This window comes from Pseudomonas sp. MIL9 (genome assembly GCF_016887925.1).
In the GTDB taxonomy this organism is placed as follows: Bacteria; Pseudomonadota; Gammaproteobacteria; order Pseudomonadales; family Pseudomonadaceae; genus Aquipseudomonas; species Aquipseudomonas mohnii.
Map to the genome: position 1 here is coordinate 397496 of NZ_JAFEHE010000020.1, position 56982 is coordinate 454477.

The following is a 56982-nucleotide window of genomic DNA, read 5'->3' on the forward strand; positions in this document are numbered from 1 at the left end:
CATCTGGGCCGACAGCAATGACTTCACCTGCACCATCGGCCATGGGGATGCGTTTTTCGCTAGGGCCCCACATACCGCTGACCACCGCGAAGTCGTGGTAGTTAAGCGAGTTGGCGTGCAGGCGCACGGTGATTTCGCCGTGGGCTGCGGCTCGGGCTTCGCTGCTGCCAACCACAACCTTTTCATAGCCGCCACCGGGTTGGACGAAGATTGTTTTGTTGCTCATCGGGGTTTCCTTGTGTTTTCTAATTACGCGAAATAACGAAATGAAAGGTTAAAAATTACAAATCGATGGTCAGCCTAGCCGCAAAGTCATCAATCGCCACCTCGTTGCGTCGATAGTAAGTCCATTTTCCGATGCGGGTGGTTAGCACGAAGCCTGCACGTTGCAAGATAGCTAAGTGTGCAGACGCGGTAGAAGGTGAAAGCCCTGCCTTGTGCTGCAAATGGGTTACGCACACCCCTATGGCAGGATCGCCATGATCCTGAGGTGGGAAATTACTGAGTGGGTCTTTGAGCCACTCCATCATTTGCATGCGAGTGTCATTCCCCAGGGCTTTGAGCTGTTCGAGTATCATGGCGGGCAATGTTACGGATTTTTACAAAATGTTCAATAAGTAATCTATTGCCCGGCGCAAGGGTTTGAAGTCAAAAAAAACGCATCCAGTTCAGTTTGCAAAACGACTGAAACGCTATTGGCGAAGGATTGTGAGCCGAGTTAGGTGGCCGATGCATACAGGGCAACTGGAAGGGATAAACAATCGAATTAAAGTCATCAAGCGCATGGCGTATGGCTACCGGTACAGCGAGTTCTTTTTCATGAAGATCAAGAGCGTCTTTCCCGGTAATCCGTAAAGAACCAAAAAAAAAGCCCGGCCAACAGAAGCTGGCCAGGCGCTTTAATAGTTGAGTAAATGAGTGTTGCTAGGCCGCGAGTTCCAGCACAGCGCTGCAGGGCGCGTTGTTTGATGACAGCGCCATGGCCCAACCAGAGTGAGTACATTTGATACTCAGGCTCTTGGCGAGCCAGCGGGAATAGGCGTTACTTTTTCCAGAGTGCGTACCCTGGGTTCAAACCAATTACGTCCTGCTTTGAGTTATAGCAAAACTCCATGGAGCAGTTACTGGTATCAGAAGCCATCGGTACGTAAACCGGTAGTCGATCACGGTTGACCATGTCACTACCACCGTCTATGGTTAGATCGCAGCTATTGCCTTGCGGATCGCACCATATGTCATAGGTGCCGGTAGCTGTAGCCGTTGCTTTAACTGTGGAGGTCGCAGGTGCTCCTACGACGTTGCCTGCTGGAGCGCCTCCGAATAGAGGTCCCGTACCATTTTTGTATGCCCAATCTTTGCCGTCACCGCCCGGATAAATATAAAAATCTTTGAACGCCACATATTTGACATCGCGACCCGTTATCGATTTTCCTCGATAGTTTCGATCGTTATCAATGCACTTGTCTAAAATGCGTATACAAGTAATGATTTCAAAAGAGGGCTCTTGTTGCATGGTGACTTTGCCATAGGCATCTTTATATTGGACTACAATGTCGTCAGGTCGGGTAGTGTCGGTGCATACGTTGTTGTTCGGGCCAGTGCAACTTATAGAGTCGGGAGTTGAATATTGGCTATATAGATCAACAGCGTATGCAGAGGACGTCATCAAAGTAAGCGCAAATATTTTGTACACGATTTTCATGTGATTCCCTTTTCAGATTTAAAAGCGCATAGAAAAAACAAAAGCAAGATGCATGTATCCCTGCTTTTTCTGGAAAGCCGTAACCACCGTTGACGATCCGTAGGGTGTGTACTCGTTGAGCCACTTGGTGACGAGAGGGACGAGCTAGCTCTGCGAGATGGCAATCACGTGGTTAGTTGCTTGCATTCGATCCAATCAAAAAATTGTGTAAGGGTTTTTTCGAATTTTAGCTGTATATGCTCAATCGAGTATAGTGCTTTTGCGCTTCCGAAGGCTTCATCGTTGCTTTTGCGAGCAACAGAAATGAACTCAAAGCAAGCCTTCGGGATGGCAGTGAAAATCCTGAGGAGCAGACATGGTATTGCCCAAGAGCAGCTTGCTCCGAGCCAGAGCTACGTCAGCGATGTTGAACGAGGCTTGAAAAGCCCTTCCGTAGAAAAATTAATTGAGCTTTCTGCCCATCTTGGAGTTCATCCCGCAACTGTGCTTATCAAAAGCCAGTTGCTCCAGGATCCGGAAATGTCCAAGGAAATGCTCCTGTCACAAATATCCCAGGAATTGGAAGGTTAGGATAAGCGTGCAGCCGGTTGCCCGCCGCTTTATGCCACCAATAGAAGTGCGGATTTGAGGGCTTTCTGCTTGAGCGCTGCTCCTTGGCCGAACCAAGCGGAGTCGACCCGATACTCACTGCTCTTGGACCGTCGCTCGTGATCCGTATACTTGGTTACAGCATTGAGTAATCCCCAGGCGGTACCTTGAGCTGATTCTAATGTCGATCCTCGTCCTGACCTTCATGTAGGCTCTGCACCTTGCGTAGCGCCCGTTCATTGGGAAGGACTGGCGGTAGCGGACTATCAGTGCTGGTGTCACGCAGTACGTTCGTGAAGAAGCCCATTGCTTCACGCCACTGAACCTTTCGCTCGGATAAATTTTTCATTTGGTACATGAACTCGTCCCATTGAGAGACAGCAATACCCAACTGCTTTTTCACTGCTTGCGGATCGAAGCGGGTGTTGTGGGGCACCTTGATCGCCTTGGTCGTACCGTCCAGGGCGATGGTCAGCATGTTATTGCAGACCACCTGTACCATGGTCGGGGTCGCTGTGGTGGCCAGGGTGCCGTCACAGGAGGTGGCAAGCAGCAGGTAGCCGTTTACCTGGTCGTTACCACGGAGCGTCGTGCCTTGCCCAGTACGGGCCAGCGCCCAGAACTTGCGACCGCCTTTGAGCACTCCAGCGGTTTCCAGTTCGTAGCCCGAGACTTCAGTCAGATCCCGGTAGAACTCCAGCACTTCACGTGGCTGCACCACCTGGTAGCGCTGAGAAACCACCGACAGTGGGGCCTTGGTGTCGGAGCGATACAGCACCTTCTGCTCAGGGAAGGTATGAATTGAGCCCAGGTGCCCGATGGCGTCAGACTTAAAATGGACCGGGCTTTCCTGAATCTGCCAGTCCATACCCGCTTCACGCTGCCAGACTTCGAGCGGTTGTTTGGGGGAGAGGCGACTGCCCAGACCATGCCAGGGCGTGGCACCAACGTAAGCCATTTGTTCAACGAGATGAGCCATGGAAATGATTCCTTGCGAATGAAGGGAAAAGCGCGTCGTTTCATTAACCAACGACGCCTGTTCACAACGACTTAACGGTTGACGCTGAAGCTGTAGCCACACGCCAGGCACTGATAGTTGAGAAGGATTTTTTCATCGATCTGCTCGCCCAGCGTGGCCCCGGCAATGCCACCTGCGACCCCACCGAACAGACCACCCAAAATCGCCCCGGCGATGCTGCCGATAGCGATTCCCACCGGCCCGCCGACTACTCCCAGCACCGCGCCAGCCTCCGCTCCCGTTAGTGCTCCAGCGACCCCACTGGCCGCACCGCCCGCTGCACCAATCAAACCACCTGCTTGCTTACCAACATTTTTAGTAACCACTCGTCCTGAATTGCAGCTCGGGCACGGGGTGTACATAAATGATTCCTCTCTGTTTGCTGAGTCCACGTATCACGCAGAAATGCTGAATGACGCGCTCATCGCTGAGCGTTCATCTAGGTGATATAGGTCTGAGATTTTTTTGAATGAGGCTTGCCAAAACAACATCCCAGGGAGGGACGTTGTGGGCGGAATCTGAATGTGAGGTTTGGCGTTAAGGGCAGCTATTTTTGCTATTAATAGCTGGAATAGTACTGGCTAAGGGGAGATACATTCTATTTTGAGGCGCGAGACAGAATTGCTTTCAAAGTGGCATGTTCTAAGGCGTAACGTTAGCAAGCGTTACGCTCACGTTCTTTGAGAGTTGAGTTGCTGCTTATAGGATTGCCTCGTCCAGTCCTAACGGGTGTAATGATGTCTAATGAAAAATCAGAAGCGTTGGTTATGCTTCGCTTGAGAGATGTTTTAACGCGAACGGGTCTTTCAAGGTCAACTATTTATAACAAGCTAAATGTGGCCTCGCGTCATTATGATGCGAAATTCCCAAAGCAGATACGTGTCGGGAAAACATCTGTGCGTTGGATTGAGAGTGAAATAAATTTGTGGGTGGAAGAGTGTGTGAGGCTGTCTAGGCAGAATCAATGGTCAATGGCGGGCGTTATGTCTGCTGCAGTTTCTTAATGTTGTTTGTTGTATTTTTGGGTGAGCTATGTATTTTAACTATTTCAGAAATAGCGCAAATAAGTCTAATTTCGGAGATGATTCATATCCGAGTTTGTCGCAATTTCCCTTGCTGGATGCAGCAATAAATGAGGCTCAAGCTAATATTCAGGCTCCGCGGGGATTGATTCAAAATGCGGCCCTAACTGCAATCTCTGTTGTCTTGCAGGGCCTTGTAGATATTCGTAAACCCAATGGCCAGGTCGCTCCGACCTCGCTGATGCTTCTGGCTATTGCTGACTCGGGTGAAAGGAAGTCAACGGTTGAGAATGTTTTTTTGAAGCCGATTAGGGCCTTTCAGGCTAAACAGGGCGAGGAGGTGAAGGAGAGTCAGTCGGTGTGGAAAGTTAAGTACGATACCTGGATGGTTCGACGTAACGGAGTATTAAAAGCGATTATGAAAAAAGCATCAAAAGGGCTTTCTGCTGACGAAGAGGAGAAGGTTCTATTGGCTTTAGAGAAAGAAGCCCCAGCTAAGCCAAAAGAATTTAAGATCTTGTATGAGGACTCAACCTCTGAGGCTTTGTTTCATGGGATGTACGAAAATTTACCTGCGGCTGGTTTGATTTCAAGTGAAGGTGGAGGTGTTTTAGAAGGGCGCGCCTTTAATGACCTTTCAAAGCAAAATGCGATTTGGAGTGGTGACTCAATCACAATTGATCGTAAGACGGCGGAAAGCTTTAAACTTGTTGACGCACGGCTGACAGTCTCTCTTATGGTCCAGGAGAGCGTATTTTCGAAGTACATGGCTCATAAAGGCGGGGTGTCTAGGGGATCTGGTTTGTGGGCGCGCTTTCTAATCTGTCGCCCGGCTTCAACACAGGGGACTAGATATGTAAGCACTCAAGTACCGTCCTGGTATCATCAAACACAATTTGCCTCGCGGTTGGAGCACTTTCTTGAGATGGATCTTATTTGTTTCAGAGGAAATAAAAAAGAAAAAGAAGTGATCGGATTCGACTCCGAAGCGGCTCGGCTTTGGGTAGAGATTGCGAATGATATTGAGTCAAGGATGTGTGCAGGTGGAATACTGTATGGGCTAGGTGATCATGGTTCAAAGTTAGTTGAGGTTATTTCTAGGTTGGCTGCATTGCTTCATTGTTTTGAAGGGTTTGAGGGTGATATTTCGATGTCAACCTTGCAGGCGGCAACGGATCTTGCTAAATGGTACTCCAATGATTTTATAAAGTTGTTTGGGGAGAACTCTAAAGAGAACGATGAAGAGCAGGAATTAAATTGCTGGCTTGATAGTTTTCGTAAGGTGGGTAAGCGTTTTGTTAAAAAAAATTATATTTTGCAATGCGGGCCTGGGAAGTTTAGAAAGAAAGCTGCTCTTGAGCATGTTCTTTTGCGACTGGTAAATAACAGTGCTATCCGGATTTTGAATTATCCTGGGGACAAAACTATTTATGTTGATCTCTGTCCTTGGCAGGGTGGTTTGTAGATGATGCTAGTCTCTTTTCGGGGTACTAACTCTTTGGGTTGTTTTTGATATTTGGCGTTAGTTGTTTACGAGTTGTGTTGGTTTGTTTGTCTAGGTTTTATAGGGAGCATGTTCAAGGTGGTTATTGCTTGATTATGTATTACTATTTAATTAGATTGTTGGGTTTGTAGTTTGGTTTAATTAAATCAGTTGTTTGATGTCTAGTTAATTAGTTAGATAAGTTGATGGTGCAATAGTTGACGGTTGTGATGTCAACTGATCATTTGTCAGCAGCATGGCCCCCCCAAAGCCATGTTGCTGGCTTCTTGAGGAATCAGTGAGTGATAGATGAAGTTGATTGGATCGATAATGGAGGGTCGTTAGATCTAATGGTTGAGGAGGTCGGAGGGCTTCCTGTTTTAAGGGTAGAGGAAAGCTTGGTGTTGGAGTTGCGTTCTATTGAGAAATTAATGTGTGAGCTTGCTGATAGTAAGGGCTTTTTGTTCTCTTCTTATACTCATCAACTTTACGGGGTAAAGGTTAAGGCTGAGAGGCTTGGTCGCTATTTTGTTGACAAACTGAAGAGGGGAAAGGGAATGCTTGAACAGTACTTCCCCTGTCATGTAGTTAATCCTTATGTGGAGGTTTTTTTCAGATGTGTTGATCGAGTCGATGAGCTTCATTCGCTCAGAGTCTGGCGGGATTTACGCAATGGAGCCGCTGAGGCTTTTTCAGTTAGAATGAATGATCTCGTAGAGTTTGTGCGGCTGGAGCTGGCCAGTGATGCTTTTAAAGCCGTTTTGAAACGATTCCGTAAAGCGTCCGTTAAGCGAGTTAACAGCTTGGAAGGTTATATAGACGCTCTTTTCGCCAAGCACTCTAGGATGCTTGTTGTGCGTGTTGATTTGTCTTATCAGTCAGGCTTTGTAAGTGGTCGTGAGGATTTTTATGGCGATGTTAGTAAGGTAAAGGTACATTGGGCAAAAATGCAGAAAGATCTACACAAGGGCATTCCAGTTGATGGGTTGTTAGGGTTTGCTTGTAAGCTGGAATATGGACAGCTAAAGGGGTTTCATTTTCATTTGTTGCTTTTTTATAATGGATCAAATCATCGCCAGGATGGGGTTTTGGCTAGAATGGTTGGTGAGTATTGGCGGGACTCAATTACGGCAGGATCAGGGCGCTATTTCAATTGTAATGCAGTAAAGGATAAATATAAATATCTTGGAATAGGTATGATTAGTTTTAATCAGCTGGACAGGGTAAGCGCTTTGAAGAATAGGGTGGCGTCATATCTTACGAAAGTGGACTATTGGGTACGGCTCTCTGCTGATAGTGGCAGGTCATTTTTCAGGGGAAATATGCCAAAGCTGAAAACTATGAAGAGAGGGCGCCCTAGACGTTCATGTCCTGCTCAGGCGGCGCCTAATGGTTCTGTGTAGAAAGCCTTTTTGATTACTTTCTAGGCTTTAAGCTGATAATACTGGCAGCTGCTACGGCAAGCTTTACTGTTAGCCCGCACTCATCGCACAAATGGTTTTTAATTGTTTCCTTTTTGGGGTGATATTTTTTGGTGCTTTCTTGGCTTTGTTTCCAGAAAAGCTTTGCCGCCTCGTTTATCATAATCAACGAGATTGAGGCATGGGAAGGATATTCTTTGATGATTTCATTGCCTGGCTTTTCAATTGGTGTATACTCATAGAGCCTGTCTGGAAGTATTGCATAAGCCGCCTGATCTAGAAGATCTCCGCCTCTGAGGCTGAATCTAGATTTTAGCCAGTCTTTTATTTTTTCGATAAGTTCTTTTTTTTGATCGATTGAGGTGATTTTTTCTTTTTTGATGAATCTATCTGATGCTTCGTTCAGGATTGCAAGATCCTCTGACATCCATTCCATTTTTTGACTGTAGCGGCTCTCCTCCATTCCTTCATTAAGGATTTTTTGAGTGTCTTCTTTTTTAATTAGTATTTCCGCGGCGGTAATTTTTTCTTCTTGTGGCTGGTTGCTTTTTCGGTTAGTCACAAAAAATCCTGCGTCAACCACAAGGGATGGATAGGGTTTTAATTGTGCTTTTAGTTGTTCAATCGCCGAAATTACTGAAAGTCCTTCTTTGATGCTGCTGATAAAGGCACAGCTAAAATTATCCTTTAGGATTTCTCCGTAATCTATAATTTCAGCCCACTCAGAGGGGGGTATGGAGAAGAATTTAATGTTGGATTCTACAATTGCGTGGTAATCGTGCTCTTCGCTGAAAGGTGTGCCCCTATGCCGCTTAAATAGGCTTTGTGCTGTTTGTAGCTCATCTGAACCTGCGACGATAGCCGAGCCTGATACGTGAACTGCAACATTTCTAGGGCGGCGGCATAAAAGGGAAATCTGCAGCTTTTCGATTCTGTTTTTGAATTCACTTTCGGAGATGCTGTGCTCCTCAAGAAATTCAGTTACTGATATAACAAACTCTTTGTTTTTCATTTGTAATAGTGTCCTTGTGTAGCGCTGCTAGTCTTTTCTCTGGGCGGTTGGAGTGGTTGTCTATATCAGGCCGGATAAATGTTTGCCGAGAACTTCCCAAGCCTCCGCCATTTCTTTAGCATAGCTATGACGCTGATATATGCGTTTTACCTTATTTTCCTCTGTGTGGTTGAGGCAACGTTCAGCCACTTCAGGAAGCACGCCAATAGCAGTCATAATCGTCGCGCCTGTACGCCGCAGGTCGTGAGGCGTCCACTTTCCGCCTGGTAGCAACAGTGCTTGGGCTTTGGCGCTACGTCGGCTCATGGAGCCTTGTTCCGGAAGGCGCTGGCGATCTCCCAGCTGCTTGGTTACCGTTTTAGGGCATACATGGTCAGTTATGTAGGTGTTCGGGTAGCACCAAGGTGACAGGCTATTAATCTGCTTTACGCGCTTGAAGTGGCTAATGGCAAAGTCTGAAAGGATGATGCTGTGCGGTTTGCCGTTTTTACTATTCTCGGACGGAATCAGCCAAGTGCTTTGCTCTAGATCGATATGCTCCCATCGGGCGCTCAGGAGCTCACCAATTCGACAGCAGGTCGATAGGGCAATCCAGATTGCAGCTTCGGTGGTGACTAGCAGTCCTGCATCAGGGGCTTTCTTAGCAAGCAGCTTGATTTCGTCATCACTCAGTACTCGGTCGCGTTCAGTATCTTTGCCGCCTATCTTAGCTTTGCGGATACTGGCACTGGGATCGTGCTCAATAAGGTCGCGGTCTACGGCAAAGCGGAACATTTGACGCATAAGCGAAAAAACCATCTTGGCCATACGGTTTACACCGCGAGCGAGGAGGGCATCTGTCACCTCGGTGATATGACCCTTTTTCACATCAGCGACAGCCAAGTCGCCCAAGAAGGGCAGAACGTCCTTTTCAAGCATCCGACGAGCCTCTGCACCCTTGTCCTTGCGGTTGATGAGATCAACCTTAGCCCAGTGCTCGAATAGGTCGGTAACAGTCTTGCGTGCCGCCTGGCGAGCTTGCTCGGCTTCGGCTTCTGCTTTCTCGGCGGTGAGTCGTGCCAATTCACCATCTCGGGCTGCGATACGGGCAGCTTCCTCGGCATCCAGATGTTCACGTAAGTTGCGAGTTCCACTTTGGTAGAGGCGTGACCACTCTCCAGCTTTAGTTCTTGCTTCCTTGAGGGTAAGTCCATCAGTGCCAGTGGCGTCATATGCACCTATGGGCAGAAACACTCTTCCACCGCTGGTGTCGGTATACCTGAAGTAAAACAGGCGTTCGCCATCTGGGCGAAGACGTGCCATGAATCGGCCGCAGCCGCGAGGAGCATCCTCGATCAGCCAGGTAGGTTTGGCTGGTTTTGCGTTCATCTGTTTGTCGGTGATCGTCGCCACTTTCGCTTCCCCAGAAAGGCCAGGCTCCAGATGGTCACCGTTGGGTCACCGTTTCTCGCTGGCTTTGGTAGAATACTATCGGAAGCGGTTGGACTGTGTAAACTGTATTGGCCTAGTAAATACAGTGCTTTAGGCCTTGTTCCTGGAATTGTTTAGACTGGATTGGATTGTGATTCACCTTTATGGGGTGCTAGGGGTAGAGTGTTCGAATCACTCCGTCCCGACCATTATTCCTGAGTAAAATCAGACACTTAAGCCGATCAACTAGATCGGCTTTTTTGTGTCTGCGCAAAACCCGCGCAAAACTGGCGCAAAACTACCCGGTGATTTCGCTGATATTCAGGTCCGGAATTGCCTCGGACCAGATGACTTCCTCGTGATCGCGCTGGTAGTTTTTGGTCATGCCCTCGCTCGCATGACCTGCAATTTTCTGCCCGTCTTTTCCGGCTTTCTTGTACAGGTGCAGTGACAGCGCTCGTACTTCGTGGAAGCCCGGCATCTCTTCTTCCTTCCATCCTGCGTAACAGTTCGCCGCCTCCCTGGCTTCCTTGAATGCACGCGTCAAATACCGTTCCTCAACCTTCGTCCAGTGGTCCTTGGTCTGCGCCTGTTTCTGTTTCCGGCGCTCTGGCTTTCGATGCATCAGGTAAGGTGATGCGGTGTCGTCACGGCATCGGCTGATGACCGCCTGTAACTCTGGCGTCACTCGAAACCGAATCCACGCCGCGTCACTGGCCTTTGCGGTTTTCTTCTGCACCAGATAGAGAAAACCCTCACGCACCCCGTCGAATCGCATGTCGAGGATATCGGTGCGGCGCTGGGCGGTGATCAGGGCCAGGTCGACTGCGTTCTGCAGCCAGGCGGGTGCTTTCTCTCTGATGGCTTTCAGGCCTTCAACGGTGTGGCGCTTGCGCTGCTTCTTCTCGATGCGATTGATCGTGCTGGCGGCCGGGTTGTCCGGGCACAGTCCTTTGGCTGCGGCATGGTTGAAAATGTCGACCAGCAGCGCCCGGCATTGGTTGGCCGTACGCGGGGTCAGGGCGTCCAGCATCTCTGCGATCATGCGGATCGTGATCTGGTCTACGGCTTTGCCCTCGAACTGCTTGCGAAAGCGTCGGAAGTGCACGGCGTACAAGCCCAGGGTGCCCTTGGCCAGTTCACGCGGCGGCAGGACGTCGCGCTCGTAAGTGTCGAGGAAGCCGGCGAACGATTCTGAGGGGTTGTTCATTACGGCGCCGACCAGGTCGGCACCTCGCATGAATTCAAGGTTCAGCTGCTTCGCGGCATCAATCGCTTTGAGGCGGTCGGCGCCGAACGGAAACCACTTCCCGTCGGTAGGCCGCCGGTAGCGATAGGTCGAGCGCCGCGCGTCGTAGTACAGATTCTGCGGAAGTCCCTTGTTCGCAGGGTTGCGCGGCCGTGGCACCATCATGCCGCTCCTTTCAATACCATTGCGACCAGGTCATTGCCGTTCGATCGGCTGAAGGCGGCCCAGTCAACGTACCAGAGTTTGCCGATCTGCTCGCCGGGCACCATTCCGTTCCTGATGTGGTTGCGGATAGCCTGCGGGCACTGCGGGGTGCCGCCTTCGCCCCAGCGCCGGCGCTGAAACTCGCTGATCTTTATCAGTTCTTTTTTCATTGGATGCTCCATGCCGCGCGTGGCGGCAGAAGGTTGTTATTGGGTGGCTTTGGCTAGGGCAGCGTCTGCGATCTTCATCGCCGCCTGGGCCTCGGTGACATACGCGGGATCGAAACCACCGCACAGGTGGATGGTTGCTTGGCAAGCGCGAAGGTTCTCGCGGGTGAGCTTCAGCGCCGCGACCAACTCTTCAGCCAGCGCACGCTCTTCACGGCCTACGTCCCAGAAGCGCTGGCCCCAGTGACCAACCGGCGGCGGGTTACGGTTCTGCGCGCCGAAGGCCATCGCCCCAACAATCGAATCGCAGAGGTCGCGCTTGTAGGCGTTGTCGCCGTCGATACTCAGGCCGCGCCGGCGAAGGGTCGAAACCACTTCATTGAGGTCCAGGCCCTTGTTCTGCAGGACTATGTCGAGTTCTGGCTTTTCGGGGGGGTAGAGGGCCAGGCAGATTTTGGCGCCGGGCGGCAGGCTGGTGCTGATCTGCTCCAGTGCATGGCTGGCTGTTTTGTGGAAGCGGTTTAATGCGGACATAGGGAATCCTCGCCCGCCGTTCACCGGCAGGCTGTTGAGTTGCAAGGTTTTGGTTGGCAGCGAGACGAATTCAGCGGGGACGCTGAGGGTGGCTATCAGGGATTAGCTGATATACGAGGAAGGCCCGCTCGAATAAGGTTCCGTAGTTCGCCCTGCCAGCTGTTTCAGAGAAATGCTGAGTGGCCGCAACTGGTCAGGGTGGGCTTACTTCTTTAGCGTTGCCCTTATAGCAGTACACGTAGGCGAACCAGGCGGCTTGCATTCCAAGCGGGCGCCAGGCGATAGTCGCCGCCTCGATGCCGCTGCAAACGCTTCCGTATGAGATCACTCGGACGCCCCTTAAAAATGGAGATGAACATGAGTTTGGTAAGCCTGATGAATGCTTCGGCTTTGAGCTGTTTATTCGCGTTTCTTTCAGCACTTGCTTGGACTCGCTCGGCAACCGTCCGCGTGCCCTACAGCCTGCGGGACCATGAGGGCGAACCAGTTCAGGCCCCGAGCCTGGGGCTCGATGAAAGGGGGAGGTTCAATGCGCAAGAAACAATGCGAAAACAAGCAAACTGGAACCGTTACGCTGCTGGATTTGGGGCAGCTGCGGCGATGTGCCAAATGATCGTTACATTTCCGCTGTAATCAATCGCCACAGAAGCAAGCGATTGCCTCGTCATGGTCGGCGAACATGTCGAATTGGGTGTCGGAGTAGTCGAGCATCTGCTGGTAGCTGGGACGGTCACTGCGAAAGCGGGCGCCGTCGCCGGTGAACTTGCCGCCGGACACGACTGAGCTTTCCATGCGAGCCCACCATTCGGCCTTGGGCCTGTCACTGGCGATGATGGAATAGACCTGCTTGGCACCCTTCAAGAAACAAAGGTCGCAGTTTCCTTCCAGCGTCCTGCCGTTAATCGTCGGCAGCATCAGGTCGAATGGTTGGCCAGCCCAGAAGTCGGTAATGTCCTGAACGCCGGCATCGGCCAACGGCATCACCATGGTTGCCCACTTGCTTTCACTCGTACTTTTGCGGTGGCGGATCTTCACGATACGCCGCGGCTCATCGGCACGGATGCCGGTCATCATGTCTACCGGTGCTTCCTCGGTCGAAAGACCCAAGCTGCGCAGATATTTGTGGATGATCCGGATCTTGAGGTCGATGGTGCAGAACCTGGTCACTGGGTTGGGCAAATACTTGCGCTTGCGGATCAGTGCTTCGAATGGTTCGCCTTGGCGGCTGGCACAGGCGAAGTCCACCACATCAAAGCCAGTTTCGTTGTCACGGAACTCAAGCCAGACGATCGGCACCGACCAGTGCTCGGCACACTCCTGTACAAACTCCAGAGTGGCTGGGTGTTCCTTGCCGGTGTTGGCGAAGGTGACGATCAGATCGCTCAGGTCATCGTTGTTTTCCAGCACCTGGCGCAGCATGTAGGCGCTGGTGCGACCGCCGGGATTAGTTGACCACTACACTACATCCACACATGTCGACTCAATTAGCAAACGACATTAGGGAATTCTCCTCGCAGCCAAAACACAAAGCAGAACTTGAGGATACTGTTCTGCGCATGCGGACCGAGGCCACCCAGGATTTACTTGAAGTCGTATGTGATAGCTATTACCGAGATGCAAAGGAACGGGAGTAGTCCGCAGCTTCTTTCGCATCGGGGTGTGATCTGGCCGGGGCTCAACCGGCATTCGGCGGAAGGGGTAGCCCTATAGGCAACCGGTTGGCTCATCCGCTGCCCGAGACTAACTCTCAGATCACACCCCGATGCGCTCTCATAGAGAGGATCGGGCAGTTAACGACAGGCTGTCGTGGCGCTGGTTGGTCTTACCCGTGGGTGATTGACAGATCACTGATTACGCAGATCGAAGCGTCCTCAGGATCAGTGGTTTCGGAATAATCGACTTGGTTGTAGACGCCGCCGTGGAAGGCGAGAGTTTTAGTGTCCCAAGTGTTGTCGAGACGCATAATTGCGGAAGTAGATTTCACGCCGTTACAGCTTGCCGAAACTGATACAGCGCCGCTGGAGTTGGCGTGAATGTTGATTTTGAAAAGCGCGCCGAGCGGTACGTTTTCCAGCACTGTCGAATTCACGGGATCGTCTTGCAGGTAGCTCGATCGGAACCCCATGATGATTTTTCCCTTGTTCCAGAACACCTTCACAGGTGGTCGCTCTGAGTCCTTTACATGAATTTGAGCGATCACAACCTTCTGCAGCGAGTTGACCTTTGTTACTCGCATCTCTTGTCGGTTCCAGTGGTCTGCTGCGCTGGAAAACAACCAGTAACCTGGCTCCTTCCATTCGCAGCGAGTTCGCTTCGTACTCTTACTCGAAGCTCCGAGCGTGGGCGCCGTCATCTGCAGTGAGCCATCGGGAAGCATCGAGATAACTTCCGGACACTCGAGTAGCACACCTGAAAATGCCTCAGCGTTAGATGCAGTGCACCCAGCGAAGGCCCGGGATAAGCTGACTCGGCGCATCCAGCTCTTCCGGTGTCCGTATCAGACCACGGGTTTCGGCCAGCTAAATAGCCCGCGTCCTAGTCATGTACCACCGTAGATCGTGCGGTCAGTCCCAACATTCTGAGATGTTGAAACTTGCACCAGGATCGGATCGTGTACAGTTGGCGGTTGATTACGCTCGCTCGAACGCCGTCCGGCGTGCTTACGGTGGAAAGCTTGGCTAAAGTCGCTCATCTTAGAGAGCGACAATTCAGCCTCGTCTTCTATTCGGAAACCGGCCTGTCGCCTGCCAAAGCTGTAGAGAAGCTACAACTTGAGACAGCCGGGAATACGGTGGAGCGAGGAAATCATCGCCAGGGACATGGGTTGCCGTGACAGGCGCCATTTACGGGTGGTATTCATCCGTAAGCTGGGTCTTTCTCCGCAATCTTTGAGGCGAGAGCCCAGGGAAGTTGTTTGTGAGTGAATATGGGATGCGATCTTCATTCCGTGAATCGACGCCGGCACTTTCTGGTACCTGCTCAATGAAGTGGAGGGCCAGCGTCGCACCTACGCAAAATGGAACCCCTACGGCCATGCCTCAACGGCATGCGTTGAGATGCATCTACCCATGCCTGCATTGTTCAGCTCAAAACGTCTGTCCCAAGGAAAACTGAAACACCTGTGTATCAGCATTTTCGGGTGTGCGCACCGGGAATGCCACGTTAGCGCTCAATGGCCCCAACGGGCTATACCAAGTAACCCCAACCCCTACCGAACTGGCCATCTGGTCGAGGTCGACCCCGTCGCAACCCTGGGTGGTGCTCAGGTAGCATTTGTTGGAGTAGACGCTGCCAACGTCCCAGAACACCGAAGTGCGCACGGATTTGTTGTCTTTGATGAAGGGCATCGGAAACAGGTATTCAACGCCGCCGGTGATGAGGATGTTACCGCCCAGTGCTTCGGTGTCCCGGTCGGAATAATACGCCTGCCCAGCGCTGGCATAGGTGCCAGTGGCCGGAGTGTTGCGCGGGCCGAGGGTGCCGCTTTTGAAACCGCGCACCGAACCTTCGCCTCCGGCGGTGTAGTTTTCATAGAACGGCAGGCCTTCTGTCGAGCCATAGCTGTTGCCGTAGCCGATCTTGGTATGGAACCGCAGCGAGGTGGCGTCGGTGACCGAGAAGAAGGCTTGCCCGGTGTAGTCGAGCTTGTAGAAATTCAGGTCGCTGCCGGGCACTGTCATCATCAGGTTCAGGTTTTGCGAATGGCCGCGGGTGGCCAGTACGCTGCGGTTCAGGGTCGACTCCGACCAACCGATGTTAGCCTTGAGGTTGTTGAATTCTTTGCCTTCGCGTTCGATGAAGTCATAGATCTCATCGGCGCTGTAGGTGCCTGCTTCGATGCTGTCATGTTGCACCGTCACGCCGAAGCTCAGTCGTGAGGTTTCATTGATCGGGTAGCCGACTGTTGTTCCGGCGCCATAGCTATTGATGGAATAGTACGAATAATCGTCATCGTAATATTCGTTGTAGTCAGTGGCGTTGTAGAACAGGTTGTAGCCTAGGCTCACTCCGTCCGGCGTAAAGTAGGGGTTGGTAAAACCGAAGTTGTACTTGCTTTGGTAAGACGAGCGGGTCAGGCCCAGGCTGGCGTAATTGCCGGTGCCGAGGAAGTTGTTCTGGGTGATCGAACCGCCGAGGATGAGGCCGGAGCTCTGGGAGAAGCCAACGCTGGCGGTGATCGAACCGGACGCCTGTTCTTCGACGCTATAGTTCACATCGACCTGGTCATCGACGCTCGCTACCGCCGGGGTCTCGACGTTGACTTCCTTGAAGAAACCCAGGCGTTCCAGACGGGTCTTGGACTGGTCGATCAGGTAGGTCGAAGCCCAGCCACCTTCTATCTGGCGCATCTCACGGCGCAGAACCTTATCGTCAGTCTTGGTGTTGCCCCGGAAGTTGATGCGGTTGACGTAGGCACGCTTGCCCGGATCCACGGCGAAGGTGACGTCGACGGTGTGATCGTCATTGTGCGGGGTCGGCACGGCGTTGACGTTGGCGAAGGTGTAACCCTCGTTACCCAGACGACGGGTGATCAAGTCCGAGGTAGTGGTCATGACTTTGCGCGAGAACACCTGGCCTTTTTGAACCAGCAGCAGCGACCTGACCTGGTCTTCCGGCACTTTCAGGTCGCCGCTGAGCTTGACGTCACGAACGGCGTACTTCTCGCCTTCGTTGATGTTGACGGTGATGTAGACATGCTTTTTGTCCGGGGTGATGGACACCTGGGTCGACGCGATATCCATGTTGATATAGCCGCGATCCAGATAGTAGGAGCGCAGACGCTCCAGGTCACCGGAGAGTTTTTCACGGGCGTACTTGTCATCGTTCTTGAAGAACGACAGCCAGTTGCTGGTCTTGAGGGTGAATTGGTCGGTCAATTCCTCTTCGGCGAAGACGGTATTGCCCACCACGTTGATGTGCTGGATCGCCGCTACGGAGCCTTCGTCTATCTTGATTTTCAGACCCACGCGATTACGCGGTTGCGGCACCACTTCGGCGTCGACCGACGCCGAGTATCGCCCTTGAGCGACGTACTGACGCAGCAGCTCGTTACGCACACCTTCGAGGGTGGCGCGCTGGAAAATCTCGCCTTCGGCCAGACCGGACTGTTTGAGGCCCTTCATCAGGTCTTCAGTGGAAATCGCCTTGTTGCCTTCAATCTCGATACTCGCGACCGAGGGGCGCTCGACGACCGTGATGACCAGGACATTACCCTCGTGCCCCAGTTGGATATCCTGAAAGAAACCGGTCTTGAACAGCGCACGGGTGGACTCCACCAGGCGACGCTCATCCGCGTCATCACCGACGTTCAACGGCAAGGCACCGAACACACTGCCTGCGGAAACGCGTTGAAGGCCGTCAATGCGAATATCGGAAATTTTGAAGCCTTGGGCGTGCGCAAGTGTGGCATTGAGCAGCAGTGCAGCCGAGCAGAGCAGGCGCGAAAAATTCATCAAGATCTTATCCAGAACACATCGACAAGCAGCGTAGGCGGGCGCGGTTAACTCACAGCAAGAGGCGTTACCGCGGAGCGAGCAGGCTGGTGGAGGTGAAGCATAAAAGCTCGGTGCGTTTGGTGCGGTTAACCAAGTGTCAAGTTAGGTAAAGGTTGGCACGGGGCGATGACGGTATGCAGTGCAAGGGCGATAATGCGTCGACACCCACTCCAGAGCTCCCCATGATCTGCGTATTGCTAGTCGACGATGACCAGGAACTGACTGAAATGCTCAGCCAATACCTGGAACGTGAAGGCTTTGAGGTGACAGCCGTGCACACGGGCGAGGAGGGCGAGGTTCAAGCGCTTTCCGGGCGCTACAGCATTGTGGTGCTGGACGTGATGCTGCCGCGGCTGTCGGGTATCAAGGTGCTCAGGCGCATTCGGGCCGCCAGCCAGGTACCGGTGGTTTTGCTCACGGCCCGTGGCGACAACATTGACAAGATCACAGGCCTGGAACTGGGCGCCGATGACTATGTGCCCAAGCCCAGCTCGCCGGGTGAACTGGTGGCGCGTTTGAGGGCGATCATGCGCAGGGTGCAGCCGGCGGATCAGTCGACCACGGAAGTGATCAGGACTGGCCCTCTGGTCTTGTGGCCCGGCAAGCGCCAGGCCCTCTGGCAGGGTCGCGAGCTGGGGGTGACCAGCACCGAGTTCAGCTTGCTCGAAGAACTGGCCCGATGTGCTGGACAGGTGGTGAGCAAACAGGATCTGTCACTCAATGCCTTGGGGTGTCCCTTGACCCGCTACGACCGGCGCATCGACGTGCACATCAGCAGCATTCGCCAAAAGCTGGGCCCGCGTCCCGACACCAAGGCCTGGATTCAGAGCGTGCGTGGCCTCGGTTACCTGTTGATCGCCGAATGATGAAACCCAGCCGGCTGTTCTGGAAACTGTTCCTGGCTTTTTGGCTCGCCACCAGCCTGACGTTTTTTGTCGGGCTGGGCATGCTGGTGCTGGGCAGTTTCAAGCCCGGAGATCCTCATCTGGAAGCGATCCTTGCCAGCGAAGAACAGCTGCTGCAACAGTTTGGTGTCGAGTCGGGCCGGCAGTTGCTGATGGTGTGGGAGCGTCCCGATGACCAGGCCATAGGCGTGTACGACAGTGCCGGCCAACTGCTGGCGGGATCGCCGGTTCCACGACCGGCCTATGAGCGATCGATCATCAGCAAGGACGGTATTACGCTGTTGCTAAGGTCCACGCATTCCCCCGGCCGGGAAGGTGACCAAAGGCCGGGGCGCCTGACGCCATTGATCATCGGCACGGTGATGAGTGCACTGTTCAGCTGTTATCTGGCGTATTACCTGGCGTGGCCTCTGGTCTACCTCAGGCGGGCGATGAGCGACGTGGCTCAGGGGCGCTTCGAAACCCGGGTCAAGCCGATGATGGGTGGGCGCCGCGATGAAATCGTCGATCTGGCTGAGGACTGCGACCGAATGGCCAACCAGCTGAAGCTGCTGGTGGAGGCTCAGCAACACCTGTTGCACGACATCTCTCACGAACTGCGCTCACCGTTGACGCGAATGCAAGCGGCCATCGGGCTGTTACAGCAAGATCCTGCACGCCAGGAAATGGTGGAGCGCATCGAGCGTGAGTTGGTGCGCATGGACACGCTGATCGAGGCGTTGTTGACCCTGGCGCGCTTGCAGGGCCGCCCGGGAAGTATCGAGCGTGAGCCGCTCGATATCATCGAATTGCTGACGGTGATTGTCGAGGACGCTCAATTCGAGGCGGGGATGAAAGGTTGCCGGGTCAGCCTTCAGACTTGCCCGGCCTTTGTCAGTCGTGTCAGTGGCGAGCTGTTGTATCGGTGTTTCGAGAACGTCATCCGAAACGCAGTGCGCTATACCAGGCCGAACACGACTGTTGTTGTATTGGCTGAGGTCAATCTCGACGCAAGTTGCCTTAGGGTGAGGATCACCGATCAGGGGCCGGGTGTTGAAAACGAGCGACTGCAGAGCATTTTCCACCCGTTCGAGCGCGGTATGACCGAGGCCAGTGCCGGTTTCGGTCTGGGCCTGGCGATCGCCGCCAGGGCCGTGGAAATGCACGGTGGCACGATCGTGTTGCGTAACGAGCCATCCTGTGGGCTGACCGTGGAAATCAGCCTGCCCGGTCTGGCCCGATCTTTACACGAAATTACATTGGCTTGACGGCCCTGTACGCACCACCTCAGTAGACTTTCCGCTCAAACTTACTCAGCGTTTGCTGATGTTTTAGCGTGGAGGTGATCATGTTTCTGGTTCATAAAAAGGGTTTCGTTTCCGGCAAGAAAATGGTCGACGGGCTGGTGCCCTATGACTTCTTTTGCGAAGACAATCCGGCCATCAACCTGTTTGTATTCACGGGCTCCGCCGCCCAAGGCAACACGGTCGAGGAACAAACACTCTGGGGCTTTACCCGTCTGGAGCGTTTTGAGGCACTGACCGGCACCCTCGTGTCGAACAAAAAGAATGAAGGCTGGTTTCAAACGGTCAATGTACTCACTGGCCCTGCCCAGAACGGTACTCAGAGTGTGAAGTTTCAGCGGGTGTTGAAAATCATCAGGCATGTGGGTGCATCGGGCCGTGTCACCAGCAAGGTCGACTACGAGATCCAGACAGATGAAGGCGACACCTACTTCACCCGCCGCCCTGCTACGTCCGACAGCGCGCAAACCATCATCTACGCGGCGGACTAATAACGTCTATCTCAACGACGCTTCAAGCGTCGGCGAGCTGAAACCGATAACCCACCCCATACAACGATTCGATCGGATGCTCTCCCGGGCAGGCCTGTTCGAGCTTGCGCCGCAGATTACGGATATGGCTGTCGACCGTGCGGTCGGTGACCACCCGGTGATCGGAGTAGATCCTGTCGAGCAACTGATCCCGGGAAAACACCCGTCCCGCAGAGCGGGCGAGGGTGCTGAGCAGGCGCAGTTCCAAGGGCGTCAGGTCCAGTGCGATGCCGTCGAGGGACGCCTGGTACTGCTCTTCGTCAATGTGCAGGCGTGGAGTTGCAGACGTCAGGAAATGCGGGCTGCGCCGCAGGATGGCCTTGACTCTGGCAACCACTTCGCGCGGGCTGAAAGGTTTGCAGATGTAGTCGTCGGCTCCCAGGTCCAGGCCCAGCAGGCGGTCCAACTCTTCGACGCGGGCGGTGATCATGATGATCGGCACGGCGCTGAACCCGCGCAGGTCTTGGCAGACTTTCATACCGTCACGCCCGGGCAGCATCAGGTCGAGCAAAATCAGGCGCGGTGCCTGGTCGCGCACCGTCGGCACCACCTGCAAACCGTTGTCCAGGCACAGGGTCGGGTAACCCGCAGCCACCAGATAATCCTGCATCAATGCAGCCAGCTTGGGTTCGTCTTCAACGATCAGAATCGGGCTGTCGTGGGGCATGGTTCAGATATTCCGTGGCAGGCGCAGGGTCAGCCAGAGGCCGCCGAGTGGGGAGTGAGCGGCACTGAGGCTGCCGCCGTGGGCGAGGGCGATGCTGTGACAAATCGCCAGGCCCAGGCCGGTACCTCCACTGGCGCGGTTGCGCGATGACTCGCCGCGATAGAAGCGCTCGAACAGGCGCGGCAGCTGCTCGGCCGAAACGCCAGGTCCGGAGTCGAGAAACTCAATGCACACATCCGCGCGGTCCAGCACGGCGCGGATGCGTATGAGCCCGTTCGGGTCGGTGTAGCGCACGGCGTTTTCCAGCAGGTTGGAAAACAATTGCTGCAAGCGATTGGCATCGGCCAACAGTTCCAGGGGCTGCGACGGCAGATCCAGTTCGACACGCAGGTGCCGGGCGTTCAAGCGCTCCTGGAACATCGATACGCAGGTTTGCAGCACTTGATCCAGTGTGCACGAGTTCTTGCGGTAGGTCAGCGCACCAACATCCGCCAAGGACAGCTCATAGAGGTCATCGACCAGTTTGCTGAGCATGCTGACCTCACCTTGCAAAGACTTCATCGACCCTTGGTTCAAGGTGCGTACGCCATCCTCGATGGCCTCCAGCTCGCCGCGCAACACCGACAGCGGGGTGCGCAGTTCGTGGGACACATCAGCCATGAATTCGCGACGCATCTGTTCATTGCGCTCCAGGGTGTAGGCGAGTTGGTTGAAGTCACGGGCCAATTGACCCACTTCGTCATTGGAGGCCACCGCCACCCGGCTGCTGTAGTCGCCGCTGGCCAGGCGGTGGGTCGCCGCGGCCACCCGTTTGACCGGCTCCAGCAGCGTGCGGGCGATCCACCAGGCAATCAGCATCGCCAGCAGTAGCGAAAAGGCGCCCATGACCAGGCTGGTGCGTAACTGGTATTGCTGGAACCGATCGCCGCCGGCTTCGGTCACGCTCTGGAACGGGGTCACGGCCAGCCAACCCACGGTTTCATCGGCGACTACAATCGGGCGTAACAGGGCGTCGTCGCCGATATCCGGGTAGCCGTTCACGCGTTTTTTGTGTTTATCCAACAAGGCGATGCGAAACAGGGCGCCCGTCAGGTCCGAGGCCATGGGGGTGCGTAAGTCGTTCTTCGCCGGATCTTCGCCGAGTTCGGGCCGCATGATGTCGAACCAGCGATCCGGCTGGTTGCGCAGAAATTCCCAATTACCCTCGCGCGCGTAGGCACTGGCCAGACGCGGTAACACTGGCGCCATACGGTCCAACGCCTGCTCATTGAGATAGCCGAGAAAGCCCCGGCCAAAACTCCAGCTCGTCGCCAAGCCCATGCTCAGGATGACCAGCAGCACGCTGGACAGTACCGCAATAAACAGCTTGGTGGAGATACTCAACTTCATGGAGATGGGCCGTTAGGAATGGATTGGACCATTTAGGCCCTGGCGTAGAAAAGATTCAACCCAGCCGGGCAATCTTCAATTTTCCTGCACATTTGCCTCGCAGGATGGCGCTGACTCAAGCCATCCCGTCTTGCAGAGGCAGCTATGTCGACGAAAATAATTACCAAACTCCTGGTAACCGCCGCGGTTCTCCTGTCCTTGATCATTCTGGTCATTCTGGGCGGCTGCTCCGGCGGCGAGCCGGCACTTGAAGCGGTCCCCCCCAAAGTCTCGGTGATCAGCATAAAACCCCAGAGCCAAGTGCTGACCACCGAGCTTGCGGGGCGCACTCAGGCCTTTATGGTGGCGCAGATCCGTCCGCAAGTCGGCGGCATCGTGCAGCGGCGTTTGTTTGTCGAGGGGGCGGATGTCAAGGTCGGGCAGGCGCTGTATCAATTGGATGCGGCGTCCTATACGGCCGCGCTGGCGCAGTCCCAGGCGAGCCTGGCCAAGTACCGCGCCACGCTTAAATCAGCGCAGGCCACCGCCAAGCGCGATACCGAACTGGTGAAGATCAATGCCATCAGTCAGCAAGATAACGAGGACGCCCAAGCGACCTTGCTGACCGCCGCCGCCGACGTGCAGGTCGCCGAGGCCGAAGTCCAAACCGCGCGGATCAACCTGGCTTACACGCGTATTACCTCTCCGGTCAGCGGGCGTATTGAAACCTCCACGGTGACCCCAGGGGCGCTGGTGGTGGCCAATCAGGACAGCGCATTGACCACGGTGCAGCAACTCGATCCGATCTATGTGGACGTTACCCAATCGACCACGGAACTGCTGCGGCTCAAGCGTGACTTGGCCAGCGGCGTGTTGCAGTCCAACGGCGATGGCGAGGCATCGATCAGCCTGAAGCTGGACGACGGCACCACCTACAACCAGCCGGGGCGGCTCAAGGTCAGCGGTATCAGCGTCAACGAGGGCACGGGCACCGTGACCCTGCGCGCTGTCTTCGCCAACCCCGATCACCTGCTGCTGCCGGGCATGTATGTGCGCGCGGTGCTGGAACAGGCGCGCAATGACCAGGCCATTGTGATTCCGCAAAAAGCGGTAAACCGTAGCGCCAGCGGTGTGACCACGGCGTTGCTGGTGGTCGACGGCAAGGTCGAACAACGTGAGCTGACCCTCGATCGCGCGATAGGTAATCAATGGTGGGTCACTTCGGGCCTGAAGGCAGGTGATCAGTTGATCGTCGAGGGCGGACAAAAAGTCCGTGCCGGCGCCGCCGTGCAAGTGCAGGACGCCAATGCTCAAGCTGCCACACCGTCCACTCCAGTGAAGGAGGGTTGAGCGTGGCGCGTTTTTTTATTGATCGACCGATTTTCGCCTGGGTCATCGCCATCGTGATCATGCTCGGTGGCAGCCTGTCCATCAGCCAGTTGCCGCTGGAGCAATACCCGGACATCGCGCCGCCCACGGTGAAGATTTCCGCCACTTACACCGGGGCTTCGGCCAAGACCGTGGAAGACTCGGTGACCCAGGTCATCGAACAGCAGATGAAAGGCCTGGATAACCTGACCTACATGTCCGCCACCAGCAGTTCGGCGGGCAGTGCCAGCATCAGTCTGACCTTTACCGCCGGCACCGACCCGGATGTGGCCCAGATGCAGGTGCAGAACAAGCTGCAACAAGCCGAGTCGAGACTGCCGCAATCGGTACAGAGCGAAGGCCTGACCGTGACCAAGGGCGGTTCGGACTTCTTGATGATTGTCGCCCTGGCGTCGGATGACCCCAGCGTGACCGGCACCCAGATCGGCGACTACATTTCCACCACCTTGCTGGACTCCATCAGCCGCATAGACGGCGTTGGCGATGTGCAGACCCTGGGATCAGGCTACGCCATGCGAATCTGGCTGGCCCCGGCCCTGCTGGAAAAATACGCGCTGATGCCGTCAGACATCAGCAGTGCCCTGGAAGCGCAGAACACCGAAGTCTCCGCTGGCCAGCTCGGTGGCTTGCCGGCGATCAAGGGGCAGCAGTTGAACGCCACGATCAGCGCCCGCAGCAAACTGCAGACGGTCGACGAGTTTCGCAACGTGGTGGTCAAGTCCAACAGCGACGGCGCCGTCGTGCTGCTGGGCGATGTCGCGACCTTGGAATTGGGCAGTGAAAGCTACGACATCAGCACCGCCCTCAACGGCAAGCCCGCCGCTGCCATGGGTGTGCAGTTGGCGGCAGGCGCCAATGCGCTGAACGTCGGCAAGGCGGTCAAGGCCAAGCTCAAAGAGATGGAGCCGTTCTACCCGAGCGAAATGCAACTTAAAAACGTGATTGCCTACGACACCACGCCGTTTGTCAGCCTGTCCATCGAGGAAGTGGTCAAAGCCTTGGGCGAGGCCATCGTGCTGGTGGTGTTGATCATGTTTCTGTTCCTGCAAAACCTGCGCGCGACGCTGATCCCGGCGATTACCGTGCCGGTGGTGCTGCTGGGCACGTTCGGTGTGCTGGCGATGTTTGGCTACTCGATCAACACCTTGACGATGTTTGCCATGGTCCTGGCGATCGGCTTGCTGGTGGACGACGCCATTGTCGTGGTGGAAAACGTCGAGCGGCTGATGGGCGAGGGGTTATCGCCCGTGGCGGCCACGCGTCAATCGATGGGGGAAATCAGCAGCGCGCTGGTGGGCATCACCCTGGTGCTGAGCGCGGTGTTTATCCCCATGGCGTTTTTCGGGGGTTCCACCGGGATTATCTATCGGCAGTTTTCCGTGACCATCGTTTCGGCCATGGTCCTGTCGGTGTTGGTGGCGATGACCCTGACACCCGCGCTGTGCGCCTCGTTGCTCAAAAACCGCGACGGCCAGGGGCATGGTGCCCAGCACGGGTTCTTCGGCTGGTTCAACCGCACCTTCGAGCGTGCCAGCGCCGGTTATGAGCGCTGGGTCGGGGTGGTGCTGCGGCATTGGGTACGCAGCCTGCTGCTCTATGGCGTGGTGCTGGTGATCATGGCGGTGGGCTACATGAGCCTGGCCACTTCATTCCTGCCGGACGAAGACCAAGGGATCCTCCTGGCACAGATCCAGTTGCCCGTGGGCGCGACCGACAGCCGTACACAGGCGGTGATCAAGCAATTCGAGGACTACATCCTCAAACAGCCCGAAGTCGAAGCGATGATCAGCATCAGCGGGTTGGGCATGGGGGGGAACAGCCAGAACACTGCGCGGGCGTTTATCCGCCTCAAGGATTGGGATGAGCGCGGTGGCCGCGGCCAGAGTGCGGCCGCGATTGCCCAGCGAGCGACCATGGCACTGGCCAGCATTGGCGATGCCGACGCGTTCGTCATGCAACCGCCGACCGTACGCGGTCTGGGCCAGAGCTCGGGGTTCGACTTGCAACTCAAGGACCTCGGTGGCCTGGGCCATGATGCGCTGGTGGCGGCCCGCGAACAGTTTCTTGAGCTGGCCAGAAAAGATCCACGCTTGCTGGGAGTGCGCAGCAACGGCCTGGACGATGCGCCGCAGCTCAAGGTCAGCATCGACGACCGCAAGGCTGGCGCCCTGAGCCTGAGTACCAGCGATATCAACACCACGTTGTCGACGGCGTTGGGCGGTACGTACGTGAATGACTTTCTCAACCAGGGCCGGGTGAAAAAAGTCTATGTGCAGGGCCAGGCATCCGCGCGCATGCAGGCCGCCGACCTGGATCATTGGTTTGTGCGCAACAGCAACAATGAAATGGTGCCGTTCTCATCGTTTGCCAGCAGCACCTGGAGTTACGGCTCACCGTTACTGGAGCGCTACAACGGTAACGCCTCGCTGGAAATCGTCGGTGACCCCGCGCCAGGCGTGAGTGCCGGTGACGCGATGAATGCCGTGGAGGCCATCGTCCGGCAATTGCCCCAGGGCATCGGCTACGAATGGACCGGGCAGTCCTATCAATTGCGGCTGTCCGGGTCCCAGGCCCCGATGCTCTATGCCATCTCTGTCTTGTTTGTATTCCTGTGCCTGGCCGCGCTCTACGAGAGTTGGTCGGTGCCGTTCTCGGTGATTCTGGTGGTGCCCCTGGGGGTGATCGGTGCCGTGCTGGCGACCCGCGTCGCCGGGTTGAGCAACGACGTGTATTTCCAGGTGGGGCTGTTGACCACCGTGGGGCTGGCCGCGAAGAACGCGATCCTGATCGTGGAGTTCGCCAAGCACCTGCAAGAGCAGGGCAACAGCGTGATCGACGCGACGCTGATCGCGGTGCGCCAACGCTTGCGGCCGATCCTGATGACGTCCCTGGCCTTCATGTTCGGCGTGCTGCCGCTGGCCTTGAGCACCGGCGCAGGCTCCGCCGGGCGCCAGGCCATCGGTACGGGCGTGCTGGGCGGCATGTTCAGCGCCACGGTGCTGGGGATCTTCTTGGTCCCGCTGTTTTTTGTGCTGATCCGCCGCCGTTTTGGCGGCGAGCGCAGCGCTAACCAATCTGCCCCGACAGGTGATGCATGATCAAGTCACACTGGCCTTTGCTGGCCGCCATGGTCCTGGGGGGCTGCGTCAATCTGGCGCCCCAGTATGAGCGTCCTGAAGCACCCGTCTCCGGCCAATGGCTGCCGGTGGCCAACCTGCCGAAAGGGCAGGTGGGTGCTGATGTGAAATGGCAACAGTTCTTCACCGACAGCCGCCTGGCGCAGTTGCAGGCGTTGGCGCTGGCCAATAACCGCGACTTGCGCCTGGCCAGCCTGAACGTTGAAAAAGCGCAGGCGCAATACCGCATCAAGCGCGCGGACCTGTTTCCCACCATCGATGCGAGCGTCAGCGGCACCCATAGCCGCACGCCTGGGTCGCTGTCCAACTCCGGTACGGCGGTCACCAGCCACGATTACAGCGCGCAATTGGGCCTGAGCAGTTATGAACTGGACGTGTTTGGCCGGGTCCGCAACCTTCGCGACGAAGCGCTGGAAAACTACCTGGCGCTGACGGAAACCCGACGCAGCACGCAAATCAGCCTGGTGGCCGAAGTGGCCACCGCCTGGCTGACCCTGGCCGCCGACAACGAACGGCTATTGCTGGCCCAGGAAACCCTGACCAGCCAATTGGCCACCTACGACCTGACCCAGCGCAGCTATGCCCTGGGCGGTTCCTCCGCGCTGTCCGTGGCGCAAGCCCAGACTACCGTCGAGTCGGCGCGCGGCGACGTGGCGTCCTACGAGAGCCAGATTCTGCAGGACCGCAATGCCTTGCGCCTGTTGGTCGGCAGTGACCTTCCCGAAGCGCTCCTGCCGGGCACGCACTTGGAATCGGCGGCGGTGCTGGTGGACATACCGGCGGGTTTGCCTTCGAGCCTGTTGCAACAACGCCCGGATGTGCTGTCGGCGGAACACACGCTCAAGTCGGCCAATATCGACATCGGCGCGGCCCGTGCGGCGTTCTACCCCAGCATCAGCCTGACCGCCAACGCTGGCTCGTCCAGTACGGCGTTGGCCGGCCTGTTCAAATCCGGCAGCGGTGCCTGGACCTTTGCACCGAGCATCAGCGTGCCGATTTTCGATGGCGGGAGTAACCGCGCGACCTTGGATTCGGCCAAGGTCGAGCGCGATATCCAGATACAGACGTATCAGCAGACCCTGCAGACCGCGTTCCGCGAAGTGGCCGACGCACTGGCTGTGCGCAGCACCCTGGATCGTCGTATCGCCGCACAACAGGCACTGACCGACGCCAGCCGCAAAAGCTTCGAACTCTCGGATGCGTTGTATCGGGGCGGGTCCAAAAGCTACCTGGAAGCCTTGGATGCGCAGCGCTCGCTCTACAGCGCTCAACAGGACCTGATCACCCTGCGCCTGACCGAGCAGAGTAATCGCATCACGTTGTACAAAGTGTTGGGGGGCGGTTGGAATTGACCGCCCATGGGAAATGGCTCTGCCACCTGCACACAGTCTCGCAGCGATGGAACGACGTGCGCGCACCAAACCGGCTTACTTCATTCAATGGGAAATCAACATGTGTGCCTATCGTTCCACGTTAAGCCGTTGCGTCCAGGTACTGACCTGCGCCGGTTTCATCACGCTTTCACCCCTTGCCTGGGCGAATTCCGACGCAGATCCGTGGGAAGGTATTAACCGACCTATCTTTTCATTCAATGACACGTTGGATACGTATGCACTGAAGCCACTCGCCCAAGGCTATCAATTTGTCACCCCCCGCATTGCTCAAGACGGTATTCATAACGTTTTCAACAATCTGGGGGAGGTCAAAAATCTGGCTAATAATTTACTTCAAGCAAAGTTTCATAGTGCCGGGGTTGATACGAGCCGCTTTTTACTTAACAGCACGGTAGGCCTTGTGGGGTTGATCGACATCGCGACGCCTATGGGGCTGCGGCGCAGTGATGAAGATTTCGGTCAGACCCTCGGTCACTGGGGTGTAAATAGTGGTCCTTATCTTGTACTGCCACTCTTGGGGCCAAGCACACTTCGCGATGCGCCAGCCGTCCTGCCCGATGCCTACGCCAACCCGGTTCGCTACATCGGCGATGTCCCCACGCGCAACAGCCTGTACGGCGTGGGCCTGATCGACGGACGCGCTCAATATATAAAATCCGAAAAGCTCATCACCGGCGATAAGTACAACTTTATCCGCAGTGTTTATCTGCAAAGCCGAGAGTTCAAGATCAGGGCTGGAAACGTAGAGGATGACTTTTGATAAGTGCGTTTCGACCTTGGGATGAAGATACCCGTTGATACGATCAACAGCACCTGATCACCCTGCGACTGACCGAGCAGGGTAACTGTGTGACGTTGTGCAGCGCGTTATCCAGCAGCCCGGCCAAGTGGTTGTTGAGCAACGGATCTTGATGGTAAGCGTCGCTAACAAGGTGCATCAGCATGCGCTCCAGCCCGTTACGGCCGCTCAGGTGCATGTCGCAGGTCTGCGTCAGCTGCCCGGCGTCGCCCTGGGATAGCGGGAGTTTTCATGAACAGGACGCTTTGCGTCTGCACGGATATATTTTCGACACTTTCTAGCAATATTCGCAAATGCCGCATTAGCTAGAGTAGTTCACCGAAACTCGACAACGCCGGGGCCAACGATGACTCCATGACCAGCCTCAGATTCAGCTCAATTGATAGATTGATAGATTGATAGATTGATAAAGGTCACACCATGTGCGGCGGTTAACTGGCAATATTTATTAAATAGATTGACCAAGGTATTCACAGACAGAGTTTGAAAGCGCGCGATCGCAGCTCGGCAGGTGCGTGTTCGCGGCCTTATCGATGTTTTACTCCCGCGCCGCACGTCTAAGGAACTGATCGTGATGACCATCCCGAGTAACGATGCGAAAGCTTCCAGGCGGCGTATTTCCGCCAGAGTTCTTCTCATCCTTGTCATTGTTATGGCAGCCGGCGTCGGCGGCGCTTGGTATTGGTGGCAGAGTCAGCATGGCAAAGTGCCCGAGGGGCTTGTGTCAGGGAATGGGCGCATCGAATCCGACCAGGTCGACATCGCCGCGAAGTTGGCCGGGCGCATCCGGGAGGTCTTGGTCCAGGAAGGCGATCTCGTCACCGCGGGGCAAGTACTGGCGCGCATCGATACGACGGAGTTGCAGGCCCAGCGTGCCAAATATGTTGCCGACGTGGCTTCAGAGGACGCCTCGATGCTTGAAGCGAAAGCGACCGTCACTCAGCGGCAGGCAGAACTGGCCCTCAAGAAAGCCAATCTTCGCCGGGCTCTTAAGCTTGTTGAAACAGGGGCGATCAGCCAGGAGGACCGCGATCAGGCACAGAGCGACCATGATTCCGCGCGCGCCGTCCTTGACGCTGCGCAGAGGATCGTGACAGCGCGCGAACGGTCGGTTACGGCCGCGCAAGCTCTGGTCGATCAGATCGACGCCCAGATCGCCGATACTATCCTTCTGGCGCCGGTGCGGGGCCGCGTTCTCTATCGACTGGCCAATCCCGGAGAAGTCCTTTCGGCGGGCGGCAAGGTCCTGACGATTATTAATCTGTCGGAAATTTATATGGAGATCTACCTTCCCTCCGAACAGGCCATGCGCCTACCCATCGGGTCGCAAGCGCGAATTCAGTTCGACGGTACCGACTTCGCCGTCCCGGCCAAAGTGAGCTTTGTCTCTCCAGAGGCTCAATTCACACCCAAGCAGGTCGAAACGCGCAGTGAGCGCGACAAACTGATGTTCCGGATCAAGCTGCGCATACCGCCAAGTCTCGTCGAGCGTCACATCGAACAGGTGAAAACGGGCGCCCGTGGCATCGGCTATGTGCGCCTTGATCCGAATCCGCCCAAGTGGCCGGATAACCTGCAAAAGCGCCTCCAGGATGATCCTGTTGATGCGGGAGATTGACGATGGTGGCTTGCGTCCCGATCGCCAAGGTTCGCGGCGCGACCCATGTCTATGGCGAGGTCTGCGCGCTCGACGATGTGTCGCTCGAACTGCCGAGCGGTCGGATGACGGGCGTCATCGGTCCTGATGGAGCCGGCAAGTCCACGCTTCTCGGCCTGATCGCCGGTGCGCGCAAGCTGCAGACCGGCTTGGTCGAGGTGCTCGACGGTAGCATGGACAATGCACGGCATCGCCGTTCCGTCTGCACGCGCATTGCCTATATGCCGCAAGGACTCGGCAAGAATCTTTATCAGGAAATCAGCGTCCGCGAGAACCTGGCCTTCTTCGGAGCGCTCTTCGGTCTGTCCGCGTCAGAGTGTGACGCACGCACGCGCCGCTTGGCGGCCGCCACCGGCCTGCTGCCCTTTCTTGACCGGCCTGCCGGAAAGTTGTCGGGCGGCATGAAGCAAAAACTCGGTCTGTGCTGCGCGCTCATTCACGACCCCGATCTTCTTATTCTCGACGAGCCAACGACAGGGGTCGATCCGCTGTCGCGCCGACAGTTCTGGAATCTCATCGGCGATCTGCGGCGCGAGCGGCCGACGATGAGTGTTGTCGTTTCCACCGCCTATATGGACGAGGCGAGCTATTGTGATTGGCTCATCGTGATGGATCACGCAAAAGTGCTCGCCTGTGGCACGGCGGATGAGTTGCGCGCGAAGACCGGCGAGCAAACCCTGGAAGCTGTCTTTGTCGCCCTGCAGCCAGGACAAAAATCGAAGTCTCAGCGCCTCGTCATTGCACCACGCATACCGAGCACGGAGGCTCCGGTCATTGTCGCGAAGAATTTGACATGCCGTTTCGGCAGTTTTACCGCAGTCGATCGCGTCAGCTTCGCCATCGAGCGCGGAGAAATTTTTGGCTTCCTCGGCTCGAACGGCTGCGGCAAGACCACGACCATGAAGATGCTGACCGGGCTGCTGGCGCCGAGCGAGGGAGAGGCCCAGGTATGCGGAAAGCCGGTCGATGCCAACGACCTGTCGATCCGCCAGCGCGTCGGCTTCATGTCGCAATCGTTCTCACTCTATGGCGAACTCACCGTACAGCAGAATCTCCTTCTTCATGCCCGTCTTTTTCATCTGGCCGCAGACCACATTAAGGACCGCATAGCCAAACTCCTGGTCGATGTCGGTCTTGTCGATTATGTCGACGCTGAAGCCAATTCGCTGCCGCTCGGGGTGCGGCAACGCCTTTCTCTGGCCGTGGCGATCGTGCACGATCCCGAGCTGTTGATCCTGGATGAGCCCACGTCGGGTGTCGATCCGCAGGCACGCGACGAGTTTTGGCGCCTGCTCGGCGATCTCTCGCGAAGCCGCAATGTCACGATCTTCGTCTCCACGCATTTCATGAGCGAGGCGATGCGTTGCGACCGCATTTCATTGATGCATGCGGGGTGCGTCCTCGTCTGCGACACGCCGCAGAACGTCATCGCCTCCAAAGGCGGAGTGGATCTGGAAGAGGCGTTCATCGCCTATATCGAGGACGCCGAGACCTCTTCGTCCGCGCCCGAAGCGGCGACGCCCCAGGTGCAGATACTGCAAAAAGCCGAGGCTTCGTCGTCCGGCCGCTCAACCTTCATGCCGCTGCGACGCCTCCTCGCCTATGCCAAGTGCGAGACGCTGTCGCTTATGCGCGATCCGGTGCGACTGGTCTTCGCCTTCCTCGGCTCCTTCTTCATGTTGTTGATCTTCGGCTTCGGTGTCTCCAGCGACGTAACCAATCTCACCTACGCGGCGTTTGACCACGACAACACGCCGCAGAGCCGGGCCTATCTCGTCAATTACTCGAGTTCGCAATACTTCACCGAAAAGACGCCGATCCGTAGCGTCGATGAAATGCAGCAGCGCCTGAAGTCAAACGACATCACGCTTGCCATCGAGATTCCACCGGACTTCGGGCGCCTGGTAAAACGCGGCTCCGATTGGCAGGTAGCGGCCTGGATCGATGGCGCCAACACCTCGCGCGCCGCCACCATCGAGGGCTATGTCGAGCAGGCACACAATCTCTTCTCCGAGCAGCGAGATCGGGAGTCCAGCGTCCCGGCGGCCTCCAACCCGACGACCAGCCTTGAGGTCCGCTATCGTTACAACCCGACAGCCGAAAGCATCTATGCGATAGGGCCGGCCGTGCCGGCGATGCTGCTCATGATGTTTCTTGCCATTCTGATGGCTGTCAGCGTTGCCCGCGAAAAAGAGATCGGCACAATTACGAACTTTTACGCCACACCCACAACGCGGCTGGAGTTCCTGATCGGCAAGCAGTTGCCCTACGTCGGCGTCGGCATGATCAACTTCTTCATCATGACCGCGACCGTGCTGTTCCTCTTCAAGGTCCCGCTCAAGGGCGACATTCTCACCCTGGCGCTTGGCGCGCTTCTCTATGTGGCGGCGGCCACTGGCTACGGGCTTTTCATCTCGACCTTCACGTCGAGCCAAGTCGCAGCGGTGTTCGCCGGAGCGGTGCTGTCATTGCTGCCGACCATGCAATTCTCCGGCATGATGCAGCCCGTCTCGACGCTGGAGGGTGGTGCACGCCTCATGGGGTCGATCTGGCCCACGAGCTACTACATGCATATGAGCGTCGGCGCGTTCACCAAGGGGCTTGGCTTCAGCGACATGGCTACCGATCTGCTGACGCTGGCCCTGTTTTGTCCGACCTTCCTGCTGCTGTCCGCGCTGCTCTTGCGCAAACAGGAGAAATAACGTGCGCAGCCTCTCCAACATATTCTGGCTCGGCACCAAGGAGTTGCGCACCCTCTCGAAGGACCAGATGATGATCCTCTTCATCATCTGGTCCTTCGGCGTCAGCATCTATACGCAGTCGACCGGAGCCGGCGAGACCGTCAACAACGCCGCCGTGGCAATCGTTGACGAAGACAACTCCAGCCTCTCGCGATCGATTGCCGGACTTTTCTATCCCCCTTACTTCCAGACGGCCAAAACAATCGGCGCCGCCGATATCGATCGCGCTATGGACGAAGGTCTCTACACCTTCGTCGTCGTCATTCCTCCGCGCTTTGAAGCGGATGCGCGCAACGGGCGCAATATCAAAGTGCAAGTCAACGTGGACGCCACTGCGGTTCAGCAGGCGTCCTTGGGCGCCGGCTATATCCAGAACATGGTGACCGACAAAGTCAAGCGCTACCGACAAGAGGCGAAGCAAACCAACGGTCTCTCCTCCAACCTCGTCATCCGCCGCGCCTTTAATCCAAACGGCACGCAATCCTGGTTCCGCGCGATCGTCGGCCTTGCCGATCAGCTGTCGATGCTGATTATTATCCTGACCGGCGCGGCGCTTTTGCGCGAGCGGGAGCATGGCACGATTGAGCACCTGCTGGTGATGCCGCTGTCGGCCTTCGAGATTGCGCTCGCCAAGGTGTGGTCGAACGGGGTGGTGATAATCGTCGGCTTCATCTTCTCTCTTTTATTCGTGATCGAGGGGCTCCTCGACGTTCCGATCGCCGGCTCGCGCGGTCTCCTGGTGCTTGGAACCGTCATCTACGTCTTCGCCACGGCGGCGATCGGCATCTTCTTGGGCACGCTCGCCCGCACCATGGCACAGTTTGCCCTTTTGATGATGATGACGGTGATGCCGATGATGATGCTGTCGGGCGGTATGTCGCCGATCGAGAGTCAACCGCAATGGGTCCAGTACGTGACGTGGTTTTTCCCGTCACGGCACTATGTGAGCTTCACGCAGGCGATCGTTTATAGAGGTGCGGATCTCGGCATCGTCTGGAAAGAGTTCCTGACGGTCCTGGTGATGGGTATGACATTTCTCTCGGTGAGTTTGGTGCTGTTCCGACGGTCCGTTGCAAACTTGCGATAGGGCGATGCGCGTGATGAGCCTGGCACGCGCTTTCGCCGTGCGGCAGGCGCGCCAGTTCTTGCCGCGCCGCTTCAATCTCCCCAGTGTGGCGTCCGCGCTCCCTATCGATGTTGACCTCCGATCCGTCTTGGCGGCGAATCGTCCGTACTCCTCGCAGCCCACGCTCAATGGCGTAACCAAGGCGACGCCATAGCCCATTGGGGCTTTCGAATGGTGGGGTCAAGGTTATCTCCGGTAGGCGCCGCCCTCCGTGACGGGATGCGACAGAGGATGGTGGCTATTTGGAATTACTCGGGTTTTCGAGTAAGGTTGCCCCAAATCCCGTACAGGCAATGGACAGCAATAATGATGATGGAGCGTTCAATCAGTACAAAACAAGAGGCTTACCTTGGCTACGAGATCCTCGTTGCTGCAGAAGGCCCCTTCAGAGCAAAGCCTGACGGCCTGGAAAGTTTGCGGACGTATCACACAACAAATGTTTCGATTTGGTTGGCCGGACAGATGATCAGAGAGTGGGACGAATCACCTGCAATGCTCTTTGTCTCGCGCGACGATGCAATTGAGTTTGGGTTTGAAATCGGCCGAATGATCGTCACTCAGCGCTACAAATCATCAGCTTTCAATCCGCTTGCTCGTGTGCGCAAACTCTTTAAGCTGCCGCGACTGCTTTTCAGTAATTAGGATTTTAGGTCGCGACATGTTTGCGAAGCGTGCGGACTCTTCAGGAGGTGCGGCGGCGAGATTGAGCAGGAAGGTCGACACCGTCTCCTGCCATTCGTCGAAGTCGTGGCGCTCGCCCAGCACCTGAAGGGCATCATCAAGCGCCTTCGACACAATCAACGTGCGCTTCTCGGCTCCGATCCGATCCGCTCCAGCAAGCCTTTCTCCTTGGCACGCTTTTCTCGCTGGAGCTGCACATTGTCTTTGGCCATGACCTACCTCTTCTATCCCACTGGGCGGCAAGCCGGCAACATCGGCTTGTTCCAGAACAAGCAGGAGATGATCGACCTCTATACCAATCAGCTCAACATGCTGGAGGATCAGAGGGACGCCGAGGCCGATATCGCCAAATGGCAAGGTGAGCAGGCGAGACCCTGGCCTATTACAAAAACGCCGAGAAGGAACTGGAAGCCTCCCAGCGCGCGGGAGTGATCAGCCAGGCGAGTTACACGGAGCAGCGCGTCAGTCTGTTGAAGCAGCAGGCCGACGAAGTTGCCCAAGGCTACCAATCTGAAATCGATGCGCTCGAAGCAGCCAAGACTAAGAAGAGCACGACCGGTGCTCAGATTATCCAAATCGATCAGAAGATCGCGGATGCTCGCACCGCAATGGTCAAGGCGCAGCAAGACGGCGACAGCGGTATCCGTCCGGCAAAGTCATCTAGCCCGTCCTCCAAAGCTATCGTATCCGTCCGGCGTTTGAGCCCGTCGGCAAAGCAAAGTAACTCGTCTTCTCGCGCCGCCCCTGCGGAGTGCGCTAAACCTAGGTCAGATTTAATCCGCCGTCTGACAGGAGTATTTCACCGGTTAAGTAGTCCGAATCAACCAACATTGCAACAGCGTTTGCAATATCGTCTGGGCTAGCGGCCCTGCGCATTGGGGCGCGATCTCGCCACAACTCTTGGGCACCTGTCCACTCTGCGGTCAGAGGCGTGTCGACCAAGCCAGGCGCCACAGCATTTACGCGAATGTCTGGCCCAAGTGACACCGCGAGCAAGCGGGTCATGTGATTGAGCGCAGCTTTGCTCACCGCGTAGGGAATGGATGCGCCCTTAGGACGGACACCAGCATGCGAACTGATGTTTACGACGCTACCTGCTCGACGGTAACGGGCGGCATCGCGCAATGCCGATTCGGCCAATGCGACTAGGTGGAACGGCGCCACCACATTTATCTCGTTAAGTTCGTGCCACACCGCCGAAGTGGCCGAGGCAAGATCGCTGTGCGGAATAACTCTGCTGATACCGGCGTTATTGACCAATACGTCGAGCTGACCCCACGCGGCGATCGCCTCGTTAACAAGCCTGACCCTGTCAGCTTCAAAAGCAAGATCAGCTTGCACGTAGATAGCCTGTTTCATTTCGGCAGCCATAGCGCGACCCGTATCCGCAGAGTTTCGCGAATGGAGGACCACCGCATAGCCTGCCCGGCTCAGTGTACGTGCAATGGCTGCGCCGATACCGGAAGTGGACCCTGTAACCAACGCGACGCGTAGTGCGTTATCGATTGGAGGATTGGGTTTCATATGGAAATCTCGAAGGGGTTGCTAGAGAACCACCACCGCAACACCGTGGGTCGTCGTAGGTGGGAATCATTTCCTATCTGCTGGTAAGTTGCCGACCCTGAATGTCGTGCTGTTGGAAGTCATATTTGTGCAGCTGGTTCTTAAAATGCAGTCTGGATATCTCAGTGTGCACCCGTTTCACGAGTTACTGATGTTTGTTTCGAGGTCACGCAATGGACAACAATATACGTCAGGGCATCCCGACTTGCGTAACCAAACGGGTTGCCATTTATGCGGCCGCAGTTCGGAAATCTCACTCGCACGCTGCGTTGGCAAGCGCGTGAGAACGTCCTTCAAATAGATCTCGGTCACGCCGAGTTCAAAACTGGCCTTATAGCCGCCAAAATCGTCGCAGACCAACTTGCCTTTCCAGCCTTTCAGGAAGTTGCGGGCGTGTTCTCCGGCGCGGCTGGGGCTGAAGTCATAGACGACCGCTGCCAAGTCCGAAAACTGGCTAGTAGCGTAGGCCCATACATCGGAACGATGGGTTTTCTTTGCGCCAGGCTTGAGCATCTGTACCGGCGTTTCGTCGGCGTGGATCACGGCGTGTGCAAGAACGGCATCACGCAAGGCACCCGAACTTGGCGATCATGACGTGGGCTAGCAGCCCTGCGGTCGGAATGCCCTTATCGATGACGTGCGCTGGAACGGGTGCCTGAATCAGCGTTTCGCAGTCATCACAAACCCTCTTGCCTCTGATGTGGCGTTCGACGGTGAACACGCCCGGCGTGTAGTCGAGCTTTTCGCTGACATCCTCGCCAATACGCTTGAGGGCGCAGCGGCACTGGCAGTGGCTATTGTCGGGTTCGTGATGGATCAGGGTGCGCGGAAACTCCGGCGGTAACGCCGTGCGCTTAGGTTCTTGCGTTGTCTCGGTAGCAACTGAAGGTGTTTGCAGTGCCTGAAGTTCAGCCTCAATCGCCGCGATATCAGTATCGATCAGATCGTCCAGCAAGCTGGCCTGCTGCGGATTTAACTGCTCGCTACGCTTGGCAAATTTGAAACGTTTGAGCTGTGCAATCTCGTGGGTCAGCTTCTCGATCACCGCTTGGTCACGGTGAATCTTTTTACCCATGGTCTCGACTGTCTGATCAAGATTCTCGACACGCTGCATCAACTGCGCCGCCAAAGCACGCAGTTGTACAGGGGTTAGTTGGTCAAGATTGGGGAGCGAAGTCATGCCGCAGACTTTGCCAGAACAGGCTAATACCGACGATAGATCCATCGGACAATTGCACGGCCCAACTGGCTGCGGCAGGCGTTACAGGATGAAAATCGCACCACCTGGCCCGACTCTTTGCCAAGGCAAGCCCAGCACCAAAGCTTGTAGCTGTTCTGCACCCAACTCCACCTGAGTACCGTGTCGAGAGCCCGGCCAGAAGAACTTGCCCTGGTGCAAACGGCGGGCCGCCAGCCAGATGCCCGGACCGTCGTGTACCAACACCTTGATACGTGTGGCGCGACGATTGGCGAACAGATAAGCGCAGTGCGGCTGCGCCGCACCGAACACCGCCACCACTCGTGCCAGCGCGGTTTCGGTGCCAGCGCGCATATCCATGGGCTCGGTGGCGAGCCAGATGGAATCGATGCGAATCATCGCAACAGGTCTCGAACAAAGGTGACACAAGCATCAGCATTTTCGGCGGGCCAGTTCACTTTGACGGTGCCGCGCGGGTGAGGGATTTCGAGGCAAATGGTAGCTGGAGTGATATCTGATCGTGACGCGGACGACTGTAATGTCAGCGGAATGAAGGCTGGTGGCTTGGCAACATTTGTCTGCGATTGCAGCCGAATCCACTTATGAACAATGTTGGCGTTAATGCTGTGGCTCAGTGCGACGGATGTGGCTGTAGTCACGTGGGCTATGCCGAAGCTGCCGGGCCAGGCAGGAAAGTGCTCGACGAACACATTGCCTGCCGGGTGGTACTTTTTGCGTGGTAGAGCGGTGGCCAAGTTGTCGAAGCCCCAATCCGAAGCTTGACTGTATGAAATGCCCGGCACATGTCCGGGCCTTCTTTGGGGCGAGCAGTTCCGGCTGGCTTGCAATTGCAAACTTGCACGCGTCGAGAATCAGCATTCAATCCATTTTAATTCGTGCCTAATGTTCTCCTTGATTTTTACACTTGATCCGTATTCGTTGTAGTCAGCTTTTGAATTGTGAATCAAGCCAGTGGTCTAGTTCAGACACTGAATGACGGTCGCGCATAGGCACGTGACTGAGGCTGTCTGCGATCTTGAGTCTATTTTGCTGCGTCGTCTCATAACCTCTTGTTATTAAAAATGTTTCAATATATTCAGATACGCTGATGATCTTATTGTCAGAGGTGAACACTGCATTGAAACCTGGTTTGTTTCGCGAATCGTTTTGATCTCTATATTCCAATTTGCTCACCTATTTAAAAAGGGAATTTGGTTTCCTTTATTTAAATATGGTCCCGTTTTGTCGAGCTGACTCAAAAGTCAGTTATTTTATTTTTTAATGGGTATTAGGCATCGAGTCAAAAATGTAACGTTCTTTATATGACTCTTTCGAACAGCGAAAAGCCAAGATGGTCCTGCTGGAAGACCTTTGGCTTCGTTGCGGTATTGGCGGCTGTCGTAGTCATGTAGATAGAGCTGTCAGCGCTCTTCAAAGCTTTACTCGAATGAACGCGCCTCTGCTTTGCGATATTGGTGGGGCTACTTCTCGACCAGGATTTTCGGGTTGGCACTGCCCCAGACGGTGTAGAGGTCGGCCAGCAGCGCACCGTTGATCTCTTCGACTTCAGCCTGGCTGACTTCGCTTGCGCCTTGCTTGCCAAATAACACCACTTCATCACCCGCCTTGACGTCGGGGGCATCCGTGACATCAACCATCACTGTGTTCATCGAAACCTTGCCCACCACTGGCACACGATGACCATTGATCAACACCACGCCTTTGTTGGTAAACACACGGCGATAGCCATCGGAGTAACCGACCGTGATGTTGGCCAGCTTCGAATCACGTGTCAGGGTGAACGTGCGGTCGTAACCCACTGTGTTTCCAGCAGGGTAGCTATTGACCGAGGCCACATGCGACTTGAACTGCATCACGCGTTGATACTCAGTACGCGAGAGGACGGTATCGCCAAACAACGCGCCGCCCGTGCGCACCATGTCCAGGCGCGATTCGGGTACTTCCAGGGTGGCGAAGGAGTTAGCTGCGTGCAGGGTTATCTTGCTGCGGTCGAGTTGCGCGACATCCATCAGCCAGGCGGCTTGCTCATTGAAGGTCGCCAGCCCTTTACGCACATCGTCCTTATCCTCCACGGCAAAGTGGGTCATGATCGCTACCACTTCGACATTTGGCAGTTTGGTGATCGCTAGCGCGTCTTGTTTACCCTGCTTGGTGGCCATTTCAATGCCGTTACGGCTCATGCCGCTTGAGTTGAGGCCGATGTGCACCTGCAATTTTCGACCATGTTTATGTGCAAGATCGGCCGCTTGGCGGGCGAAATCGAGGTTACCAACCAGTTCTTCGACGTTGTACTGCAGAGCATTTTCGAGCTCCCCCAGGGAGGCGGTGCGAACACGGATCAACTGACCTTTAAATCCGCTTTCTCGAACCACTCGCGCCTCTTCATTACTGGCGACCGCCACACACGGTACACCCAGCGCTATCACCGAAGGCATCACCAACCCTATGCCATGACCATAAGCGTCGGCCTTCAGTACCGCGCAGAGTTTCGACTTGCCGGCCAGTTCCGCTTGCAGGGTTTGGATGTTGTGCTCGAGCGCGGCTTTGTTGATTTCAATCCAGGCATTACTGATTTGAGCAGTCAGCTCGGTGTTGCCGTTTGTGAGTGACAGTGGTGGCGCCGCTTGGACCTGGCTCTGCAAAAGGATCAGGCCGAGAGACAACGCTAGAACAGTACGGGTAAAGGGCATTTGAAACTCTCCATGTAATCGGTCTTTTTTTTATTATTCCGGTGCCGATTATTGGAAGGCTGTGTAAGTTGCCGTTGTACGCTGGGTTCAAAGATGTAAAAACATGTAAGGAATTTGTTCGCGCTCACCCAGGCCCTATGCGATGGCATCAGGAGGGGGTGTTGCTCGGCTGCCGCAGACAAAGACGGTGCTACCACTAGACTAAAAGAGCCCGCTGGCGAAGTGCTCAGCAAAGGATACGGTCTGGCTGTTATCACAGCGATGAGCTTTGCAGGCGACATCAAGTGATTTGCCGCCAAGACCTCAAAGGCGCATGACGAAATCACTCGGGGCACTAACATCGCGCTGTTCAATGCAGTCATTCAGGATACGCCCGTGGATGAGGGGCGGATGCGCGGCGACCGGCAAACCACGGTCGACCAGCCTGCTGCATCTGGCGATCAGCATCCTGTCCGCGTGCATACAGACGCTTGCCGTGCGGCGGCTATCATGTCCCGCGTGTGCGAAGCGGCGATCTTGATCTTGCGCTGATGTCCAGGGACTGGCCTCAAAGCGGCACATTTCTCTTCAAGGAACCCATGGTTTGGGTTGGCCCACTCCAGTTCGAACTGTGCAGGCTCGTAGTCGTTACGGTCGCCCTGAGAGCGTAAGGTCACCACAATGCCTTGTGTCAGTACGCCTGGGTGAATGCGTCGGGGACGTGCGATCAGCCGATCTCCGTTTATACGTCATCATATTGATATACCGAAGCACTCCAATATCGGCTGCCGTTACGTCGTTGGCGAGTCCACCCGTTTGCCAGCAGTCGTTGGGAAATCATTCGATTCATAACGCCATGACCGACTAGCAGAACCGGCTCTTCACAGGCAAGGGACTGCAGTCGTTGAGTCGCCGCGCTGGCGCGCAGCCTCGCGGCGCCGAAGGATTCGACGCCGCTCGAATAACCGCACAGCCATAAGACTCGAAAGATAAATGCCCAGGAAAACGGCGATAGTCAGGGAAATCTCCAACGACCATTGGGCAGTTGTGCTTCGCAGAAAAGCGCATCGACGACAGCAGGCTTCAGCCCGAGTACCTCGACGGAGCTCAGCGCACGAGGCGCGCTGCTTGAAACAATCATGGTGGCGGCTGCGGCGAGTTGCTGGCTGGCGTCCGGAGCGGGATGGCGGATGATTTCGGATCGGTTGTATTGCTCGATCCAGTCTTTCATCTCGAGCATTGAGATTTTTTCGGTCCTGGCCATATTTGGCTGGCCGTGACGCATCAGGATTATTGTCTTGCTCACAGTTTGTTTTCGTCCTTGTTTTTCTTAAACCAGCCATGCATCCGATACCACGCCACAGTGTCAAAAATTGTCTGCTCCAGCACTCGAAAACTCAGGCCAAGATCTTGTTCACTCTTACGGTGGTTAAAACAGGTACGGTGCTCCTCTCGTATCAATAGGCGCAATGTCGCCATGCTCAGCAATATAGGCTTGCCGGTAAGGCGCGCGTAGATCTCCTGCACCGCCGCCAATAGGTATAGAGCGGGCAGTGGCAGTTGCCGAGCAGGGGTTTTGACGCCCGCTATACGTCCCAGGACCGGCACCAACTGGCGCATGGTCAGGTTCCGACCTGCCGCGAGATAACGTTCCCCTCGTCGTCCATGTTTGGCTGCGGCAATCTGAGCCCATGCCACATCACGGGCATCGACCACCGAGAAGGTGCCGGGGATCAGCCCGGGCAACTTGCCGTTGACGACATCCTTGACCAATTGTCCCGAAGAGGTCGGGCCCATATCGCCAGGTCCCCACATCCAGCCGGGCAGAACCATGCAGGCATGCATCTGGGGATGGGTTTCAAGAAACGTCAAGACGACACGGTCAGCGAGGATCTTGCTGCGGTAGTAGTCATCCGCATCGGATTCGGACCGCAGGCATGTCTCATCGATAGAGGTGCCAGGGGCCCCGTCGAGCACGGCAATCGAAGAGGTATGGATAAACCGGCGTATCCCCGCGCGGTAGGCCTGGTGAAGCAACTCTCGCGTACCGGCGACATTGATCTTTTCGAGTTCTGCCCAGTGGCTGCCACCCTTGTAGTTATCGCGAAAGAACGCCGCCGTATGAAACACGGTATCGCAGCCTTGCAGCGATGATGCGAACGCGTCGATATCGGCCATGTCACCAACGACCAGTTCCACACTCGGGAGGTCGTTGAACTGCTGCTCACCTTTGTCTCTTGAACGGACGAGGGCTTTGACGGCGTAGCCACGTGCGACCAGTTCCCGCACCAGGTTGTTTCCCAGCAAGCCGGTTGCGCCAGTAACGAATACGTTGCGCATCGCTTAACCCTCTTGCTGTTCGGCTGACGGCATCAACACCGCGCTGTCGAAGCAAACCAGCGCAAGCATCGACGCCACATCACGGCGATTGAAGGCAAGAGCGGCGCGTTCTGCGTAGTGGTCGGGGCCCTTAGTCATACATTCCATTCCAGTCGTTTCGAAGGCCTGTAGATATACCGTTGAGGCCGGTCCTGAAAAACAGCGACTACTGCATAATGGCTTTGCATATTTGCAGACCAAGGAGGATGGGAGGTATGGCGTTGCAGGCAAATTGGGACGATCTTCGTCTGCTGTTGGCGGTCTCGCGGCGTGGCAGTTTTCTTCAAGCTGGCCAACTGCTGGGCATTGCGGCGTCTACTGTGTCCCGTCGTCTGACCCAACTGGAAGCTGCCCTGGGTGAGCCGCTCGTTGAGCGAGGCGTTGAAGGCTGCTGGTTGACCTCGCGGGGCCAATCCCTGGTGGAAGTCGCTCAGGCTGCGGAAGCGGGCTTGAGGCGTCAAACGGCGGCGGACCTGTCCGGGGAACGCCAAGAGCTATATGGCAGTGTCCTGGTCAGTGCCGGTGAGGGGTTTTCTTCTTGTGTGTTGGAGGCCGCAAGTCGTTTTACTTCCCTGCATCCGCGCTGCTCCGTGGAATTACTGGTCACCGCCGACTTTCACAAGATCGTCCGCGGTGTGGCGGATATCGCTATACGCACCGCGCATCTGGGCGAGCCATCGCTGATTTATCGACCAATGGGCAAGCTCGCCTACGGCGTCTTCGCTGATGCAGGGTACCTGAAGCGATCTCCAGAGGTGACCCTGGCTACGGCGGTCAACATCGCCTTGCTTCCTCCGCTGGATATGTTGCCTCAAATGCGTGCCGCAAAAGCTGCGGGTCTGGACCGTGCACAAATCAGCGTGAACTCGTTCGCCGTACAACTGGAGTCGGTGAGGCAAGGTATGGGCGTAGCTGTACTGCCACGTATTCTGGCGAAGGACCTGACTGAGTTGTTCCCGGAGCTTGAACTTCCAGAGATGGAGGTCTATCTGGTAACCCGGCCTCAGGCGTTGAAACAGGCGCACATCAGATGTTTCTTTGACATCTTGGAGCAGGTATTGCTCGAAGTCCTCTGCGTTGAAAATGTCGAAAATTAAATTTGGCGCGCATGCGCCCCTAAGCTATGTCGGTCGCAATCGGCGTTAAGCGAGCCATTGCGCAAGCTCGAGGCCTTCACCGGGGTGACGTTGCTGGAGCGGGGTAAAAAAGCGTAAGGCCGACACCGGCTGGCGAACGCTTACTGGTCCATACACAAGACATGCTTGCCTTGAGTGATCGTGCCCTTGAAAGCGTGCGTGGCCCGACCTTTGTCGGCGAGTTGCGGCTCGCCATCACCGACTACGTTCTGCCCAGCCTGATCGCCGACCTCTTGAAGACACTGCGAGTACGCTATCCGCACCTTCGCCTGTCGCCTCGTTTCACTCAGTCAATCCAACGGGTGCAATCCATGTCGGAGTATCAAAGGTTTTGATTGTCGAGGCGTCGTTTAAAAGCGCCGAGCGCAGTGCCAATCAGTGGGCCTATCACCGGGTCGGTGGCAATGCTTTCTGCGCTCAATCGGCTGGACAGGAGGTTAACAGTCATTGACGCTTCCTCGATGATGCGAGCCGACATCGTATCCAGGACCAGCCGCAATGCAGCTTGCGCGTGACTGGCTCTAGGCGATGAGTTGAAAAGCGCGACAGGCTTGCCCGGAAACTCTTCACTGCTCACGAGCCAGTCGAGCATGTTTTTGAATGCGCCAGGAATACCTCGAGCGTACTCGGGGCAAGAAAACAACAGCCCATCCGCCTGCCCGATAATTGCACGTAACTCGATGACTGCCTCGGGGGGATCCTCGAGCAGATCCGGGTTGAAGTGAGGCAACTCAGCCAGGCCTTCGTAATGCACGACCATTACCCCTTCGGGGCATAGACGCTCAGCTGCTCGTAGCAAAATTGAGTTGGAGGAGGCCTGACGCAGGCTTCCAGAAACAGCAAGCAGACGCACCATTTCAACACCGTTCGTGATTCGTAAGTCGGTGAAGTTTCGCACGAGCCGGACCTCATGCACCATTGCTGCATGGCAATGCAGAAATGGCAATCTGATGCTGTTTTTTATGTTGGATCTGAACCTTTTTTTTGCTGGTCGGTGCTCTATACAGTGCGCGACCGACACGCTAGTGGACAGTGATCGGCCGCCCACTATTCCAGGCTCTCTGAAGACCGGACGACCTTGAGAGTCTTCAGGAACCACCATGAATACTCGTCGCACGAGCTTTCACAGCAAGACACTTCCCGAATCGCAACGTGACATTCTCGGCATGATCGCGACCGATCATCATCTAGGCGACATACTCAGCGCCATCTGCCAGATGCTTGACGATCAGGCCCCCGAAACCTTCTGCTCGATACTGCTCACTGATGCCGAGGGCAAGCGCTTGCTGAGCGGTGCGGCGCCCAGCCTGCCGGTCGAATACAGTGACGCGATTCATGGAATGGCCATTGGTCCACACGAAGGAACCTGTGGCACCGCAGCGTTCCGGCGCGAGCTGGTGGTCACCGAAGACATCGCCCGGGACCCAAGCTGGGAGCGTTTTCGCGGGCTGGCGCTGGGGCATAACCTGCGTTCCTGCTGGTCGGTGCCTTTGCTCTCCCATCAAGGAAGCGTGTTGGGAACATTTGCCCTGTACCAGAGCCGCGCCCATGTGCCGGACGAGGCGCAGATTCAACGACTGGCCTGCGCGGCCCAACTGGCAGTCATTGCGATCCGCCGCGAGCGTGACGGCCAGCGTCTGGAGGAAAGCGAACAACGTTTTCGTTCATTGTTCACCTACAACCCCAACCCGGTGTTCGCCCTCGATCTGGCCGGCAACATCCAGAGTGTGAATCCGGCAGGCCTGAAGCTCAAGCCGCACACCGCAACCGACTTCATCGGTCATCACTTTGCCAATCTGGTGGTCGAAGAAGACCTGCAACGGGTCAGTCGGCATTTCTCTGCCGCCAGCACCGGAGAGCCCCAGCGCTTTGAGGCACGGGTTCGCGATGAGAACGACAAGCTGTTGACCATGGACATTTCCAACCTGCCGATCATGATCAATGGCGAGATCGTAGGGGTATTTGGAGTCGCCAGGGACATCAGCGAGCAAAAGCATTACGAACGCCAATTGAGCTTCAACGCCTGCCATGATCGTCTGACCGGTTTGCTCAACCGTGTATCGCTTGAAGACCGCCTTATTCTGGATTGTCACATCAGTCGTCGGCGCAAGCGTCGTCTGGCGGTGATGTGCATTGATCTGGATGGATTCAAATCCATCAACGATTCGACCGGGCACTACTTCGGCGATCAGGTGCTGATTGAGGTGGCACAGCGTATGACCCAGCAGGTTCGTCCCGGTGACACCATCGTGCGCATGGGCGGTGACGAATTTATCGTTCTGCTGCCTGACCTGCTTCGTGATGAGGACGTTGTACCGGTGGCCGAGCGATTGATGGCCAGCATTGCCAGACCCTACTGCATCCAGGGCATTGACCTGCACGTGAGTGCAAGTATCGGCATCACCCTGAGCGATGGTCATATCGAGCAGCCGATGCAGCTGATCCAGCAGGCTGACATGGCCATGTACAAAGCCAAGCAGCACGGGCGCAACAACTTTCAGTGGTACACCAGCGATCTTAATCTGCGCGTTTGCGAGCACGCGAGCCTGCGCAATGACCTGCAGAAGGCGATCGAAACCCAGTCGTTAACGCTGCATTATCAACCGCAGATAGAGGCGCGGACGGGTCGGGTGGTCGGGATCGAAGCGTTGCTGCGCTGGGAGCATCCGGAAAAGGGATTTATCTCGCCTGCGGTGTTTGTGCCGGTGGCAGAGGACAGTGGCCAGATCATCCCGCTGAGCCTTTGGGTACTCGATACGGCTTGCGCGAAATTGCGCCAGCTGGGCGAGCAGGGCATCACGGGCATCTCGATGGCCGTGAATATTTCGCCGATGCATTTCCAGCGAGGCCATTTCGTCCAGTGTGTCCAGGCCAACCTTGAGAAACATGGTCTGCGGGGTGAGCAACTGGAGCTGGAGATTACCGAGTCACTTCTGCTGCACAACGCCGAACAGGCGATCGAAACGTTGCACCGGCTCAAGGCGTTGGGGGTGCGCATTGCGCTCGATGATTTCGGCACCGGTTTTTCCAGCCTCAACTACCTCAAGCGTTTGCCGATCGACAAGATCAAGATCGACCGCTCGTTCATCCAGGAAATCGCCACCGACCATCACGATGCCGCTATTACCCAAGGCATTATTTCCATGGCTCATCACTTGAGCCTGAAGGTGGTCGCCGAAGGCGTGGAAACCGAGGCTCAGGTGGATTTCCTGAAGGGCAGTCGCTGCGATGTGTTCCAGGGGTATTACTTTGCCAAACCGATGCCCTGTGCAGAAATCGAAGCTTTCCTGAGTCATCCGCTTCCCCATCCTTGACCGGCAATCCTGCCTGGTCCCAGTCCTGGAAATCAGACGCTAAGGCAAATTTTCAGACCCCAGCGCAGAACTCCCACTCCCCAGGCAAGGCGCTCCCGGCGCCTTTCTCACACACTCGGCTCTAACGCTATCGCGCTGCATAACAACAAGAGCCGCGAAAAAATGACCAGTTTCCAACCTGCTACCGAAAGCCAGACCGGCCACATCGGCGCCCGTCAGGCCCGTGTCGAGGACGCCGCATTGTTGCGCGGCCTCGGCTGCTATGCCGATGACGCTGCGATCCCTCCGGGTACGCTCCATGCGGCGATCATCCGTTCACCCCACGCTCATGCGCGGATCATCTCAGTGGACTTTTCCCAAGCGCTGCTGATGAAAGGCGTGCACGGCGTGTTGGTCGGCGAAGACGTCAAACGCTGGGCGCTGCCGTTTCCGGTGGGTGTGCGTCAGCCGATGGAGCACTGGTGCGTCGCCGTCGACAAGGTGCGTTATGTCGGAGAGCCGGTGGCCGTGGTGATCGCCGAGAGCCGCTATCTGGCCGAGGACGCCATCGAAGGTGTGCGCGTTGAATACGAGCCGCTGCCCCCGATCATCGATCCCGAACTGGCCACTGCCGAACAGGCGCCGATCCTGCACGAAGCAGTCGGCAGCAACGTGGTCAATGAGCGGCACTTTCGTTATGGCGAGCCGGAGCAAGCCTTCGAGCAGGCGCCGCACAAGGTCTCGCTCAAAGTGAAGTTTCCGCGCAGTTCCTGCACACCCATTGAATGCTATGTGGTGCTGGCCCAGTACGAGCGCGCGACCGGCATTTATGACGTGCTGGCCAACTTCCAGGGCCCCTATGCGCTGCACACGGTCATGGCCCGGGCACTGAATGTGCCCGGCAACCACTTGCGTTTGCGCACACCGAAAGATTCCGGCGGCAGCTTTGGCATCAAGCAAGGGGTTTTCCCTTACGTGGTGATGATGGGCCTGGCGTCACGCAAGGTCGGTGCACCGGTGAAGTGGGTCGAGGACCGTCTGGAACATCTTCAGGGGGCTTCCTCGGCGACCAATCGGGTGACCGAAATCGAAGCGGCGGTAGAAGCAGATGGCCGCATCACCGCTTTGCGCTATGACCAGATCGACGATTGTGGTGCCTACCTCAGAGCGCCCGAACCGGCGACGTTCTACCGCATGCACGGCAACCTGACGGGCGCCTACGCGATCCGCCATTTGCAAGTGCGCAACCGAGTGGTGCTGACCAACAAAACCCCTTCCGGCCTGAACCGGGGTTTCGGTGGCCCGCAGGTGTATTTCGCCCTGGAGCGGCTGCTGCAACACATCGCCGTGCAGTTGAAGCTTGATCCGCTGGACGTGATCCGCCGCAACCTGGTGCCAGCCGATGCCTTCCCTTATCGCGCGGCCGCCGGTGCGTTACTCGACTCCGGCAATTACCAGGCAGGCATTGCCCTGGCGGCGGCTGATGGTGGTCTCGACGAGTTGCTCAAACGTCGTGATCAGGCCCGTGCCGAAGGCCGAATCTATGGCATTGGTTATGCCGCAGTCATCGAACCGTCGATTTCCAACATGGGTTACATCACCACCGCGATGACACCCGAGGAGCGGCGCAAGGCCGGTCCGAAAAACGGCGCTGTCGCAACCGCAACCATCAACGTCGGCCCATTGGGTGACGTCAGCGTGCACGTATCCTCGGCGCCGCAAGGGCAGGGCCATCAAACCACCGTCGCTCAGGTCGTCGCCGAAGTGCTTGGGGTTGCGCTGGAATCCATCGTGGTCAACGTCGAACTGGACACTCAGAAAGACGCCTGGTCGATTGCCTCGGGCAACTATTCCAGTCGCTTCGCCGGCGCTGTGGCCGGTGCCGTCTACAAGGCGGCGCTTAAGATCCGTGATCGCCTCGCCGCGATTGCCGCCGAGCAATTGCAGGCCAGTCCCGAAGATATCCGTTTCGCGGGCGGCAAGATTTTTGTGGTCAATGGCGGGGCGGTGGCGCCATTCCATCGGATTGCCGGTGCGACCCATTGGTCGCCGGGCCTGCTGCCGGAAGGTGAAAGCGGCGGCCTGCGCGAAACCGCCTTCTGGAGCCCGCCGCAATTGGTGGCACCGGACGACCAGGATCAGGTCAATAGCTCGCTGTGCTACGGCTTTGTCTTCGACATTTGTGGTCTGGAAATCGACCGCATGACCGGCGAGATCCACATCGATCGCTACGTCACCTGCCATGACGCCGGCCGCCTGCTCAACCCCGCGCTGGTCGATGGCCAGATTCGTGGTGGCTTCACCCAAGGTCTCGGCGCGGCGCTGATGGAAGAGTTCGCCTATGGCGAGGACGGCAGCTTCCTCTCCGGGACCTTCGCCGATTATCTGGTGCCGACCGCGCCGGAAGTGATCGAACCGGTGATCCTGCACATGGAAACGCCATCGCCATTCACCCCGCTGGGCGCCAAGGGTGTGGGCGAGGGCAACAATATGAGCACGCCGGTGTGCATCGCCAACGCGGTGGCCGACGCCCTTGGTCGCTCGGACATCCGTCTGCCACTGACGCCATCGAAAGTACGCACGCTCATCGGGATCGATGAGCCGCCACGGCCCGCCGGCATGGAGCCCGATGAAAATCTGGACGCAGCACCTGGCGGTGGACCGGCACTGCGGGCCAACGACTCGGTGGTGATTCCTGCTTCGCCGCAACAGGTCTTCGATACCTTGCTCGACCCGCAGACGCTGGCGGCGATCATTCCCGGTTGTCACGACCTCGTGCTGGAAGGCGAAAACCGTTACCGCGCAGACGTCACCGTCGGCGTCGGCATGATCCGCGCGCGCTTCGAGGCCAAGGTTGCACTGAGTGATCTGGACCCTCCGCATTCATTGCGTCTGTCCGGTTCCGGCAGCAGCTCTATGGGCTCGGCCCAGGGCCAGGCCAAGGTGCGTTTCGTCGAGCTGGAAAATGGCCACACGCGTCTGGAATACCAATACCAGGTGGCGGTCAGCGGCAAAGTCGCCGCGGTCGGCGGCCGAATGTTGCAAGGGGCCTCGAAAGTGATCATCGGACAAATATTTACTCGCCTGTCGCAACGGGTCAGCGGCCAAGCCATCTCCACCGGCTGGTGGTCGCGACTGCGGGCCTCGCTTGGCGCGCTGTTTGGCAAGGGAGGTGCGCAATGAAACCGGCTGCTTTCGATTACGTTCGGGCTGACTCCCGTCGTCAGGTGGTTGAGTTGCTCGCCGAGTACGGCCAGGAAGCTCGCATCATCGCCGGCGGCCAATCGCTGATGGCGGTACTGAACATGCGTCTGGCTCAACCCAAGTTGCTGATCGATATCAATCATGTGGCTGAGCTGGCCTATATCGAACGGCGCAAGGATTGCCTGGCGGTAGGTGCCGGGGTACGACAGGCGCAATTACTGGCACGTTCGACCCTGATGGACGAGGTGCCTTTATTGGCACTGGCGATGCCCTGGATCGGTCACTTCCAGACGCGTAATCGCGGCACAGTCTGCGGTTCGGTGGCTCACGCCGACCCCAGCGCCGAGTTGCCGCTGTGCCTGGTGACGCTGGGCGGCGAGATCGTGCTCGAGTCGAAAAAAGGCAAGCGCATCGTCAAGGCTGCCGACTTCTTCCAGGGCATTCTCACCACCGACAAGCGCGTGGATGAACTGGTTGTCGAGGTGCGTTTTCCGCTCAAGCGCGAAGGCATCACCTATCGCTTCCGTGAAATCGCCATGCGCCACGGCGACTTTGCAATTGTCTCCCTGGCTGCCGCCATCGGCGCGGACCAGGTCGAACTCGGCATCGGCGGGGTCGCCGACCGTCCGCAACGTCGCAGCCTGCCAAGGGGGGCGGCACTGCCAGACGCGCTCAATCACACCGCCTGGTCGCTCGATGCACAAGACGACGTGCAGGCCAGCGCGGCCTATCGCCGCCAACTGATTCGCGAGCTGGGCCATCAGCTGATCGAAGGAGTCTGAACATGCGTGTAACTGCCGACCAAACCTTTGCGATTCGTCTGGAACTCAATGGCCGCCCCCGCGAAGCGCTGGCTGAACCGCGAACCCAACTCTGCGACTTCCTGCGCCACGACCTCGGTGCCACCGGTGTCCATGTCGGATGCGAACACGGTGTCTGTGGTGCCTGCACAGTACTGGTGGACGGGGTCGCCATGCGCTCCTGCCTGATGCTCGCGGTACAGGGGCACGAGCGGCGTATCGAGACCGTCGAGTCCCTGGCCGACGACGACACGTTGAGCGACCTGCAACAAGCTTTTCGCCGTCATCACGCCTTGCAGTGCGGCTTTTGCACTGCGGGCATTCTCATGTCCTGCGTGGATTTTCTCGAACGGGTGCCCAACCCGGACGAGACCCAGGTACGCGACATGCTTTCGGGGCATCTATGTCGCTGCACGGGCTACACCGGCATCGTCCAGGCCGTGCTCGAAGTCGCTGCCCAGCGCCAAACGAACAAAGGGGTATAACAATAATGTTCGATCTCGGACGCAGCTTCCTCGCTGCCGTTGAACGCCGACCGCAAGCCGTGGCGGTCAGTGACGGTGCGTTGAAGAAAACCTATGAAGACTGGTTCGTCGATATCCAGAGCGCAGCTCGGGGCTTGCAACGCCTGGGTTTGCACCGCGGTGACCGACTGCTGGTGGCGATGCAGAACCGCTGGCAGATGGCGACCCTGCATTGGGCCTGTCAGTTTGCGGGCGTCGTCATGACCCCGTTGAACTGGCGTTCGACGGCCGATGAACTGGGCTACTGCATCGAAGATGCACAAATCCGTGCGCTGGCTTACGACGACGCTACTGTGGCCGCCGTGGCCGGTTGCAGCGCCGCCATAAGGCTGCCACGGATCGCCGCCGGTATCCGTGCCGCCGACACCGACCTGAGTTTCGAGGAACTGTGTTCACAGACGCCCTCAGAAATCATTTTGCAGGCGGACGCCGAAGACTTTTCACTGTTGCTGTACACCTCCGGCACCACCAGCAAGCCCAAGGGCGTGCCGCGTCGGCACCGTTGCGAACGCGCCGCGGCGGTGGCCCACGTTGCGCAAAACCTCTACCGCCAGAGCGAGTGCACGCTGGGGGTCATGCCGCTTTACCACACCATGGGCGTGCGTTCGTTGCTGTCCATGGCGCTGATCGACGGGCATTTCGTCTGCGTGCCGAAGTTCGACGTGGAAGCCACGCTGCAGGCCATCGAGCGGGAAAAGGTCAGCAACCTGTACCTGGTACCGACGCTCTATCACATGCTCATCGAACACCCGGCCTTTGCCCGCGAGCGCGTCGCCAGTGTGGAGAAAATCGGCTTTGCCGGTGCGCCGATGAGCGACGGCTTGATGCGTCGCGTCGAGCAGGCGTTCCAGCCGCAATTGTTCGTCAATCATTACGGCAGCTCGGAGATCTACACCTTCACCATCGACCAGCAAGCCAACCGCAAACCCGGTTCGTCAGGGCGCAGTGCAATGAACCAGCGCGTGCGCGTGGTGCCGATCGATGCTGAAACGGTGGACGTGCAGGTCAACCCATTGGAGGAGGGCCAGATCATCGCCGACCTGGCGAGTGACGAGGCGTTCGAAGGTTACCTGAACCGCCCCGAAGCGACCGCCAAGGCGTTGCGTGACGGATGGTATTTCACCGGTGACATCGGCTACTTCGATCTGGAAGGCGATCTGTTCGTCACGGGGCGTGTCGATGACTTGATCATCACCGGCGGCGAAAACGTCAGCCCGGCAGAAATCGAAAACATGCTCTCTCTGCACCCGGCAGTGGAAGAAGTGGTAGTGGTCGGTCTGCCCGACGAGCAGTGGGGCAAGATCATTGCTGCGTTTATCAAGCTGCGCGCCGAAGTCTCGGAATGCGACCTCGATGCCCATTGCATCGCCTCGGGCCTGGCCAAATTCAAGCGGCCACGGCGTTATCAGTTCATCGATCAGATTCCCAAATCTCCAGTTGGCAAGGTGCTGCGACGCGTGCTGCTGGCCCAATTTCAGGAACAGGCCTTGAAGGCCATCAGCTAATCATCCAGAGGACACTCCCATGCAACAACAAGCGATCCAGCAATTTCTCGACACTCAGTTCGATGGCTTCCAGGTTGAAGTCGATGTGTCCCGCGAGCGCGCCGACATCATCCTCAACCGGGCGCCGTTGAACGTCATTTCCATGGGGCAGCGCGATCAACTGCGCCTGGTCTTTGAAGCCCTCGATGCACACAAAGATGTGCGCGTCATCGTGCTGCGCTCGGTGGGTGAACACTTCTCCAGCGGCGGCGACATCAAGGGCTTCCTCGAAGCGTCGCCGGAGCACGTTTCGAAGCTGGCCTGGAACGTCGCGGCACCGGCACGTTGCGAAAAACCGGTGATCGTCGCCAACCGTGGTTACACCTTCGGCGTCGGTTTCGAACTGTCTCTGGCCTGCGATTTCCGCATTGCTTCGCAAACCACTCGCTACGCCTTGCCTGAGCAGAACCTGGGTCAGATCCCGGGCTCGGGTGGCTCTGCACGCCTGCAGAAAATCATTGGCATCACCCGCACCAAGCACATGGTGATGCGAGCCAAACGCATCACGGGCGACCAGGCCTATGCCTGGGGTATCGCAACCGAGGTCGTGCCGGATACCGAACTGGAAAGCACTGTCGATGCGTTGGTCGATGAACTGCGCCGCTTCTCGCCACTGGCTCAACGCACGGCGAAAAAACTGATCAACGACAACGAAGATGCGCCGCTGACCGTCGCGATCGAAATGGAAGGTCACTGCTACAGCCGCCTGCGTAGCTCCCAGGACTTCAAGGAAGGCGTCGAAGCGTTTCACAGCAAGCGTGCGGCCGTGTTTATCGGCGAGTAAATCGTACCGGCGAGCAGGCCAGGCGGCGGGACTGTCGGTAAGGGCATACGCCACAACGGAACAGGGCCTGCCGCGCCTTCAATGCAACTGAGAGGGCACATCAAGGTATCACCGCTGACCTGCTGACTACCCGCAACCCGCGCACCGGGATGCAGAACGTTTCGATTCACCGCTTGTGTGAGGCAACCATGACTACGACAACAATAATAACTGCATCACCAACCAGTGCCGCTATCGATACACCGCAGATTCCACCGGGCAAGGCCTTGCTGGCGGCATTTGCCTCGACATTCGGCTGGGCGCTGGATTTGTTTGACCTGTTCATTCTGCTCTACGTGGCGCCGATCATCGGCCGCCTGTTCTTCCCCTCGGACACCCCTACACTGTCGCTGGCCGCGGTGTATGCCTCGTTCGCCGTGGCTTTGCTGGTGCGTCCGCTGGGCTCGGCGATCTTTGGCGCGTATGCCGACAAACACGGCCGCAAGCGTGCGTTGATGGTGTCGATGGTCGGCGTCGGTATTTCCACAGCACTGTTTGGCGCGTTGCCGACCATTCACCAGGTTGGGGTGTTGGCCCCGATACTGTTTTTGGTATTGCGGGTGATTCAGGGCGTTTTCGTTGGCGGCATCGTCGCCTCCACTCACACCATCGGCACCGAATCCATCTCGCCGCGCTATCGCGGCTTGATGTCCGGGTTGATCGGTGGCGCCGGTGCCGGCATGGGCGCGCTGTTGGCGTCAGTCACTTATCTGGTGTTGTCGGAGATCTTTCCCGGGGAGGAATTTGACGTCTGGGGCTGGCGCTTCATGTTCTTCTGCGGCCTGCTCAGTACGTTTTTCGGTCTGGTGATGTTCCGTTACCTGGAAGAAACCCCGGTCTGGCAGCAACTGCAACAAGCCCGCAAAACCAAGGGGCCGGCGGTAGTGGTCGTGTCGCCACTCAAGCGTCTGTTCGGTCGCGAGTACCGCGGCGTGATGCTGGTCAATCTGCTGATTACGTTCGGCGGCGGTGCCACCTATTACCTGGCCTGCGGTTATCTGCCGACATTGCTCAACGTGGTCGCCAAAGTGCCCCACACGCAGACTTCGCAGATGCTCATGTACGGGTCGATGGCGACCATTGTCGGAGCGCTGGCCTTTGGTTACCTGAGTGACCTGATCGGTCGCAAGAAGACTTTCTTGCTGCTGGGTGTGATCAACCTGGTGAGCCTGCCCATGATGTTCCTGGGGGGCGCCGAACCGGGTTCGCTGACCCGCACTGCGCTGTATTGCATGGGCATAGGCTTCATGGGCGGGGCGATCATCGCGCCGATTCTGATCTTCCTCAATGAACGCTTTGCCACCGAGCTGCGAGCCAGCGGCACCGGGTTGTCATGGAACATCGGTTTCGCCCTCGGCGGAACCATGCCGACCTTTGTGTCCCTGGTCAGCAGCAGCCCGGCGCAGATACCCATGGTGCTGGCGATTTTCGCCGCCGGTCTGTCGGTGATCTACCTGATCGGCAGCGTGGTGATTCCGGAAACCCAAGGCAATTTCAAGTAAAGGCGGGCAGGTGCTCCAGGAATTCGCAGATCAGTTGCAAGGTCCGCTCGGGCGCTTCGGTCTGGGGAAAGTGCCGGCAGTCATCCAGCAGCACACAGCGGCAGGGTCCGGGCACCTGTCGCTGGATGACCACCAGTTGCTCGGGCGTGGCGTAGTGGTCTTCGCGACCCTGAATCACCAGCAGCGGCTTTTCGATATAAGCCAACTGCGCTTCGAGATCGTCCAGGGAGAAGTCCGGGTGCAACCAGCTGTCGCTCCAACCGTGAAAAGCGCCGTCGACATTGGCCCCATGGTGGCGTGCCAGGCGTTCGCGCAATTCGCCCTGATGCCAAACTTCAGTGGTATGGCGAATGCCATCGAGGCTCTCGGTCTCGACAATCACGTGAGGCGCCAGGGCAATGCTGCCCAACACGCGTGGATCGTTGGCGGCGGCATAGGCGAGGACGATGGATGCGCCGTCACTGTGACCGAGCAAGACCACTTGCGGCAGTTGCAAGGCATTGAGCAATTGCCGCAGTTCACGAGGGCCGTCGCTGCTCAGGTAGTTCAGTGGGCGCGGCAGGGTTACCGGGCTCGATTGCCCGTAACCCTGCCGGCTGTAAGTGACCACACCGCAACCGCTGGCCCGGGCCAGGCGCAGGGGGAAGTCTTTCCATTGGCCGGCGCTGCCGAGGCCTTCGTGCAACAGCACAAGCGTCGGTCGCGATGGGTCAGCCGCAGGCAGTTGGTGATACTCCAGGCGCAGCGGCCCAAGTTGCAAAAATTGTGGTGGCGACATGTCGAATCAACGATTGAACAAGATTGCTCGCAGGTTAACGTAAACGTAACCCTGCATGCAGCACCACGCTTCGCTTGAGGTACAAAAAAACATGCGTCATCTCGATGTTCAGGTGATCGACCAGGCACTGCAATGGGCTCGCACCGGGCAGGCCCAGTGGCTGTGCACGGTGCTCTCCACCTATGGTTCGGCGCCGCGTGCGCCGGGTGCGATGCTGGTGGCCAATGGCACGGGCGAACACGTCGGCTCGCTGTCGGGCGGCTGTGTCGAAGAGGCGTTTCTCGAAAGCCTGGCGCGCGGTGAATTACGCGAACCGGCACAGATCGTCCGTTATGGCGACAGCGTCGAGCAACGCCACCGTCTGCGATTGCCCTGTGGTGGCGTGCTGATCGTGCTGGTCGAGCACCGCGCTGCCAGTCTCGAATGGATTGCGCATCTGGAGAGTCTGCAAGCGGCGTTACTCGGTCAGCGTCGTCTGCTGCGTCATGTCGAGCTGAGCAGCGGTGCCTTGCGCCTGGACGCAGACACCGGGCACGGCAGCGAGCGGGTGCAAGTCGTTGACGAGA

General features: G+C 56.9%; 48 protein-coding genes and 9 pseudogenes (2 of these 57 only partly in view). 31 read left to right on the plus strand and 26 right to left on the minus strand.

Annotated features, from left to right (window positions below):
• Both JQF37_RS21475 and JQF37_RS21480 read right to left on the minus strand, forming a co-directional pair.
• Nucleotides 1-226, minus strand: the 5' portion of a protein-coding gene (locus tag JQF37_RS21475) for an NAD(P)-dependent alcohol dehydrogenase (RefSeq protein ID WP_073844922.1). 785 nt of this gene lie to the left of the window's left edge; only the first 226 of its 1011 coding nucleotides appear in the window; its start codon is at nucleotides 224-226; its stop codon lies off the left edge, out of view.
• 55 nt (nucleotides 227-281) lie between these two features.
• Nucleotides 282-578 carry a winged helix-turn-helix domain-containing protein gene (locus JQF37_RS21480; protein ID WP_038443618.1) on the minus strand — a complete coding sequence of 99 codons (297 nt, stop codon included), beginning with the start codon at nucleotides 576-578 and terminating at the stop codon, nucleotides 282-284.
• Nucleotides 579-672: 94 nt separating this feature from the next.
• On the opposite strand from JQF37_RS21480, the pseudogene JQF37_RS21485 reads away from it, so the two are divergent.
• Nucleotides 673-855, plus strand: a pseudogene (locus JQF37_RS21485) (transposase); the annotation flags it as partial.
• Between the two features lie 187 nt (nucleotides 856-1042).
• On the opposite strand, the gene JQF37_RS21490 reads toward JQF37_RS21485, so the two are convergent.
• Nucleotides 1043-1702: a hypothetical protein gene (locus tag JQF37_RS21490; RefSeq protein ID WP_127882195.1), complete on the minus strand. Its 660-nt coding sequence runs from the start codon at nucleotides 1700-1702 to the stop codon at nucleotides 1043-1045.
• Nucleotides 1703-2005: 303 nt separating this feature from the next.
• Between JQF37_RS21490 and JQF37_RS21495 the strand changes: the two genes are divergently transcribed.
• Nucleotides 2006-2272: a helix-turn-helix transcriptional regulator gene (locus tag JQF37_RS21495; RefSeq protein WP_032902013.1), complete on the plus strand. Its 267-nt coding sequence runs from the start codon at nucleotides 2006-2008 to the stop codon at nucleotides 2270-2272.
• Nucleotides 2273-2301: 29 nt separating this feature from the next.
• Here JQF37_RS21495 and JQF37_RS21500 read toward each other — a convergent pair.
• A pseudogene (locus tag JQF37_RS21500) lies at nucleotides 2302-3269 on the minus strand (DUF932 domain-containing protein).
• Nucleotides 3270-3340: 71 nt separating this feature from the next.
• On the minus strand, nucleotides 3341-3670 hold the full coding sequence (locus JQF37_RS21505; protein ID WP_057711611.1) for a hypothetical protein: 330 nt from the start codon (nucleotides 3668-3670) through the stop codon (nucleotides 3341-3343).
• Nucleotides 3671-4075: 405 nt separating this feature from the next.
• Here JQF37_RS21505 and JQF37_RS21510 point away from each other — a divergent pair, with 405 nt between their 5' ends.
• The 3 genes from JQF37_RS21510 to JQF37_RS21520 all read left to right on the plus strand — a co-directional run bounded on the left by JQF37_RS21510 (nucleotide 4076) and on the right by JQF37_RS21520 (nucleotide 7216).
• Complete coding sequence (locus tag JQF37_RS21510) at nucleotides 4076-4312, plus strand: AlpA family phage regulatory protein (protein WP_073844924.1); 237 nt, start codon at nucleotides 4076-4078, stop codon at nucleotides 4310-4312.
• A gap of 28 nt (nucleotides 4313-4340) precedes the next feature.
• Entirely contained in the window at nucleotides 4341-5795 is a 1455-nt protein-coding gene (locus tag JQF37_RS21515; protein WP_073844920.1) for a YfjI family protein, read from the plus strand.
• 320 nt (nucleotides 5796-6115) lie between these two features.
• Nucleotides 6116-7216 (plus strand): inovirus-type Gp2 protein, encoded by a 1101-nt coding sequence (locus tag JQF37_RS21520; protein WP_143192539.1) that lies wholly within the window; start codon nucleotides 6116-6118, stop codon nucleotides 7214-7216.
• Between the two features lie 13 nt (nucleotides 7217-7229).
• Here JQF37_RS21520 and JQF37_RS21525 read toward each other — a convergent pair whose 3' ends face one another.
• The 5 genes from JQF37_RS21525 to JQF37_RS21545 all read right to left on the minus strand — a co-directional run bounded on the left by JQF37_RS21525 (nucleotide 7230) and on the right by JQF37_RS21545 (nucleotide 11810).
• Entirely contained in the window at nucleotides 7230-8246 is a 1017-nt protein-coding gene (locus tag JQF37_RS21525) for a hypothetical protein (RefSeq protein ID WP_073844916.1), read from the minus strand.
• A 60-nt stretch (nucleotides 8247-8306) separates the two neighbouring features.
• Complete coding sequence (locus JQF37_RS21530) at nucleotides 8307-9638, minus strand: site-specific integrase (protein ID WP_073844914.1); 1332 nt, start codon at nucleotides 9636-9638, stop codon at nucleotides 8307-8309.
• Nucleotides 9639-9954: 316 nt separating this feature from the next.
• On the minus strand, nucleotides 9955-11067 hold the full coding sequence (locus JQF37_RS21535) for a tyrosine-type recombinase/integrase (protein WP_130207050.1): 1113 nt from the start codon (nucleotides 11065-11067) through the stop codon (nucleotides 9955-9957).
• Nucleotides 11067-11279 carry a hypothetical protein gene (locus tag JQF37_RS21540; protein ID WP_090318852.1) on the minus strand — a complete coding sequence of 71 codons (213 nt, stop codon included), beginning with the start codon at nucleotides 11277-11279 and terminating at the stop codon, nucleotides 11067-11069. The genes JQF37_RS21535 and JQF37_RS21540 overlap by 1 nt, the downstream gene beginning before the upstream one ends.
• Before the next feature lie 36 nt (nucleotides 11280-11315).
• Entirely contained in the window at nucleotides 11316-11810 is a 495-nt protein-coding gene (locus JQF37_RS21545) for a hypothetical protein (RefSeq protein ID WP_130206933.1), read from the minus strand.
• Between the two features lie 357 nt (nucleotides 11811-12167).
• Here JQF37_RS21545 and JQF37_RS21550 point away from each other — a divergent pair, with 357 nt between their 5' ends.
• On the plus strand, nucleotides 12168-12443 hold the full coding sequence (locus JQF37_RS21550; RefSeq protein WP_130206931.1) for a hypothetical protein: 276 nt from the start codon (nucleotides 12168-12170) through the stop codon (nucleotides 12441-12443).
• Here the strand turns inward: JQF37_RS21550 and JQF37_RS21555 are convergent, their stop codons facing one another.
• The 3 genes and pseudogenes from JQF37_RS21555 to bamA all read right to left on the minus strand — a co-directional run bounded on the left by JQF37_RS21555 (nucleotide 12444) and on the right by bamA (nucleotide 17263).
• Nucleotides 12444-13229 (minus strand): Nin-like protein, encoded by a 786-nt coding sequence (locus JQF37_RS21555; RefSeq protein ID WP_223272672.1) that lies wholly within the window; start codon nucleotides 13227-13229, stop codon nucleotides 12444-12446.
• A gap of 403 nt (nucleotides 13230-13632) precedes the next feature.
• Nucleotides 13633-14214: pseudogene (locus tag JQF37_RS21560) on the minus strand (polysaccharide lyase family 7 protein); the annotation flags it as partial.
• Between the two features lie 682 nt (nucleotides 14215-14896).
• Nucleotides 14897-17263, minus strand: coding sequence for an outer membrane protein assembly factor BamA (gene bamA / locus JQF37_RS21565; protein ID WP_130206929.1), 2367 nt, complete (start codon nucleotides 17261-17263; stop codon nucleotides 14897-14899).
• Nucleotides 17264-17487: 224 nt separating this feature from the next.
• Here bamA and JQF37_RS21570 point away from each other — a divergent pair, with 224 nt between their 5' ends.
• The 3 genes from JQF37_RS21570 (at nucleotide 17488) to JQF37_RS21580 (ending at nucleotide 19984) form a co-directional block, all read left to right on the plus strand.
• Nucleotides 17488-18171 (plus strand): response regulator transcription factor, encoded by a 684-nt coding sequence (locus JQF37_RS21570; RefSeq protein WP_130206927.1) that lies wholly within the window; start codon nucleotides 17488-17490, stop codon nucleotides 18169-18171.
• On the plus strand, nucleotides 18168-19457 hold the full coding sequence (locus JQF37_RS21575; protein WP_130206925.1) for an ATP-binding protein: 1290 nt from the start codon (nucleotides 18168-18170) through the stop codon (nucleotides 19455-19457). The genes JQF37_RS21570 and JQF37_RS21575 overlap by 4 nt, the downstream gene beginning before the upstream one ends.
• An 80-nt stretch (nucleotides 19458-19537) precedes the next feature.
• Nucleotides 19538-19984, plus strand: coding sequence for a hypothetical protein (locus JQF37_RS21580; protein WP_130206923.1), 447 nt, complete (start codon nucleotides 19538-19540; stop codon nucleotides 19982-19984).
• A 22-nt stretch (nucleotides 19985-20006) separates the two neighbouring features.
• On the opposite strand, the gene JQF37_RS21585 is transcribed toward JQF37_RS21580, so the two are convergent.
• Both JQF37_RS21585 and baeS read right to left on the minus strand, forming a co-directional pair.
• Nucleotides 20007-20690, minus strand: a complete 684-nt coding sequence (locus JQF37_RS21585) for a response regulator (RefSeq protein WP_130206921.1) — start codon at nucleotides 20688-20690, stop codon at nucleotides 20007-20009.
• A gap of 3 nt (nucleotides 20691-20693) precedes the next feature.
• The gene (gene baeS / locus JQF37_RS21590; RefSeq protein ID WP_130206919.1) at nucleotides 20694-22079 is read right to left on the minus strand and encodes a sensor histidine kinase efflux regulator BaeS; all 1386 of its coding nucleotides are present in this window, start codon (nucleotides 22077-22079) and stop codon (nucleotides 20694-20696) included.
• A 144-nt stretch (nucleotides 22080-22223) separates the two neighbouring features.
• Between baeS and JQF37_RS21595 the strand changes: the two genes are divergently transcribed.
• From JQF37_RS21595 to JQF37_RS21610, 4 genes are read left to right on the plus strand one after another with little or no spacing between them, the layout of a single operon-like run.
• The gene (locus tag JQF37_RS21595) at nucleotides 22224-23408 is read left to right on the plus strand and encodes an efflux RND transporter periplasmic adaptor subunit (protein WP_130206917.1); all 1185 of its coding nucleotides are present in this window, start codon (nucleotides 22224-22226) and stop codon (nucleotides 23406-23408) included.
• Nucleotides 23409-23410: 2 nt separating this feature from the next.
• Nucleotides 23411-26545, plus strand: a complete 3135-nt coding sequence (locus tag JQF37_RS21600; protein WP_130206916.1) for an efflux RND transporter permease subunit — start codon at nucleotides 23411-23413, stop codon at nucleotides 26543-26545.
• The gene (locus JQF37_RS21605) at nucleotides 26542-27936 is read left to right on the plus strand and encodes an efflux transporter outer membrane subunit (protein WP_189340396.1); all 1395 of its coding nucleotides are present in this window, start codon (nucleotides 26542-26544) and stop codon (nucleotides 27934-27936) included. The genes JQF37_RS21600 and JQF37_RS21605 overlap by 4 nt, the downstream gene beginning before the upstream one ends.
• 46 nt (nucleotides 27937-27982) lie before the next feature.
• Nucleotides 27983-28738: a VacJ family lipoprotein gene (locus JQF37_RS21610; protein ID WP_130206914.1), complete on the plus strand. Its 756-nt coding sequence runs from the start codon at nucleotides 27983-27985 to the stop codon at nucleotides 28736-28738.
• Between the two features lie 127 nt (nucleotides 28739-28865).
• On the opposite strand, the pseudogene JQF37_RS31470 reads toward JQF37_RS21610, so the two are convergent.
• A pseudogene (locus JQF37_RS31470) lies at nucleotides 28866-29003 on the minus strand (AraC family transcriptional regulator); the annotation flags it as partial.
• 348 nt (nucleotides 29004-29351) lie between these two features.
• On the opposite strand from JQF37_RS31470, the gene JQF37_RS21615 reads away from it, so the two are divergent.
• From JQF37_RS21615 to JQF37_RS31475, 6 genes and pseudogenes are all read left to right on the plus strand, one after another.
• A complete protein-coding gene (locus JQF37_RS21615; RefSeq protein ID WP_130207046.1) occupies nucleotides 29352-30395 on the plus strand; it encodes an efflux RND transporter periplasmic adaptor subunit in 1044 nt (347 codons plus the stop codon).
• Between the two features lie 2 nt (nucleotides 30396-30397).
• On the plus strand, nucleotides 30398-33136 hold the full coding sequence (rbbA, locus tag JQF37_RS21620; RefSeq protein WP_204149761.1) for a ribosome-associated ATPase/putative transporter RbbA: 2739 nt from the start codon (nucleotides 30398-30400) through the stop codon (nucleotides 33134-33136).
• Nucleotide 33137: 1 nt separating this feature from the next.
• The gene (locus tag JQF37_RS21625; RefSeq protein ID WP_130206910.1) at nucleotides 33138-34262 is read left to right on the plus strand and encodes an ABC transporter permease; all 1125 of its coding nucleotides are present in this window, start codon (nucleotides 33138-33140) and stop codon (nucleotides 34260-34262) included.
• Nucleotides 34263-34607: 345 nt separating this feature from the next.
• Complete coding sequence (locus JQF37_RS21630; RefSeq protein ID WP_189340395.1) at nucleotides 34608-34943, plus strand: hypothetical protein; 336 nt, start codon at nucleotides 34608-34610, stop codon at nucleotides 34941-34943.
• A 105-nt stretch (nucleotides 34944-35048) separates the two neighbouring features.
• Nucleotides 35049-35414 carry a hypothetical protein gene (locus JQF37_RS21635; protein ID WP_189340394.1) on the plus strand — a complete coding sequence of 122 codons (366 nt, stop codon included), beginning with the start codon at nucleotides 35049-35051 and terminating at the stop codon, nucleotides 35412-35414.
• Nucleotides 35360-35626: pseudogene (locus JQF37_RS31475) on the plus strand (hypothetical protein); the annotation flags it as partial. The gene JQF37_RS21635 and the pseudogene JQF37_RS31475, both read left to right, overlap by 55 nt.
• Nucleotides 35627-35744: 118 nt before the next feature.
• On the opposite strand, the gene JQF37_RS21640 reads toward JQF37_RS31475, so the two are convergent.
• The 5 genes and pseudogenes from JQF37_RS21640 to alr form a co-directional block, all read right to left on the minus strand.
• Entirely contained in the window at nucleotides 35745-36506 is a 762-nt protein-coding gene (locus tag JQF37_RS21640) for an SDR family oxidoreductase (RefSeq protein WP_130206908.1), read from the minus strand.
• Nucleotides 36507-36845: 339 nt separating this feature from the next.
• A pseudogene (locus JQF37_RS21645) lies at nucleotides 36846-37725 on the minus strand (transposase); the annotation flags it as partial.
• Between the two features lie 81 nt (nucleotides 37726-37806).
• A complete protein-coding gene (gene tnpB, locus JQF37_RS21650) occupies nucleotides 37807-38142 on the minus strand; it encodes an IS66 family insertion sequence element accessory protein TnpB (protein ID WP_145989050.1) in 336 nt (111 codons plus the stop codon).
• On the minus strand, nucleotides 38139-38597 hold the full coding sequence (locus tag JQF37_RS21655; protein ID WP_189340393.1) for a hypothetical protein: 459 nt from the start codon (nucleotides 38595-38597) through the stop codon (nucleotides 38139-38141). Before JQF37_RS21655 ends, tnpB begins: the two co-directional genes overlap by 4 nt.
• A 627-nt stretch (nucleotides 38598-39224) precedes the next feature.
• Nucleotides 39225-40454, minus strand: a complete 1230-nt coding sequence (gene alr, locus JQF37_RS21660; protein WP_130206906.1) for an alanine racemase — start codon at nucleotides 40452-40454, stop codon at nucleotides 39225-39227.
• 491 nt (nucleotides 40455-40945) lie between these two features.
• Here alr and JQF37_RS31480 point away from each other — a divergent pair.
• Nucleotides 40946-41095, plus strand: a pseudogene (locus JQF37_RS31480) (LysR family transcriptional regulator); the annotation flags it as partial.
• Nucleotides 41096-41175: 80 nt separating this feature from the next.
• On the opposite strand, the pseudogene JQF37_RS21665 reads toward JQF37_RS31480, so the two are convergent.
• The 3 genes and pseudogenes from JQF37_RS21665 to JQF37_RS21675 all read right to left on the minus strand — a co-directional run.
• Nucleotides 41176-41718, minus strand: a pseudogene (locus JQF37_RS21665) (histidine phosphatase family protein).
• A gap of 17 nt (nucleotides 41719-41735) precedes the next feature.
• Complete coding sequence (locus tag JQF37_RS21670; protein WP_130206904.1) at nucleotides 41736-42773, minus strand: SDR family oxidoreductase; 1038 nt, start codon at nucleotides 42771-42773, stop codon at nucleotides 41736-41738.
• A 45-nt stretch (nucleotides 42774-42818) separates the two neighbouring features.
• Nucleotides 42819-42911, minus strand: a pseudogene (locus JQF37_RS21675) (nuclear transport factor 2 family protein); the annotation flags it as partial.
• A gap of 116 nt (nucleotides 42912-43027) precedes the next feature.
• Here JQF37_RS21675 and JQF37_RS21680 point away from each other — a divergent pair.
• From JQF37_RS21680 to JQF37_RS31490, 3 genes are read left to right on the plus strand one after another with little or no spacing between them, the layout of a single operon-like run.
• Entirely contained in the window at nucleotides 43028-43909 is an 882-nt protein-coding gene (locus tag JQF37_RS21680; RefSeq protein WP_204149762.1) for a LysR family transcriptional regulator, read from the plus strand.
• Nucleotides 43910-44026: a LysR family transcriptional regulator gene (locus tag JQF37_RS31485; protein WP_223272673.1), complete on the plus strand. Its 117-nt coding sequence runs from the start codon at nucleotides 43910-43912 to the stop codon at nucleotides 44024-44026. It abuts the gene before it with no gap.
• A gap of 53 nt (nucleotides 44027-44079) precedes the next feature.
• On the plus strand, nucleotides 44080-44283 hold the full coding sequence (locus JQF37_RS31490) for a substrate-binding domain-containing protein (protein ID WP_223272671.1): 204 nt from the start codon (nucleotides 44080-44082) through the stop codon (nucleotides 44281-44283).
• On the opposite strand, the gene JQF37_RS21690 is transcribed toward JQF37_RS31490, so the two are convergent.
• Entirely contained in the window at nucleotides 44271-44846 is a 576-nt protein-coding gene (locus JQF37_RS21690) for an NADPH-dependent FMN reductase (protein WP_223272670.1), read from the minus strand. The two genes, JQF37_RS31490 and JQF37_RS21690, sit on opposite strands and share 13 nt — an antisense overlap.
• Before the next feature lie 202 nt (nucleotides 44847-45048).
• On the opposite strand from JQF37_RS21690, the gene JQF37_RS21695 reads away from it, so the two are divergent.
• The 7 genes from JQF37_RS21695 to JQF37_RS21725 all read left to right on the plus strand — a co-directional run bounded on the left by JQF37_RS21695 (nucleotide 45049) and on the right by JQF37_RS21725 (nucleotide 55638).
• Entirely contained in the window at nucleotides 45049-47262 is a 2214-nt protein-coding gene (locus JQF37_RS21695) for an EAL domain-containing protein (protein ID WP_130206900.1), read from the plus strand.
• Nucleotides 47263-47424: 162 nt separating this feature from the next.
• Nucleotides 47425-50424, plus strand: a complete 3000-nt coding sequence (locus JQF37_RS21700; RefSeq protein WP_130206898.1) for a molybdopterin cofactor-binding domain-containing protein — start codon at nucleotides 47425-47427, stop codon at nucleotides 50422-50424.
• On the plus strand, nucleotides 50421-51227 hold the full coding sequence (locus JQF37_RS21705) for an FAD binding domain-containing protein (protein ID WP_130206896.1): 807 nt from the start codon (nucleotides 50421-50423) through the stop codon (nucleotides 51225-51227). The genes JQF37_RS21700 and JQF37_RS21705 overlap by 4 nt, the downstream gene beginning before the upstream one ends.
• 2 nt (nucleotides 51228-51229) lie before the next feature.
• Nucleotides 51230-51730: a (2Fe-2S)-binding protein gene (locus JQF37_RS21710; RefSeq protein WP_130206894.1), complete on the plus strand. Its 501-nt coding sequence runs from the start codon at nucleotides 51230-51232 to the stop codon at nucleotides 51728-51730.
• 5 nt (nucleotides 51731-51735) lie between these two features.
• Nucleotides 51736-53274 (plus strand): AMP-binding protein, encoded by a 1539-nt coding sequence (locus JQF37_RS21715; protein ID WP_130206892.1) that lies wholly within the window; start codon nucleotides 51736-51738, stop codon nucleotides 53272-53274.
• A 19-nt stretch (nucleotides 53275-53293) separates the two neighbouring features.
• Nucleotides 53294-54097, plus strand: a complete 804-nt coding sequence (locus JQF37_RS21720; protein WP_130206890.1) for an enoyl-CoA hydratase/isomerase family protein — start codon at nucleotides 53294-53296, stop codon at nucleotides 54095-54097.
• Between the two features lie 188 nt (nucleotides 54098-54285).
• A complete protein-coding gene (locus JQF37_RS21725; protein ID WP_130206888.1) occupies nucleotides 54286-55638 on the plus strand; it encodes an MFS transporter in 1353 nt (450 codons plus the stop codon).
• Here the strand turns inward: JQF37_RS21725 and JQF37_RS21730 are convergent.
• Nucleotides 55631-56416 carry an alpha/beta hydrolase gene (locus JQF37_RS21730; protein ID WP_130206886.1) on the minus strand — a complete coding sequence of 262 codons (786 nt, stop codon included), beginning with the start codon at nucleotides 56414-56416 and terminating at the stop codon, nucleotides 55631-55633. The two genes, JQF37_RS21725 and JQF37_RS21730, sit on opposite strands and share 8 nt — an antisense overlap.
• A gap of 91 nt (nucleotides 56417-56507) precedes the next feature.
• Between JQF37_RS21730 and JQF37_RS21735 the strand changes: the two genes are divergently transcribed.
• Nucleotides 56508-56982: the 5' portion of an XdhC family protein gene (locus tag JQF37_RS21735; RefSeq protein WP_130206884.1), read on the plus strand. The gene runs 497 nt beyond the window's last position; the window shows 475 of its 972 coding nt (coding positions 1-475); its start codon is at nucleotides 56508-56510; the stop codon falls past the right edge of the window.

Excerpts from the sequence above, each read along its gene's own strand:
- JQF37_RS21480 (WP_038443618.1), bottom strand. The coding sequence starts at position 578 with ATGATACTCGAACAGCTCAAAGCCCTGGGGAATGACACTCGCATGCAA.
- JQF37_RS21490 (WP_127882195.1), bottom strand. The coding sequence starts at position 1,702 with ATGAAAATCGTGTACAAAATATTTGCGCTTACTTTGATGACGTCCTCT.
- JQF37_RS21495 (WP_032902013.1), top strand. The coding sequence starts at position 2,006 with ATGAACTCAAAGCAAGCCTTCGGGATGGCAGTGAAAATCCTGAGGAGC.
- JQF37_RS21505 (WP_057711611.1), bottom strand. The coding sequence starts at position 3,670 with ATGTACACCCCGTGCCCGAGCTGCAATTCAGGACGAGTGGTTACTAAA.
- JQF37_RS21510 (WP_073844924.1), top strand. The coding sequence starts at position 4,076 with ATGCTTCGCTTGAGAGATGTTTTAACGCGAACGGGTCTTTCAAGGTCA.
- JQF37_RS21515 (WP_073844920.1), top strand. The coding sequence starts at position 4,341 with ATGTATTTTAACTATTTCAGAAATAGCGCAAATAAGTCTAATTTCGGA.
- JQF37_RS21525 (WP_073844916.1), bottom strand. The coding sequence starts at position 8,246 with ATGAAAAACAAAGAGTTTGTTATATCAGTAACTGAATTTCTTGAGGAG.
- JQF37_RS21535 (WP_130207050.1), bottom strand. The coding sequence starts at position 11,067 with ATGGTGCCACGGCCGCGCAACCCTGCGAACAAGGGACTTCCGCAGAAT.
- JQF37_RS21540 (WP_090318852.1), bottom strand. The coding sequence starts at position 11,279 with ATGAAAAAAGAACTGATAAAGATCAGCGAGTTTCAGCGCCGGCGCTGG.
- JQF37_RS21545 (WP_130206933.1), bottom strand. The coding sequence starts at position 11,810 with ATGTCCGCATTAAACCGCTTCCACAAAACAGCCAGCCATGCACTGGAG.
- JQF37_RS21550 (WP_130206931.1), top strand. The coding sequence starts at position 12,168 with ATGAGTTTGGTAAGCCTGATGAATGCTTCGGCTTTGAGCTGTTTATTC.
- JQF37_RS21555 (WP_223272672.1), bottom strand. The coding sequence starts at position 13,229 with ATGCTGCGCCAGGTGCTGGAAAACAACGATGACCTGAGCGATCTGATC.
- bamA (WP_130206929.1), bottom strand. The coding sequence starts at position 17,263 with ATGAATTTTTCGCGCCTGCTCTGCTCGGCTGCACTGCTGCTCAATGCC.
- JQF37_RS21570 (WP_130206927.1), top strand. The coding sequence starts at position 17,488 with ATGATCTGCGTATTGCTAGTCGACGATGACCAGGAACTGACTGAAATG.
- JQF37_RS21575 (WP_130206925.1), top strand. The coding sequence starts at position 18,168 with ATGATGAAACCCAGCCGGCTGTTCTGGAAACTGTTCCTGGCTTTTTGG.
- JQF37_RS21580 (WP_130206923.1), top strand. The coding sequence starts at position 19,538 with ATGTTTCTGGTTCATAAAAAGGGTTTCGTTTCCGGCAAGAAAATGGTC.
- JQF37_RS21585 (WP_130206921.1), bottom strand. The coding sequence starts at position 20,690 with ATGCCCCACGACAGCCCGATTCTGATCGTTGAAGACGAACCCAAGCTG.
- baeS (WP_130206919.1), bottom strand. The coding sequence starts at position 22,079 with ATGAAGTTGAGTATCTCCACCAAGCTGTTTATTGCGGTACTGTCCAGC.
- JQF37_RS21595 (WP_130206917.1), top strand. The coding sequence starts at position 22,224 with ATGTCGACGAAAATAATTACCAAACTCCTGGTAACCGCCGCGGTTCTC.
- JQF37_RS21605 (WP_189340396.1), top strand. The coding sequence starts at position 26,542 with ATGATCAAGTCACACTGGCCTTTGCTGGCCGCCATGGTCCTGGGGGGC.
- JQF37_RS21610 (WP_130206914.1), top strand. The coding sequence starts at position 27,983 with ATGGAACGACGTGCGCGCACCAAACCGGCTTACTTCATTCAATGGGAA.
- JQF37_RS21615 (WP_130207046.1), top strand. The coding sequence starts at position 29,352 with ATGACCATCCCGAGTAACGATGCGAAAGCTTCCAGGCGGCGTATTTCC.
- rbbA (WP_204149761.1), top strand. The coding sequence starts at position 30,398 with ATGGTGGCTTGCGTCCCGATCGCCAAGGTTCGCGGCGCGACCCATGTC.
- JQF37_RS21630 (WP_189340395.1), top strand. The coding sequence starts at position 34,608 with ATGATGATGGAGCGTTCAATCAGTACAAAACAAGAGGCTTACCTTGGC.
- JQF37_RS21640 (WP_130206908.1), bottom strand. The coding sequence starts at position 36,506 with ATGAAACCCAATCCTCCAATCGATAACGCACTACGCGTCGCGTTGGTT.
- tnpB (WP_145989050.1), bottom strand. The coding sequence starts at position 38,142 with ATGATTCGCATCGATTCCATCTGGCTCGCCACCGAGCCCATGGATATG.
- alr (WP_130206906.1), bottom strand. The coding sequence starts at position 40,454 with ATGCCCTTTACCCGTACTGTTCTAGCGTTGTCTCTCGGCCTGATCCTT.
- JQF37_RS21670 (WP_130206904.1), bottom strand. The coding sequence starts at position 42,773 with ATGCGCAACGTATTCGTTACTGGCGCAACCGGCTTGCTGGGAAACAAC.
- JQF37_RS21680 (WP_204149762.1), top strand. The coding sequence starts at position 43,028 with ATGGCGTTGCAGGCAAATTGGGACGATCTTCGTCTGCTGTTGGCGGTC.
- JQF37_RS21695 (WP_130206900.1), top strand. The coding sequence starts at position 45,049 with ATGAATACTCGTCGCACGAGCTTTCACAGCAAGACACTTCCCGAATCG.
- JQF37_RS21700 (WP_130206898.1), top strand. The coding sequence starts at position 47,425 with ATGACCAGTTTCCAACCTGCTACCGAAAGCCAGACCGGCCACATCGGC.
- JQF37_RS21705 (WP_130206896.1), top strand. The coding sequence starts at position 50,421 with ATGAAACCGGCTGCTTTCGATTACGTTCGGGCTGACTCCCGTCGTCAG.
- JQF37_RS21710 (WP_130206894.1), top strand. The coding sequence starts at position 51,230 with ATGCGTGTAACTGCCGACCAAACCTTTGCGATTCGTCTGGAACTCAAT.
- JQF37_RS21715 (WP_130206892.1), top strand. The coding sequence starts at position 51,736 with ATGTTCGATCTCGGACGCAGCTTCCTCGCTGCCGTTGAACGCCGACCG.
- JQF37_RS21720 (WP_130206890.1), top strand. The coding sequence starts at position 53,294 with ATGCAACAACAAGCGATCCAGCAATTTCTCGACACTCAGTTCGATGGC.
- JQF37_RS21725 (WP_130206888.1), top strand. The coding sequence starts at position 54,286 with ATGACTACGACAACAATAATAACTGCATCACCAACCAGTGCCGCTATC.
- JQF37_RS21730 (WP_130206886.1), bottom strand. The coding sequence starts at position 56,416 with ATGTCGCCACCACAATTTTTGCAACTTGGGCCGCTGCGCCTGGAGTAT.